The 57,252-nt window shown below is 59.4% G+C and carries 50 protein-coding genes and 2 riboswitches (1 of these 52 only partly in view); of the genes, 37 read left to right on the top strand and 13 right to left on the bottom strand.

Features of this window, described 5'->3' with window-relative positions; genetic code table 11:
- Positions 1-421, bottom strand: the 5' end (the start) of a protein-coding gene (locus Q0721_RS11385) for a hypothetical protein (protein ID WP_299029976.1). Its footprint begins 1,823 nt before the window's first position; the window shows 421 of its 2,244 coding nt (coding positions 1-421); the start codon lies at positions 419-421; its stop codon lies beyond the left edge, outside the window.
- Positions 422-862: 441 nt separating this feature from the next.
- On the opposite strand from Q0721_RS11385, the gene Q0721_RS11380 reads away from it, so the two are divergent.
- From Q0721_RS11380 to Q0721_RS11365, 4 genes are all read left to right on the top strand, one after another.
- Positions 863-1,702, top strand: coding sequence for a hypothetical protein (locus Q0721_RS11380; RefSeq protein WP_299029973.1), 840 nt, complete (start codon positions 863-865; stop codon positions 1,700-1,702).
- A 230-nt stretch (positions 1,703-1,932) separates the two neighbouring features.
- Positions 1,933-2,868 carry a hypothetical protein gene (locus Q0721_RS11375; protein WP_299029970.1) on the top strand — a complete coding sequence of 312 codons (936 nt, stop codon included), beginning with the start codon at positions 1,933-1,935 and terminating at the stop codon, positions 2,866-2,868.
- A 114-nt stretch (positions 2,869-2,982) separates the two neighbouring features.
- Positions 2,983-3,261, top strand: a complete 279-nt coding sequence (locus Q0721_RS11370; RefSeq protein WP_299029967.1) for a hypothetical protein — start codon at positions 2,983-2,985, stop codon at positions 3,259-3,261.
- Between the two features lie 389 nt (positions 3,262-3,650).
- Positions 3,651-5,168 (top strand): PxKF domain-containing protein, encoded by a 1,518-nt coding sequence (locus Q0721_RS11365; protein WP_299029964.1) that lies wholly within the window; start codon positions 3,651-3,653, stop codon positions 5,166-5,168.
- A 74-nt stretch (positions 5,169-5,242) separates the two neighbouring features.
- On the opposite strand, the gene Q0721_RS11360 is transcribed toward Q0721_RS11365, so the two are convergent.
- On the bottom strand, positions 5,243-6,115 hold the full coding sequence (locus Q0721_RS11360; protein WP_299029961.1) for a hypothetical protein: 873 nt from the start codon (positions 6,113-6,115) through the stop codon (positions 5,243-5,245).
- Between the two features lie 128 nt (positions 6,116-6,243).
- A riboswitch (cyclic di-GMP riboswitch) is annotated at positions 6,244-6,325 on the top strand.
- A 50-nt stretch (positions 6,326-6,375) separates the two neighbouring features.
- Between Q0721_RS11360 and Q0721_RS11355 the strand changes: the two genes are divergently transcribed.
- Entirely contained in the window at positions 6,376-7,764 is a 1,389-nt protein-coding gene (locus Q0721_RS11355) for a S8 family serine peptidase (protein WP_299029958.1), read from the top strand.
- Between the two features lie 176 nt (positions 7,765-7,940).
- The gene (dnaK, locus tag Q0721_RS11350; RefSeq protein ID WP_299029955.1) at positions 7,941-9,818 is read left to right on the top strand and encodes a molecular chaperone DnaK; all 1,878 of its coding nucleotides are present in this window, start codon (positions 7,941-7,943) and stop codon (positions 9,816-9,818) included.
- A 148-nt stretch (positions 9,819-9,966) separates the two neighbouring features.
- Here dnaK and pyrH read toward each other — a convergent pair whose 3' ends face one another.
- From pyrH to Q0721_RS11330, 4 genes are all read right to left on the bottom strand, one after another.
- On the bottom strand, positions 9,967-10,686 hold the full coding sequence (gene pyrH / locus Q0721_RS11345) for a UMP kinase (RefSeq protein WP_054521430.1): 720 nt from the start codon (positions 10,684-10,686) through the stop codon (positions 9,967-9,969).
- A gap of 69 nt (positions 10,687-10,755) precedes the next feature.
- Complete coding sequence (gene tsf / locus Q0721_RS11340; RefSeq protein ID WP_299029945.1) at positions 10,756-11,367, bottom strand: translation elongation factor Ts; 612 nt, start codon at positions 11,365-11,367, stop codon at positions 10,756-10,758.
- A gap of 51 nt (positions 11,368-11,418) precedes the next feature.
- Entirely contained in the window at positions 11,419-12,324 is a 906-nt protein-coding gene (gene rpsB, locus Q0721_RS11335; RefSeq protein WP_299029943.1) for a 30S ribosomal protein S2, read from the bottom strand.
- A gap of 366 nt (positions 12,325-12,690) precedes the next feature.
- Positions 12,691-13,497, bottom strand: a complete 807-nt coding sequence (locus Q0721_RS11330; protein WP_299029942.1) for a CPBP family intramembrane glutamic endopeptidase — start codon at positions 13,495-13,497, stop codon at positions 12,691-12,693.
- A 243-nt stretch (positions 13,498-13,740) separates the two neighbouring features.
- Here Q0721_RS11330 and Q0721_RS11325 point away from each other — a divergent pair, with 243 nt between their 5' ends.
- The 15 genes from Q0721_RS11325 to Q0721_RS11255 all read left to right on the top strand — a co-directional run bounded on the left by Q0721_RS11325 (position 13,741) and on the right by Q0721_RS11255 (position 29,433).
- The gene (locus tag Q0721_RS11325; RefSeq protein ID WP_299029940.1) at positions 13,741-14,742 is read left to right on the top strand and encodes a LacI family DNA-binding transcriptional regulator; all 1,002 of its coding nucleotides are present in this window, start codon (positions 13,741-13,743) and stop codon (positions 14,740-14,742) included.
- On the top strand, positions 14,739-15,656 hold the full coding sequence (gene rbsK / locus Q0721_RS11320; protein WP_299029938.1) for a ribokinase: 918 nt from the start codon (positions 14,739-14,741) through the stop codon (positions 15,654-15,656). The genes Q0721_RS11325 and rbsK overlap by 4 nt, the downstream gene beginning before the upstream one ends.
- Positions 15,653-16,048 carry a D-ribose pyranase gene (gene rbsD, locus Q0721_RS11315; protein ID WP_299029936.1) on the top strand — a complete coding sequence of 132 codons (396 nt, stop codon included), beginning with the start codon at positions 15,653-15,655 and terminating at the stop codon, positions 16,046-16,048. Before rbsK ends, rbsD begins: the two co-directional genes overlap by 4 nt.
- Positions 16,049-16,068: 20 nt before the next feature.
- Entirely contained in the window at positions 16,069-17,034 is a 966-nt protein-coding gene (gene rbsC, locus Q0721_RS11310) for a ribose ABC transporter permease (protein WP_299029934.1), read from the top strand.
- A 118-nt stretch (positions 17,035-17,152) separates the two neighbouring features.
- Positions 17,153-18,091 (top strand): ribose ABC transporter substrate-binding protein RbsB, encoded by a 939-nt coding sequence (rbsB, locus tag Q0721_RS11305; protein WP_299029931.1) that lies wholly within the window; start codon positions 17,153-17,155, stop codon positions 18,089-18,091.
- 66 nt (positions 18,092-18,157) lie between these two features.
- A complete protein-coding gene (locus Q0721_RS11300) occupies positions 18,158-19,672 on the top strand; it encodes a sugar ABC transporter ATP-binding protein (protein ID WP_299029930.1) in 1,515 nt (504 codons plus the stop codon).
- Complete coding sequence (locus Q0721_RS11295) at positions 19,669-20,661, top strand: ABC transporter permease (RefSeq protein ID WP_299029927.1); 993 nt, start codon at positions 19,669-19,671, stop codon at positions 20,659-20,661. Before Q0721_RS11300 ends, Q0721_RS11295 begins: the two co-directional genes overlap by 4 nt.
- A gap of 187 nt (positions 20,662-20,848) precedes the next feature.
- Complete coding sequence (gene ssb / locus Q0721_RS11290; protein WP_299029925.1) at positions 20,849-21,271, top strand: single-stranded DNA-binding protein; 423 nt, start codon at positions 20,849-20,851, stop codon at positions 21,269-21,271.
- A 12-nt stretch (positions 21,272-21,283) separates the two neighbouring features.
- Positions 21,284-21,955 (top strand): haloacid dehalogenase, encoded by a 672-nt coding sequence (locus Q0721_RS11285; RefSeq protein ID WP_299029924.1) that lies wholly within the window; start codon positions 21,284-21,286, stop codon positions 21,953-21,955.
- Positions 21,927-22,172, top strand: a complete 246-nt coding sequence (locus tag Q0721_RS11280; RefSeq protein WP_299029921.1) for a hypothetical protein — start codon at positions 21,927-21,929, stop codon at positions 22,170-22,172. The genes Q0721_RS11285 and Q0721_RS11280 overlap by 29 nt, the downstream gene beginning before the upstream one ends.
- Positions 22,169-22,687, top strand: a complete 519-nt coding sequence (locus Q0721_RS11275; RefSeq protein WP_299029918.1) for a Dna2/Cas4 domain-containing protein — start codon at positions 22,169-22,171, stop codon at positions 22,685-22,687. Before Q0721_RS11280 ends, Q0721_RS11275 begins: the two co-directional genes overlap by 4 nt.
- A gap of 41 nt (positions 22,688-22,728) precedes the next feature.
- Positions 22,729-23,601 carry an NAD(+)/NADH kinase gene (locus Q0721_RS11270; RefSeq protein WP_299029915.1) on the top strand — a complete coding sequence of 291 codons (873 nt, stop codon included), beginning with the start codon at positions 22,729-22,731 and terminating at the stop codon, positions 23,599-23,601.
- The gene (locus Q0721_RS11265) at positions 23,598-24,119 is read left to right on the top strand and encodes a B-box zinc finger protein (protein ID WP_299029912.1); all 522 of its coding nucleotides are present in this window, start codon (positions 23,598-23,600) and stop codon (positions 24,117-24,119) included. The genes Q0721_RS11270 and Q0721_RS11265 overlap by 4 nt, the downstream gene beginning before the upstream one ends.
- Before the next feature lie 13 nt (positions 24,120-24,132).
- Positions 24,133-25,905, top strand: a complete 1,773-nt coding sequence (gene recN, locus Q0721_RS11260; protein ID WP_299029909.1) for a DNA repair protein RecN — start codon at positions 24,133-24,135, stop codon at positions 25,903-25,905.
- Positions 25,906-25,920: 15 nt separating this feature from the next.
- Positions 25,921-29,433 (top strand): AAA family ATPase, encoded by a 3,513-nt coding sequence (locus Q0721_RS11255; RefSeq protein ID WP_299029906.1) that lies wholly within the window; start codon positions 25,921-25,923, stop codon positions 29,431-29,433.
- A gap of 150 nt (positions 29,434-29,583) precedes the next feature.
- On the opposite strand, the gene Q0721_RS11250 is transcribed toward Q0721_RS11255, so the two are convergent.
- Positions 29,584-31,998: an endonuclease MutS2 gene (locus Q0721_RS11250; protein WP_299029903.1), complete on the bottom strand. Its 2,415-nt coding sequence runs from the start codon at positions 31,996-31,998 to the stop codon at positions 29,584-29,586.
- 142 nt (positions 31,999-32,140) lie between these two features.
- Here Q0721_RS11250 and Q0721_RS11245 point away from each other — a divergent pair, with 142 nt between their 5' ends.
- The 11 genes from Q0721_RS11245 to csx15 all read left to right on the top strand — a co-directional run bounded on the left by Q0721_RS11245 (position 32,141) and on the right by csx15 (position 44,591).
- Positions 32,141-32,617, top strand: coding sequence for a hypothetical protein (locus Q0721_RS11245; protein ID WP_299029900.1), 477 nt, complete (start codon positions 32,141-32,143; stop codon positions 32,615-32,617).
- 81 nt (positions 32,618-32,698) lie between these two features.
- Positions 32,699-33,580, top strand: coding sequence for a CRISPR-associated ring nuclease (locus tag Q0721_RS11240; protein WP_299029898.1), 882 nt, complete (start codon positions 32,699-32,701; stop codon positions 33,578-33,580).
- 126 nt (positions 33,581-33,706) lie between these two features.
- A complete protein-coding gene (cas10, locus tag Q0721_RS11235; protein ID WP_299029895.1) occupies positions 33,707-36,316 on the top strand; it encodes a type III-A CRISPR-associated protein Cas10/Csm1 in 2,610 nt (869 codons plus the stop codon).
- 37 nt (positions 36,317-36,353) lie between these two features.
- Positions 36,354-38,423, top strand: a complete 2,070-nt coding sequence (locus tag Q0721_RS11230; RefSeq protein WP_299029892.1) for an NACHT domain-containing protein — start codon at positions 36,354-36,356, stop codon at positions 38,421-38,423.
- A 16-nt stretch (positions 38,424-38,439) separates the two neighbouring features.
- Positions 38,440-38,850, top strand: coding sequence for a type III-A CRISPR-associated protein Csm2 (gene csm2, locus Q0721_RS11225; protein WP_299029889.1), 411 nt, complete (start codon positions 38,440-38,442; stop codon positions 38,848-38,850).
- Between the two features lie 18 nt (positions 38,851-38,868).
- Positions 38,869-39,675 (top strand): type III-A CRISPR-associated RAMP protein Csm3, encoded by an 807-nt coding sequence (gene csm3, locus Q0721_RS11220; RefSeq protein WP_299029887.1) that lies wholly within the window; start codon positions 38,869-38,871, stop codon positions 39,673-39,675.
- A gap of 16 nt (positions 39,676-39,691) precedes the next feature.
- The gene (gene csm4, locus Q0721_RS11215) at positions 39,692-40,843 is read left to right on the top strand and encodes a type III-A CRISPR-associated RAMP protein Csm4 (RefSeq protein ID WP_299029884.1); all 1,152 of its coding nucleotides are present in this window, start codon (positions 39,692-39,694) and stop codon (positions 40,841-40,843) included.
- Between the two features lie 9 nt (positions 40,844-40,852).
- Positions 40,853-41,974, top strand: coding sequence for a type III-A CRISPR-associated RAMP protein Csm5 (csm5, locus tag Q0721_RS11210; RefSeq protein WP_299029883.1), 1,122 nt, complete (start codon positions 40,853-40,855; stop codon positions 41,972-41,974).
- 15 nt (positions 41,975-41,989) lie between these two features.
- A complete protein-coding gene (gene csx2, locus Q0721_RS11205) occupies positions 41,990-43,240 on the top strand; it encodes a TIGR02221 family CRISPR-associated protein (RefSeq protein WP_299029881.1) in 1,251 nt (416 codons plus the stop codon).
- A 32-nt stretch (positions 43,241-43,272) separates the two neighbouring features.
- Complete coding sequence (locus Q0721_RS11200) at positions 43,273-44,208, top strand: DUF1887 family CARF protein (protein ID WP_299029879.1); 936 nt, start codon at positions 43,273-43,275, stop codon at positions 44,206-44,208.
- Positions 44,205-44,591, top strand: coding sequence for a CRISPR-associated protein Csx15 (gene csx15 / locus Q0721_RS11195; protein WP_299029877.1), 387 nt, complete (start codon positions 44,205-44,207; stop codon positions 44,589-44,591). Before Q0721_RS11200 ends, csx15 begins: the two co-directional genes overlap by 4 nt.
- Before the next feature lie 8 nt (positions 44,592-44,599).
- Here csx15 and Q0721_RS11190 read toward each other — a convergent pair whose 3' ends face one another.
- Positions 44,600-46,621 (bottom strand): UvrD-helicase domain-containing protein, encoded by a 2,022-nt coding sequence (locus tag Q0721_RS11190; protein WP_299029873.1) that lies wholly within the window; start codon positions 46,619-46,621, stop codon positions 44,600-44,602.
- 122 nt (positions 46,622-46,743) lie between these two features.
- Positions 46,744-46,812, top strand: a riboswitch (Fluoride riboswitch).
- A 37-nt stretch (positions 46,813-46,849) separates the two neighbouring features.
- On the opposite strand from Q0721_RS11190, the gene Q0721_RS11185 reads away from it, so the two are divergent.
- From Q0721_RS11185 to Q0721_RS11175, 3 genes are read left to right on the top strand one after another with little or no spacing between them, the layout of a single operon-like run.
- Entirely contained in the window at positions 46,850-47,344 is a 495-nt protein-coding gene (locus Q0721_RS11185) for a hypothetical protein (RefSeq protein ID WP_299029870.1), read from the top strand.
- Positions 47,337-47,786 (top strand): hypothetical protein, encoded by a 450-nt coding sequence (locus Q0721_RS11180; RefSeq protein ID WP_299029867.1) that lies wholly within the window; start codon positions 47,337-47,339, stop codon positions 47,784-47,786. The genes Q0721_RS11185 and Q0721_RS11180 overlap by 8 nt, the downstream gene beginning before the upstream one ends.
- A gap of 7 nt (positions 47,787-47,793) precedes the next feature.
- A complete protein-coding gene (locus Q0721_RS11175) occupies positions 47,794-48,540 on the top strand; it encodes a DUF6062 family protein (protein WP_299029864.1) in 747 nt (248 codons plus the stop codon).
- On the opposite strand, the gene Q0721_RS11170 is transcribed toward Q0721_RS11175, so the two are convergent.
- Genes Q0721_RS11170 through Q0721_RS11160 form a run of 3 tightly spaced genes read right to left on the bottom strand, consistent with a single transcriptional unit; the run spans position 48,472 to position 51,859 of the window.
- Positions 48,472-48,930, bottom strand: a complete 459-nt coding sequence (locus Q0721_RS11170) for a HEAT repeat domain-containing protein (RefSeq protein WP_299029861.1) — start codon at positions 48,928-48,930, stop codon at positions 48,472-48,474. The genes Q0721_RS11175 and Q0721_RS11170 overlap by 69 nt on opposite strands.
- 6 nt (positions 48,931-48,936) lie before the next feature.
- The gene (locus Q0721_RS11165; protein WP_299029858.1) at positions 48,937-49,632 is read right to left on the bottom strand and encodes a response regulator transcription factor; all 696 of its coding nucleotides are present in this window, start codon (positions 49,630-49,632) and stop codon (positions 48,937-48,939) included.
- A complete protein-coding gene (locus Q0721_RS11160) occupies positions 49,622-51,859 on the bottom strand; it encodes an ATP-binding protein (protein ID WP_299029855.1) in 2,238 nt (745 codons plus the stop codon). The genes Q0721_RS11165 and Q0721_RS11160 overlap by 11 nt, the downstream gene beginning before the upstream one ends.
- Before the next feature lie 145 nt (positions 51,860-52,004).
- On the opposite strand from Q0721_RS11160, the gene Q0721_RS11155 reads away from it, so the two are divergent.
- The gene (locus Q0721_RS11155) at positions 52,005-53,312 is read left to right on the top strand and encodes a hypothetical protein (protein WP_299029852.1); all 1,308 of its coding nucleotides are present in this window, start codon (positions 52,005-52,007) and stop codon (positions 53,310-53,312) included.
- Between the two features lie 14 nt (positions 53,313-53,326).
- On the opposite strand, the gene Q0721_RS11150 is transcribed toward Q0721_RS11155, so the two are convergent.
- The gene (locus tag Q0721_RS11150; protein ID WP_299029849.1) at positions 53,327-54,997 is read right to left on the bottom strand and encodes a CapA family protein; all 1,671 of its coding nucleotides are present in this window, start codon (positions 54,995-54,997) and stop codon (positions 53,327-53,329) included.
- Between the two features lie 138 nt (positions 54,998-55,135).
- On the opposite strand from Q0721_RS11150, the gene Q0721_RS11145 reads away from it, so the two are divergent.
- Entirely contained in the window at positions 55,136-55,726 is a 591-nt protein-coding gene (locus Q0721_RS11145) for a class I SAM-dependent methyltransferase (RefSeq protein ID WP_299029846.1), read from the top strand.
- 178 nt (positions 55,727-55,904) lie between these two features.
- On the opposite strand, the gene Q0721_RS11140 is transcribed toward Q0721_RS11145, so the two are convergent.
- Positions 55,905-57,252: hypothetical protein (locus Q0721_RS11140; protein ID WP_299029843.1), on the bottom strand; the 1,348-nt coding region annotated here is incomplete at its 5' end.

The raw sequence follows: 57,252 nt of genomic DNA, 5'->3' as shown, positions 1-57,252 counted from the left end.
CATCGGCTAGCGCGGCGGCCACCTGCTCGCCTGCCGGGGAGATGGCCAGCGCGAGCAGGGGCGCGGGTAGGGCGTGGTAAAAGCGCTCACGCAGTTCCAGCCCCCGATCGGTGGGGTGGATCTCCAGCCACGTCAGGCCGTGCGCCCAGCCCAGGATGAGGCCGCGTCCCGCGGGGAGGAAAGCGGCGGCCAGCAGCCCACCCCGCCCCACGTAGGAAGGTTGGCCCACGCTGAACGCTGGCGCCACGGGCAGGGCTGGCGGCGCGGCAACGGTGGGCGTAGGAGCGAAGGAGGGAGTGGGGGTGACAGGCGGGAGCGAAGGGGTAGGAGGCGGGGGTGAGGGCCCTGCACAGGCCGCGAGTAACACTATTAACACTCCCCCTAGACCAAACCACACGGAGTGGACAGGTTGCTTTCGCATGGCCGGCTCAACTAGGAAGCCCGAAAACCCAAACGCGTCGGGCGTTTCGTGACGCCAATGGTTGGCAAGTGGTTGCGCTTGTATAATTATAACATGGTTTCCTTAATCACGCCAGTTTTGTTTGTGAATTGGATGGCTGCCCGCAAGGCGGTTGCCCTTAGGGCGATAGTTGCGGCGATGGCCTGCTGGGCTGTCACCAAAGGGCCACCCTAACTGCCCCGCCGTGATCTTCGGGTAGTGGGGCCGGAGATACAAGGGGGCGCGGAATATCGAACCAGGGCGCAGAAGCCTCGCGTTCTCCGGGCTCTTCCATAATACAATTACCCGGAAAACTACGCCGCCGCTCGTTTGATCACGGGGAACATTTGAAGGGGCGACAAGAGGATATCTTTACATGCGCACAATATCAAAGAGGCTTAATCTCTAATAGTGGGCTTCAAAATGAAGGCTCCAAGGACTTGCAAGAAGGTGGTTTTATGGGGGGTATCCCTGGCAGGGATTATTGCGTTTTCTTGGGGGGTGAGCAATTACATTCCGCGAGGAGAAGATTGGTACACCGTTTTTCGCCCGGCCACCTTGGCGTTGCTGGCGGGGAAATCACCCTACACCATTCCGGGCTTTTTCAATCCGCCCTGGGCACTCCTGCCTTTGATTCCATTTGCCTTACTTCCGGAAAATGTGGGGCGGACGCTACTCCTCATAGTGGGTCTAACGGCGTTTGCTTACATTGGCCATCGGCTGGGGGGTAGCAAATGGGCTGTTATCGCGGTGTTGTTGTCGCCTCCTTTGCTCCAGGGCATGCTCAACAGCAATATTGATTGGTTGGCGCTGCTGGGAGTGGTTTTGCCACCGCCAATTGGCTTGTTTTTTGCCACGATAAAACCCCAAGTTGGCCTGGGGATTGTAGTTTTCTGGCTTGTCGAAGCATGGCGTAGCGGCGGGTGGAAGGAAACTCTCCGTCTGTTTGGGCCTGTCACCCTTGCTGGCGTGCTCTCCTTGGTTGTTTATGGATGGTGGCCCTTCCGTGCGACTGAAATCACTGGGGCGTGGTGGAATGCCTCGCTATGGCCGATGTCCTTGCCCATTGGACTAGCGCTGTTAGTTGCTGCGCTTCGGAAGCGGCATTTGGGCTATGCCTTAAGTGCTTCACCTTGTTTTGCGCCCTATCTGGCGTTCCACACATGGGTGGTGGCAATCTTTGGCCTCATTCGCTCCACGCCTGCAACCATTGCTGTTGTGGTAGGGCTGTGGTTGCTGGTTGTCATAGGGGCGTTGGTATAGCAGAAGGCAAGCGGTGGTTTGAAAGGCGAGATTCGTGCGCACCGCGGTGGGTCGCTGATGGGCGTACTGCAAGCACTTGTGTTGGGGAAAGGGTGTATCTAACGGAGAAGGGGGCCAAAATCATGCCCGCATGGGCTGGCTGAGTGCAACGCTACTCCCCATAAAGGGGTTTTAATCCATTGGATGTCTGCGGAGCATTTGGGTCCTGATACTTTAGGTGGAGGTGAGCCATGCGTACTCTTCCGCGCGCCGTCGGTCTGGGTTTGATGGTGTGGGCCTTGCTCAGCCTGGCGTGTGGCCTGCTGCCGCGCCTGGGGCTTGAGGCACCCCCTACCCTTCCCCCTACCCCCTCCGCTGACCTGCACAGCACGCTGAGCGTCCTCCAAACCCAAATCACTCAGTTGCAAGCGACCTCTCGACCCGAGATGGCGACCTTACCCCCCTCATCCCGTGCGGTGGAAACCTCGTTGCCACCCGTGACTGGGCAAGCGGTGGCGCTGGGGCCACTGCGCCTGGACGTGCCGGCCGAACTGGCACTGCAGGTGGATGTGGAAACTGTGCCTGCTGTCAGCGCGGCAGAGGCTTTTGACCCCTGGGAAGTGGCACCGGCGCACTGGCGAGCGCGTTTGTGGGGTTACCCGATCATTGAGCATTTTTATGAACCCTGGATTTGGGTCTATCCGGCGCACGATTATATGCAAATGAATGCCGAAGCCGAGCGCACGATCCAAACCCTGGAGGTGTTCCTAAACCAACCTCTGCAGCTCAACTCGCCTGAGGACCTGCCGCACCCCGTGTTTGCAAGTATGGCGGCACGGGTGTTTGCTGCCCATGTGCAGCGCCTCGATTTCAGCGTCGGGAGCGGTATCCGGGTGATCACTTATTATGCTGAGGACATTACCCCCATTGAAAATAGCGCGCTGCTCTACGAATTCCAAGGGCTCAGTGCGGATGGCGCCTGGTATATCGTGGCTACCCTGCCCCTGAACCACCCTGGCCTGCCTGCCGCGGACGTGGGTGTGCCGGATCTCAACGACCCCAATGCCGATTGGAGCAGATACTACGCGGCGGTGACGGCTTTCCTGGAGCGCCAACCCGCGATCTCGTTCACCCCGCCTTTAGCCTCCCTGGATGCGACGTTCCGCACGCTGCGGGTCATGCGCTAGGCCGCTTGGCCGGCCTTCGCCGAGATGGCCGGGTGCGCCGCTCTGGGCCACCGCCGAATCCGCTCCATCGGCCACTCTGCAGTGGGAAGGAAAGGTGGCCCCCTGGAGGCAGCAGTGGTTAACTATGATAAGATCCGCTGGCTGACCAATCAGCCCGACGGGGACCCAACCCCGCCCTGTGTGCCCCGCTTGACCCCCCCAGTGGCGTGGGATCTTCTCCCTCCTGAATTGACCATGTGGCGCCTGACTCTGGCATGGACCGAGGTACAGCGTCGCTCCCTGGACATCTCCACGGCACAATGTGCATCCACTTGCCCCGCCGTTCAAGGCCGGGGAAGTGTGGGCAGGAAAGAGCCTCCCTCCGAACGCTTGGAGCGGTCGGTGCAGGGTTAGAACAGTCTAATTGGTTCAACCTTAAAAAATTCTCGCAGCGACTTGGCAGGGCCTCTTTTTTCAGTGTGCTATAAATTACTTAGGGGGGCGACATATCTTAAAGTGACCGCGTTTATAGGGCAGCGATGACCCGTGCAGGTGTATATGGCCGCTTGGCCAGGGGGAAGGGCGCTGGCGCAACCTGTGCGGCGAGCGAGTAGCGAAACCGGCCTTAAGGAGGGCCGGTTTATTGTTTTTTCGACAGGGCGTAATGTTGTGGAAGCGGCCCTTTTCGAGCAGGGAGGCCAAAAGGAGGAGATTATCGAACGGATAGGAACGGTGGGCGAGTGTGCAAACGTATTCACCATTCTCACTTGAGGCTAAGTTCATAGGGAAGGAGGAAAAAATTCATGAATCTAAAACGAATTCTCCATTTGGCAGTAACCCTGGCAGTGTTCACTGCATTGGCGCTGAGTAGCGTGGTCTGGGCAGATAATGTTGTGAATACATTAGACAATACCATAGACAACCCAAAAGAAGAGATTGAGGTGAGGGCAGGTGGGCCCGTTGAGGTGGGGTTTAGGATCATTGCGACAAAAGACCAGGGTGAATCTTCGGCGATTTGCAATGTGGATGATGGTCACCCTGCGACGCTGTCATTTGTGGGTTTACCTTCTGGCATAACCGCAGGCATGACCACGTTTACTGCGTGTGGGGTCGAAAAGAAAATTACGTTCACGATTCCATCCAGTGTAGCGCAGGGTACCTATAATGTGAATACCTCCAACTTCAACATGAGCGGTGGAAAATCTGGCGCATCATGGGACTTTGGATACGCCCAATTCCAGATTAAGGTCCTACCGCCTAGCGACACTACCCCGCCGGTGATCACCCCTATCATTAGCGGAACCTTGGGTAACAACGGCTGGTACATTAGCGATGTGACAGTCTCGTGGACGGTGACCGACAGCGAATCTGCCATTACCAGTAAGTCAGGGTGCGATGAAACTACGATTAACGATGATACAGCAGGCGTCACCCTCACCTGCACAGCGACCAGCGCGGGGGGAGCTGCTCAGGCTTCTGTCATTATTAAGCGCGACGCCACCCCGCCGAGCATCACCGCCGCATTGGATAAATCCGCTGCCAGCACGGGGTGGTACAACAGCGATACCGGGGCGCCAACAGTTTCCTTCACCTGCTCGGATGCTATGTCGGGGCTGGTTGGGGATTGTCCTGGTTCCTACACCTTTGGTGAAGGGGCAAATCAATCCTACTCCCAGACCATTTATGACAACGCTGGCAATTCGGCCACAGCGGAGGTGAGCGGTATCAATGTAGATCTCACCCCGCCGAGCATCACGTGGAACGGCGGCCCCGCGGATGGGGAATCTTACTACTTTGGCTTTGTACCCCCTGCGTCCACCTGTACCGCCGAAGATGGTCTCTCCGGGCTGACCGAGGCGGGTTGCACCCTATCCGGCTACAGCACGGCTGTGGGCACCCACACCCTCACCGCCACCGCGACCGACAAGGCTGGCAACACCACGGAGAAAACCCGTACCTATACTGTGCTGGCATGGACGCTCAAAGGCTTCTACCAGCCGGTGGATATGAACGGGGTGTATAACGTGGCGAAAGGTGGCTCAACCGTCCCGCTCAAGTTCGAGATCTTCGCGGGGCCAACCGAATTGACCGACACCGCGTTTGTCAGATCCTTGACCTATGCTCAAACGGCCTGCGCCGCAGATGCGCTTACCGATGAGATCGAAACCGTGGCAACCGGTGGTACCAGCCTGCGCTACGACTGGATGACGGGTCAGTTTATCTTCAACTGGAAGACGCCCACCACCCCCGGCAAGTGTTACCGCGTCACGATGACCACGATGGACGGCTCGTTCCTACAGGCTTTCTTTAAGATTAAGTAACCCAGTCACGGGTTCCCCTGAAGCGGCCTGCACTGCCCCGCGCAGTGCAGGCTGTTTGATTCGCTGGGCGCAGCTCATTCCCCCAGGTCGAAGGTTGCCTCCAATACCTCTAGGGTAGCCAGGGAGGCGCTCGGGCGGGTAAAAAGCAAGTGCACCGTCACCGCCTGTCCTACGGGTAGGTCGGCTGGCAAAGCGGGGTGACTGCTTTGCAAGGCCAGCACCTGTCCGTTGGCATCGCGCAGGGTGATTGCGGGGGGGGCAAGTCTGGCGGTGGTGGGCCCGTAATTGAGAATCTCCACGGTAATTTCCAGACCCGCTGCGGAAGGGGTCACTTCCAGTAGGGAGATCTCAGCCTGAAAGGCGGGGGGCGCGGTTTCGGTGGAGATGACCACCAGCGTTTCCTCTGGCCCCAGCGTTGGCAAGGAGGTGGGAAGGGTCGGGGGAGTCGTTGGAGCATGGATTGGGGGAAGGAACGCCGCGCGCACCAGCCAGCCGCCCTCTCCGGCATAGCTTTCGCCCACCCACAGCGTCAGACCGTGCGACGTGGCTAACTCCGCCCCCGGCGTAGCGCCGGTGGGCTGGCTGGTCTCAATCCAGTAGGTCACCAGGGTGCAGTCGGCGCGTACTAAGCTCAGCCCCTGTCCCGGGGTGGTTGCCGCCAGGACGACACGGTTCTCCGTCCGCGGTGGTAGTACAATGACCCCGCCTCCCTCGCCGTCCGGTGGGGCCAGCACATAAGCCACTGCGGCAAGATCGGGCAAGGTGGTCACCCCAGCACTCTGCGCCGGCCAGGGGCGCAACGCAAAAGTCTGGGTCCCGAGCACGAGGCGGTCTTCGCCACAGGGTAGGGGGGACGGGCTGGGTGACGCGCGGGCACAGCCGCTGACCACCAGTGTCAGCCATCCCAGCAGCGCCAGATGCCTAAGAAAAATGCGTCGCGCCTTCATAGCGGATCACCTCCCTGCATCACACTTCAAGTTATTTTCAGTATAGCATAGTAAGTACTCTGGCAAAATCTCCCGTGCTTGGGCTTGCCAGGTCACTAAAGCAGATTAAAATGAATTATTAGAAGGCTTTCCCGAAACGGCAAACCCATCGCGAGGTGGGGGCGCAAAGTCATGGACCTGCGCGCACGCGCAGGCCGCCAGACTGCCGAAGGCATCCCTCGGCAGTCGTGTTTTTTCATTCCCCAAAAGGAGGTTTGGTGATGAGACACACATTGCTTTATTTCGTTCTGATCCTGGCGCTAGCGCTGAGCAGTCTGGCTACCCTGGGTGCTGCACCCCCCGCGCCTAAAAACGACCCGATGATCGGGATCAACGTCCTGCTCAACACGGAGGTCACCCCGGCGGTACTGGCCGACCTAGGGCAGTACGGCAAGGTGCGCGATGTGATCACCGAGATCAAGGCGGTGACGCTGCAGACCCGTGCCAGCCGATTGGAGACCCTCCGTAGCCTGCCCTATGTCGCCGCGGCCAACCCGGATGCCGAGCGGCAGGGCGCCCCGGTGGATACGGTGCTGGTTGAGGACTTCGCCAACGGCTTGAGCACTTGGGACCTGGATGCCATCAATGTGACCGATTTTGGCTTCAATAATCGCCAGGTGGGCTATGACGGCGATGGCGTGTACGTGGCCGTGCTGGATACCGGGCTGCTGGATTCGTGGCGGCAGTACTTCCCCCAGGAGCGCATTGCCACCGAGTACGCCATTTCCTTCGGCGGGGGCGGGGGCGAGATGGGGTTCGTGTCCACCCAGCCCAACAAGTGGGAACACGACCAGAATTCACATGGCACCCACGTGACCTCGACCATCATTGGTTACAGCCTGCGTGGTGTGTCGGTCAACGGTGTGGCCCCCAAGGCCAAGATCATCCCGGTCAAGGTGCTTAACCAGAACGGCTCCGGCTGGTCCTCGGTGGTGGCGCGCGGTATCGTCTATGTGGCCGATCTCAAGGCCGGCCCACTCAAGAATCACCCGGTGGTGATCAACATGTCGCTGGGCGGCCCGGTGCTGGATGCGGTGGAAAAGGCCGCAATTGACTATGCTGTTGCGCAGGGCGTGATCCTGGTCGCCTCGGCGGGCAATAGCGGCGCCGCCGGCATGGGCTATCCCGGCGCTTATGCACCGGTGATCTCGGTGGCGGCTTCCGGCTGGGTGGGCGAATGGTACCCCGTGGGCAACCGCGCCTGGTGGTATAACCGCGATGTCCCCGACCCAACCGATGCACAGGACTACTACATCACCGATTTCTCCAGCCGTGCCCTGCCCGGGCAGGACCTGGATGTGGCCGCCCCTGGCTCGTGGGTGGTGGGGCCGTATCAACTCCAGAGTGGCAAGACCTCCTACTACTTCCTCGGCGGCACCAGCATGGCCAGCCCGCACGTGGCCGGCATTGTGGCGCTGATGGCGCAAAAATATCCCAGTCTTACCCCGGCGCAGGCCGAGAGCATCCTAGAGCGTTCAGCGACCTATCTCGCCCCCGGCTGCCGCACCATCTACACCCCTTATGGGTATAGCGAGCAGGTTTGCTGGGGCAGTGACGCCACCGGCGCCGGCCTGGCCACCGCGGACGCGGCCCTGAGCACTACGCCGTAAGTCCCCATTACCCGATGCTGGCACCACTGACCCGCCGAGGATCAGCCCGGCGGGTCAGTGCAGTTAACTTACAAAACGCCAATGCTTTGTTAATAAAATTCTTGCAATCTTGGGGTATGGTATAGGACGAAGCACTTATGCCTAAAATCATCTTGGAACGAAAGGAGAGATAACCGATGGGAAAGGTTATAGGTATTGATTTAGGGACCACCAACAGTGTGGTCGCTGTGATGGAGGGAGGCGAGCCGGTGGTCATCACCACGGCAGAAGGATCGCGCTTGTGCCCTTCGGTGGTAGCGTTCACCAAGACGGGCGAGCGCCTAGTCGGCATTCCGGCCAAGCGCCAGGCCATCATTAACCCTGAAAACACCGTCTATTCCATCAAACGCTTCATGGGCCGCCGCTTTGAAGAGGTGGAGCAGGAGCGCAAGATGGTGCCCTATCAGGTCGTGCGTGGCCCGGCCGGCGACGCGCGGGTGCGCATCCCGGTGACCGGACGCGAATATACGCCGCAGGAGATCTCGGCGATGATCCTGGCCAAACTCAAGGCCGATGCCGAAGCCTACCTAGGTGAGTCGGTGACCCAGGCGGTCATCACTGTGCCGGCTTACTTCAACGATAGCCAGCGCCAGGCGACTAAAGATGCCGGTAAGATCGCCGGCCTGGAAGTCCTGCGCATCATTAACGAGCCCACCGCTGCCGCGCTGGCCTATGGCTTGGACAAAAAGAAGAATGAGAAAATCCTGGTCTGGGACCTGGGAGGTGGGACGTTCGACGTCTCGATCCTGGAGGTTGGTGAGGGCGTGTTTGAGGTCAAATCCACCAGCGGCGATACGCACCTGGGCGGCGATGACTGGGACCAGCGCATCGTTAACTGGGCCGTCGAGGAGTTCATGAAGGAGCACGGGATTGACCTGCGCCAGGATCGCCAGGCGTTGCAACGCCTGCGCGAGGCGGCGGAGAAGGCCAAGATCGAACTCTCCAGCATGATGGAGACAGAGATCAACCTGCCCTTCATCACCGCAGATGCCAGCGGGCCCAAGCACCTGCAACTGCGCCTGACGCGCGCCCGCTTCGAGCAGATGACCAAAGACCTGCTCGAACGCTGCATCCCGCCGTTTGAGAACGCACTGCGCGATGCCAACCTGCGCCCGGACCAGTTGGATGAGGTCATCCTGGTGGGTGGCGCTACCCGCATGCCGATGGTGCAGGACCTGGTGCGCCGCCTGACCGGCAAGGAACCCAATAAGAGCGTCAACCCGGACGAGGTGGTGGCAATCGGCGCCGCCATTCAGGCTGGCGTGCTCTCCGGTCAGGTCAAGGACATCCTGCTGCTGGACGTGACGCCGCTTTCGTTAGGTGTGGAAACGTTGGGTGGCGTGATGACGGTGATCATCGAGCGCAATACCACCATCCCGGTACGCCGCTCGCAGATCTTCTCCACGGCGGAGGATAACCAGACCGCAGTGGACATCCACGTCCTGCAGGGTGAGCGTCCAATGGCGGCGGATAACATCAGCCTGGGCCGCTTCCGCCTGGATGGCATCCCGCCTGCGCCGCGTGGCGTGCCGCAGATTGAGGTGACCTTCGACATTGACGCTAACGGCATCCTTAACGTCTCGGCCCGCGATAAAGCCACCGGGCGTGAGCAGAAGGTGACCATCACGGCTACCACTAACCTCTCCAAAGAAGAAATCAACCGTCTGATTGAAGAGGCGCGCAAGCACGAGGCCGAAGACCGCCGCCGCCGTGAGCTGGCCGAGGCGCGCAATATTGCCGATAACGCCATCTATCAGGTTGAGAAGACCTTGCGCGAGCGTGGTGAGAGCCTGCCCGCCGATCTGCGCCGCGAGGCCGAGGAGCGCGTCAATGAACTGCGCCAGGCGATGAACGGTGACGATATCCAGCGCATCCGTAACTTGACCGAGCAGGTCAATGCGGTTTACGGGCGGCTGCTACAGGTAGCGCCGCAAGCGGCGAGCAGTGGCGATGGTCAGGCGCGGCAGACCTCCCCAGAAGGGGATGTGGTTGAAGGCGAATTCCGCGAGGCCTAAGCCTCCATTTCTCCCCCACAGCGACCCCCACCGCCCTTTCCGCGAGGGCGGTGGGCTGCTTTAAGGGGCGAGCGTGCGCGGCATGGGGGGAGAGCCTTAGGTCAAGAGCAGCATGGGAAGCAGGCCACGGGCACATGGGCCGGGCTTATTACCCGGCGTGCACCAGGGTACCGCGAATTTCACCCAATAGCGAGAGGCGCAGGGCCTCCGGGTCCCACAGGTTGAGCACTAGGATGGGCAGTTTGTTCTCCATGCACAGGCTGATGGCGGTGCTGTCCATCACTTCTAGGCGGCGGTTGAGCGTTTCGATGTAGGTGAGGCGGTCGAACTTGACCGCGTTGGGGTTGCGTTTGGGGTCGCTATCGTAAACTCCATCCACTTTGGTGGCTTTGATCAGCACATCGGCGTTGATTTCCATGGCGCGCAGGGCAGCAGCGGTATCAGTGGAGAAATAGGGGTTGCCGGTGCCCCCGCCGAAGATGACCACGCGCCCCTTTTCCAGGTGGCGGATGGCGCGGCGGCGGATGTACGGCTCGGCCACGGCATGCATCTCGATGGCCGATTGCACGCGCACGACCACCCCCAGGCGCTCGAGGGCATCCATCAGGGCCAGCGCGTTCATCACCGTGGCCAGCATGCCCATGTAGTCAGCGGTAGCGCGGTCCATGCCGGCTTCCAGGCCAACGCGCCCCCGCCACAGGTTGCCCGCGCCGATGACAATGGCTACGTCCACGCCCATTTCGCGCACCTCGCGGATGCGTTGGGCAATATCATCGGCGGCTTTGGGGTCAATGCCATATTCCTGCGGTCCAGCCAGGGCCTCGCCGCTTAGTTTAAGGAGAATACGGCGGTACTTGAGTTCACTCATCCTTCAGACACCTCCACAGGTTAGAGAAAGAGGCCAACCCTTACCGGTTGGCCTCTTTCGCATGGCGGGTTACGCCGTTTCGGTCGTTTCTCCCAGCGCCCAACGGACAAAGCGCCGGATGACAATGTTTTCGCCCAAGGCTACGCGTACATCATTGAGCAAGTCCTGAATGGTCAGGCTCTCATCGCGGATGTAGCGCTGGCGCAGCAGCACAGTCTCGTCCTTGAACTTGGTCAGCGCGCCTTCGACAATACGGGGGATGATGTGCTCGGGTTTGCCTTCTTCGCGCGCCTTGGCGGCGGCAATCTGGGCCTCGTGATCGAGCACTTCCTGGGGGATATCTTCCTCACGGATATAGAGTGGGGCGCTGGCGGCAATTTGGAGTGCCAGTTCGTGGGCAAAATGGCGGAATTTCTCGCTCTTGCCAACGAAGTCGGTCTCGCAATTAACTTCTACCATTACGCCCACGCGCCCGTTGCCGTGGGAGTATAGTTCGATCACGCCCTCCGAGGCTTTGCGGTCGGCGCGCTTGGCGGCAGAAGCCAGCCCCTTCTCGCGCAGGATGTCCACCGCTTTCTTGAAGTCACCCTCGGCCTGCTCCAAAGCCTTGCGGCAATCCAGGATACCGGCGTTGGTCGCCTCGCGGAGTTGCTTAATCATGTCGGTGGTAATGGTTGCCATACGTTGTTGTCCTCTCAGCCAAAAATTTACGCTTAATGACCGGGTTTCGAATCAGGCCTCTTCTTCGTCCTCAATCTCTTCAATCTCTTCGAGTTCTTCTTCAAGTTCCTCATCCTCGACGAGTTTGCGGGCGGGTCGGCTCAGTTTGGCCAGGGTTGCGTCGCCCAGCAATTCTTCATCGGCAATCTCTTCCTCCTCCAGCACCGAGTAGCGTGCGGCAGGAGTGGGCAGGACTTCAAATGGCGTTTCTTCCTCGATGATTTCTTCCTTGCGCAGGGCTTTGCCCTCGAGCACAGCATCGGCGATCTTGCCCACCAGCAGTTTGATGGCGCGGATGGCATCGTCGTTGGAGGGGATGACGTAGTCCACGCCGCGCGGATCGCAGTTGGTATCCACCAGTGCGATCACCGGGATGTTCTTAAGATTGGCCTCATGCACGGCGGTGGCTTCACGGCAGACATCCACTACAAAGAGCAGGTCGGGCAGGCGCTTCATCGTACGCAGACCGCTGAGGCGCTTTTCCAAGCGGGCGATTTCGCGCTCGATGAGCAGACGTTCCTTTTTGGTGCGAGCCTGCAACTCGCCGCTATCACGCATCTTCTCCAGGCGATCCAGTTCAAGGATGCGCTGATAGATGGTGATCCAGTTGGTCAGCGTGCCGCCCAGCCAGCGCTCAGTGACATAGGGCATCCCGCAGCGCTGTGCCTCTTCGCGGATGGTGTCCTGGGCTTGGCGCTTGGTACCGACGAAGAGGACGATGCCGCCCCTCGCCACGGTATCCACGACGACCTTGTAGGCCTCGTTGAGCGCCTTGACCGTTTGTTGCAGGTCAATGATGTGGATGCCGTTGCGCTCGGTGAAGATGTACGGGCGCATTGCCGGGTGCCACTTGTTGGTGCGGTGGCCAAAGTGCACACCGCTTTCGAGGAGGGCTTTCATGGAAATGACGTTAGCCATTACAAAAACTCCTTTCGTTTGGCGTTATACCTCCGCGGCTTCTTCCCGCCCCTCCACCCCAGTGGGGCACGCCAAGGACGGTCTGACCGCGTGAGAGATGGTGGCTATCCTGGACGGATAGCCGTCCAAGTATAACATAAATTTTTGTGAATCGTCCAGTTTCGGAAACGGGGTGTCCTTGAGATCTGCCCCTGACTGCCGGTGGGCGCAGGATGCTCCGGCCTAAGCGGTCGAGCACTTGGCGATAACGATAGTCATTCAGCAACATACCCGATCGGACGCCCCCACATCGAGGACGGGTGGGCGCATTCTTGCACAATCCTCCGGGAGGCGGCGCTTTCCCGGAGGCGCGACCCGCGAAAATCGTTACCCCGGTTGCAGACCGCAACGAACCACCCACCCTACCGCGAGGGCGAGCAGGACAATGGTCAGGGCGAGGATGGGGAGCGTCATCGTCATTGAGGGCCGGAACATCCAGATTGAGCCGTTCATGACCGTGTGGAAAAGCATGGTTGCCAGGACGCTGCCGTGGGTCTGCAGGTATACCCAGGTCATCAGAATCGAGGTCAGGACGATTTCGATCCCCACGAGCAGGAAGAGCAGCGGATCCTGGGTCATGAACTTGCCTGGGATGAACACCAAGGGCAAGTGCCATAGCCACCACCAGATACCCAGGATCACGCTGGCCCGCACAGCGGAGTGTCTCTCCAGAAGCCGCGGTAAGGCGAACCCGCGCCAGCCCGGTTCTTCTTGCAACGGGCCGGCCGTAAAGAAAATGACCAGAAAGCCGATCAGCGCATAGGGGGGATTCGAGAGGACGGAAGATTCTAGCGGGGTAATCCCCAGAAGGACAGTGCCCAAAACTCCCCCGCCAAAAATTAACATGGGCAACAGGAGCACAACCAGCCACCCTCTGGCCCTAAAGCGCAAGTGCAGGCTTTGCCGCAACCACGCTCCGAGCCCTCTCCAACCTGTAGCGGCCAGGGTGAGTGCAAGGGCAGCAATGAGCGGGCCGAAGGCGGCCGGGTTGAACGGGTTGGTCAGAAATTGCCCCAGCCAGGCCGGGAGGAGCATTCCTCGTGCTGCTAATGCCTCCGGCCACCAAAAGGCCCGTGAGATAGCATAGGTTAGAAAGAAAAAGGACACCAGTGCTTTAGTACGAGATATGATCATTCTCACCCCACAAGGGAATCGATTCACCAGGGAAGCGGGGATGAGCAGGCGAGGAAAAATCCAAACAACCCGGCGATTAGCCATTCTTTCACCAGTTAGGTTTATTTTAGCCCCAACGGTCTGAACTTCCTTTTGAGGCAAGGGGTGAAAATTGCCTCTTGACTTTGCTTTTTAAATCCGCTATAGTATTTGGTGCAAACGTTTGCGCAATCCTTTGCGCAATCCTTTGCGGAGCCCTGTGCTATGCCCACCATTCGCGAAGTAGCCGCGCGTGCCGGCGTCTCCCCGACCACTGTTTCCCACGTCATCAACAACACCCGCTTCGTCTCGCCCGAAGCGCGTGAGCGCGTGTTGCAGGCCATGGAGGAACTGGGTTACCGTCCCAACATCCTGGCGCGCTCGCTGCGCCGGGGCGAAACGCGCACCCTGGGCCTGATCCTGCCCGACAGTGCCAACCCCTTCTTTGCCGAGATCGCCCGTGCCATCGAGGATGCGGCGTTCCGCGAGGGTTACAATGTCATCCTCGGCAACAGCGAAAACGAATTGGAAAAAGAACGCCTGTACGTGGATGTGCTGGTCACCAAGCAGGTGGATGGGCTGATTTTTGTGGCCGCGGGTGACCGTAGCCAATCCCTGGAGGACCTGGTGCGCCGCGAGGTGCCGGTGGTGGTCGTGGACCGGCAACTGATCTCGCCGGAGGTGGATACGGTGCTGGCCGATAACCTGCAAGGCGGTCTGCTGGCCACCCGCCACCTAATCCGCCTGGGGCACCGGCGCTTGGGGTGCATCACCGGACCCTCTCACCTCACCCCCAGCGCGCAGCGCGTGATTGGCTATCGGCAGGCGCTGGCCGAAGCCGGCCTACCGTTGGATGAGAACCTGATCGTGCGGGGCGATTTCTCCCCCCGTTCCGGTTACCTGGCGACGCGGCGGCTCTTCACCCTTGCCGACCCCCCAACAGCGATTTTTGCCTGTAATGACATGATGGCCATCGGCGCCTTGCGCGCCCTGGCCGAACTGGGGCGACGTGTTCCAGAGGAGGTGGCGGTGGTCGGGTTCGACGATATTGAATTGGCCTCCTACACCACTCCGCCCCTGACCACGGTGCGCCAAGATAAGGTGGCGCTGGGACGGGCGGCGGTGCAGTTGCTGCTCGAACGCATTGCCGACCGTCGCTTACCGGCGCGTCGGCAGGTCATTCCAACTACCCTGATCGAACGGGAGACGACGCGGAGGAGCGCATGAGTGGAACGGTTGTGATTGTGGGCAGTTTGAACATGGACCTGGTGGTGCGGGCACCGCGTCACCCCCAACCCGGCGAAACCATCATTGGCAGTGGCTTTCAGACCTTCCCGGGGGGCAAGGGGGCCAACCAGGCCGTGGCTGTGGCGCGCCTCGGGGGCAAGGTGCGCATGATCGGTCGAGTAGGCCAGGATGCGTTTGGTGAGGCCCTCCTGGCTACGGTGGCGCGGGATGGGGTAGATACCACTTTCATCCGCCGTGATCCTGAAGCCCCAACCGGCGTGGCGCTCATCACCCTGGATGCGGCGGGGCAGAACACCATTGTGGTGGCCTCAGGGGCCAATTGGCGCGTCTCGGCGCAGGACGTACGCGACGCTGAGGCTGCCTTTGCGGGGGCGGATGTCCTGCTAATGCAACTGGAATGCCCGCTGGACGCGGTGGAGGCGGCAACCGACCTGGCGCACCGCTATGGCCTGCGTGTGGTGCTCAATCCGGCCCCGGCGCGGGCGCTACCAGCAGACCTACTGGCGCGCGTGGACTACTTGCTGCCCAATCAACCCGAACTGATGCTGTTGGCCGGCGGAGAGAGCGACCGCGAGGCCGCCATCCGCGCGGTGCAGGCGCTGGGCGCGCGCAACCTGGTGGTCACGCTCGGTGAAGAGGGGGCGCTACTGGCGCTGAATGATCAGCGCGAGCACTTGCCCGCTTACAAGGTGACTGTAGTAGATACCGTGGCCGCCGGCGATGCGTTTGCGGGCGCGTTTGCTCTGGCCCTTGCTGAGGGAAAATCGGTGCGCGAAGCCGCTATCTGGGGCAACGCCGCGGGTGCAATTGCCGTCACCCGTCCGGGGGCGCAACCCTCCATGCCCCGGCGAGACGAACTCTTGCAATTCCTTGCCGAAAGGGGGCAGGTATGAAGAAAACACCTTTGCTGAATGTGGCGCTATCCGAGTTGATCGCTAGCCTAGGCCACGGCGATATGCTGGTCATTGGGGATGCCGGGCTGCCCATTCCGGCGGAAACCTACCGCATTGATCTGGCGCTGACGCGCGGTGTGCCGGGTTTTCTTGAAACCGTGCGCACGGTCCTCAGCGAGATGCAGGTGGAACGTGTCATTGTGGCCGAGGAAACGGCCCGCGTCAGCCCGCAGGTGCTGCAGGAATTGCAGGCCCTGCTACCCGGCGTGCCTTTTGAGCAGGTTAGTCATGAGCAATTGAAAGATTTGTGCACCCGGGCGCGGGCGGTCGTGCGGACGGGGGAATTTACCCCCTACGCTAATGTCATCCTGGTCGCAGGCGTGGTGTTCTGAACCGAGGCGCGGAGCGAGGTATGACGTCATCTCAGCCGGTTGCCCTTCCGATGGATCGCCGTGCGTTTGTGCAGCGCTTTGGCCTGGCCTTCTCGTTCCTGCTCTTGATGCTGGCGCTGACGCTGCTCTCGGACCGCTTTCTCACCGCTGCCAACCTCATTAACATCCTGCGTCAGGCCACCATCAACGGCATTGTCAGCGTGGGGATGACCATGGTCATCCTGACGGGTGGAATTGACCTCTCGGTGGGCTCGGTGCTAGCGCTGGCGGTCACGGTGGGGGCCTCGCTGATGAAACAGGGGCAACCCGTGGGACTGGCGGTCGTAGCCGCGCTGGGCTTGGGGGCGCTTCTGGGGATGATCAACGGGCTGATGATCACGAAAGCGCGCATCCCGCCCTTCATCGCTACGCTGGGCATGCTGACGGTAGCGCGTGGGTTGACCTTGATGTACACTCAGGGGCAACCGATCACCGGTCTGCCGGCCTCTTTCCGCTGGATCGGCACCGGAGTCGTTGGGGGGATTCCGGTACCTATCCTGCTGACCGCGCTGGTTTTCCTGGCAGGGTGGGTCTTCCTCAGCCGCACGCGTTACGGCGCTTACATTTACCTGTTGGGCGATAACCCCACCGCGGCACGGCTAGCAGGGGTGCCTACGGAACGCATCACTGTGCTGGTCTATGCCATTTCGGGGTTTTGCGCAGCGCTGGCTGGTCTGATTCTGGTGGCGCGCCTGGATTCGGCCCAGCCCATCATCGGCCAGGGTTACGAGTTCAACGCCATTGCAGCGGTCGTGGTCGGTGGGACGAGTTTTGCCGGCGGTGAGGGGGGCCTGGGCGGGACCCTGCTGGGGGCGTTGTTGATTGAAACCCTCAACAACGGCCTCAACCTGCTCAACGTTTCGCCCCTGTGGGAGCAGGTGGTCAAGGGGGTGGTAATTGCTCTGGCGCTTTTGCTCTATAAGGCTTTTAGCCCGCCCTCACGATGAGGGGGGCCTGGAAAGGAGGTTGGTGAAGCGAGAAGCAGATGTGTCCTATACGTATGGATAACAAGATGTCGCTAGTTCGGTGGTTTATCCTAAATCCTGAAACTTAAGGAGGAGAACGATGAAACGACTAACCTGGTTGCTCAATCTGTTGGTTCTGGCAGCGCTGGTGCTAGCTGCCTGCGCGCCGGCTACCCCGGCGGCAACCCCCACGGCGGCGCCGAGCGGTGAGATCACGTTGGGGTTGGTACTCTCGACGCTGAACAACCCGTTCTTTGTGACGCTACGAGATGGGGCGCAGAAGGCCGCGGATGCTGCGGGGGTGAAGTTGATCGTGGTGGATGCGCAGGACGACTCGGCGAAGATGACGGCGGGGATTGAGGATCTGATCAACAAGAAGGTCTCCGCGTTGCTGATCAACCCGACCGACTCGGATGCGGTGGTGCCGGCGATCCAGAAGGCGAATGCGGCGGGGATTCCGGTGTTCACGGTTGACCGTGGGGCGAATGGTGGTGAGGTCGTGAGCCACATTGCCTCGGACAACGTAGCTGGTGGACGGATGGCGGCGGAATTCCTGTGCAAGGCGATTGGTGGCAAAGGCAACGTTGTGGAGTTGCAAGGGATTGCCGGGACATCGGCGGCGCGCGATCGTGGGCAGGGGTTCAATGAATACATGAGCCAGAACTGCAAGGAAGCGAAGATTGTAGCGCAGCAGACGGCGGACTTCAACCGTGACAAAGGGCTGAAGGTATTTGAGAACATCCTGCAGGCGCAGCCGGAGATAGCGGGGGTATTTGCCCACAACGATGAGATGGTGTTAGGCGCCATCCAGGCGGCCGAGGCAGCGGGGCGCACGGGGATCGTCTTTGTGGGCTTCGATGCGATAGACGATGCCGTGCAGGCGGTGAAGGAAGGCAAGTTGGCGGCGACGGTGGCGCAACAGCCTGCGCTGATGGGGCAACTGGCGGTTGAAACGGCCGTCAAGTACCTCAAGGGCCAGAAGGTTGAGGCCTACATCCCCGTCCCGCTCTCGCTGGTGACCAAGGAGACTGTGAAATAACTACCGTTTCGGAGGGTTTGGGGGTGGGACTTCCCACTTCCCAGACCCTCCTTCTAATGAGGGCATATGACCGAGACCATCCCGCGTTTGCGCTTAGAGCATGTGTCCAAAGCCTTTCCCGGTGTCCAGGCGGTCAATGACGTCAGTTTGGAGGTGTACGGCGGCGAGATTCTAGCCCTGGTGGGCGAGAACGGGGCGGGCAAATCCACCCTGATGAACCTCATCAACGGGGTGGTGCCGTTGGACTCCGGCAAAATTTACCTGGATGGGCAGCCCGTGACGATAGATTCGCCGCGGCGCGCACTGGAACTGGGGATCACCATGATCCACCAGGAACTGGCGCTCATTCCTCAATTGACCGTTGGTCAGAACATCTTCCTGGGGCGGGAGCCGCGGCGGTGGCGCTTCTGGATTGATTGGAAGCGGCTGTATGCTCAGGCACAAGCCGAATTGGATCGGCTGGGGATCGAGGTGCCGGTGCAAGCGCGGGTGGCGGATTTGAGCATTGCGCAGCGTCAGTTGGTGGAGATTGCCAAGGCGCTTTCGTACCATGCGCGCCTGATCGCGCTGGATGAACCGACCAGCGCGCTGACCGAACGTGAGACGGAGACCCTTTTCCGGCTGGTGCGGGCGTTGCGCGATCAGGGGGTGGCGCTGATTTACATTTCGCACCGCTTAGAGGAGGTGTTTGAACTGGCCGACCGCATCGCGGTGATGCGGGATGGGCAGTTGGTGGCGGTAGGGCCAGTGCAGGCCTTCACGCCGGCCGAGGTAGTGCGCCTGATGGTTGGGCGCGAGCTCACCGAGTTCTTTCCTAAGGTGCCTACCCAGCGCGGGGAGCCGGTCTTGCGCGCGGTGAACCTGCGCGCCGGCCGGGAGGTGCAGGGGGTCAGCCTGGAGTTATACCGCGGGGAGATTGTGGGCTTGGCCGGCCTGGTCGGGGCCGGGCGTACCAATCTGGCCCGCCTGCTTTTCGGAGCCGATCGGCCCGAAGCGGGCGAGATTTGGATGGATGGGCAACGGGTGGAAATCCGTTCGCCACGGGATGCCATTCGTCTGGGCATTGGGCTGGTGCCCGAGGATCGCAAGTCGCAAGGGCTTTTCCTGGGGCAGAGCGTGCGCTTCAATGCGGGTGCGGGGCTGCTGGAACGCCTCTCGCGGTTGGGTTTCATTGATTTTCGGCGCATCAACCAGGTGGTTAAGACCATTATTGAGCGTTTGCGGGTGCGCACGCCCAGCCTGAACCAGCGCGTGCGCAATCTCTCGGGGGGCAATCAGCAGAAGGTGGTCATCTCGCGCTGGTTGACTCTCAACCCCAAGGTGCTGATCTTGGACGAACCTACGCGGGGGGTCGATGTGGGGGCTAAGGCCGAGATTCACGCGCTGATGAGCGAACTAGCGGCCCAGGGCATGGCTATCTTGATGATTTCCTCGGAATTGCCGGAAATTCTAGGGGTTAGTGACCGCATCCTGGTGATGCGTGAAGGGCGCCTTGTGGCCGAGTTCAGTCGCGAAGAAGCCACTCAAGACCTGATTATGCAGGCGGCAACGGGCCAACTAGAGCGGAGGGTAGCCGCATGAACCGATCATCCAACCACGCGCCTCAATGGGGTGAGTTCCTGCGCCGCAACAGCACTTACGTGATTCTACTGGCCATTGTTCTGGGTTTTGCCGTGCTTGCACCGGAATTTCTGACGGTGAACAATTTGCTCACCGTGGCGTTGCAGTCCACCCTGGTGGCGCTGGCCGCCATCGGGATGACGCTGGCTATCATCACCGGTGGGATTGATCTCTCGGTGGGCTCGGTGGCGGCGCTGAGCGGCGCATTGGCCGCGGGGTTGGCCACACGGGGTGGTCTGGGCACCTACCCGGGTTTGTTGATCGGCCTGATGGCCGGGGCCGGCATCGGGCTACTCAACGCAGCGATGATCGTCTGGGGACGTATCCCGCCTTTCGTGGCCACTTTGGCAAGTATGGCTATTGCGCGTGGTTTGACCCTAGTCTATACCCAAGGGCGCCCGATTGCGGGGCTGGACCGTGCGTTCACCTTTTGGGGCAGTGAGAGCCTATTGGGGGTGCCAATGCCGGTGTGGGTGTTGCTGGTGGTGGCGGTTTTGGTGCACTTGCTGCTTTCGCAAACGGCGCTGGGCTTGCACATCTACGCCATTGGCGGGGGGGAGGAGACCACCCGCTTGGCAGGGGTGAACGTGGGCGTGGTCAAGTTTTGCGTGTACGTCATCAGCGGCGCCACGGCGGCTTTGAGCGGGCTAATTCTGACGGCGCGGCTGTGGTCGGCGCAGCCCAATATCGGCGTGGGGCTGGAATTGGATGCTATTGCGGCGGCGGTGCTAGGTGGCAGCAGCCTAGCGGGCGGTGTGGGAGGTATCCCGGGCACATTGGCCGGCGCTTTTATCATCGGCGTCCTCTCCAACGGCCTCAACTTGCTGGAAGTCCCGTCTTATAATCAGCAGGTCATCAAGGGGTTAGTGTTCATCCTGGCTGTCATGTTAGATTATTTCATCAAGCAACGACGGGCGGTCAGGAGCGGGCGGGTGCCATCGACGGGCTAGCCCGATGACCGGTCGCTTCCTCTTTGTTAGGGGGCAAACGGGGATTGGATGAATTTCTCGCGTTGAGCGGGCGTGGAGTATAATAATAAACACATATCACCTGCCTTGGCGCATGTGCCAGGAGTGGGGTTAAGGGTGTGCCGTGGCGACATCTGGGCAGGATGGAAAGGCTTGAGAGGAGGCCGGTATGTATCACAAAATCATTATTGTAGGCAATCTGGGGCGCGACCCTGAGATGCGTTACGCTCCCAACGGACAACCCGTGACCAGTTTTTCGGTGGCGACCAGCCGCCGCTATACCGCCGGGGATGGACAGGCGGTGGATGAGACGATTTGGTTCCGGATCAGCGTGTGGGGAAAACAAGCCGAGTTGTGCAATCAGTATCTGAGCAAGGGACGGCGTGTCCTGGTAGAAGGGACGCTGATCCCAGATGCGTCTACCGGCAGCCCGCGTATCTTCCAGCGCCGCGATGGGACAGCGGGCGCTGCGTTTGAGGTGCGTGCGACCACGGTGCGTTTCCTGGATCGTAAGGGAGAGACAGCCGAAGGCGTGATCCCCGACATTGAAACGGTTGAGGGGCTGAGCGACGAGGAGAGCATTCCCTTCTAAATGGCGGCGGTCATGAATTTAGAGGATTTCAGCGCGTTTGCGCGCCAGGTGCATGCTGCCCTGGATGCGCTGAACCAGGCCCGTGAAGGCGCCCTGACCCAGGCGCGCCAGTTGACCCGCGCCTCGGCCTACGCCATCCGCGCCATTCACCGTGGGGAGGCCGCGCAAGCGGATGCCTTCCTGGCGCAGGCGCGCGATCTGGCGGAGCAGTTGCAGGGCCTGGCCCAGACCTACCCTCAAATCTTCTACGCTGGTTACACCCAGGATGCGCTAAAGGAATATGCCGAGGCCACGCTCACCGTGGCCATTATCCAAAATCGCCCGTTGCCCACGCCGGAGGCGATGCACCTGGACTACGCCGTCTATCTCAATGGGTTGGCCGAGGTCGTGGGCGAACTGCGGCGGCGCTGTCTGGATATCCTGCGCCAGGGCTACTCGGCAGAGGCCGAGCGTCTGCTAGGCTGGATGGATGAGATCTACAACCTACTGGTTACCCTGGATTACCCAGACGCCTTGACCAACAACCTGCGCCGTCAGACCGACTTGGTGCGGGGCATCGTGGAACGCACCCGCGGCGATCTGACCCTGAGCCTGCGCGAGGAGCGCTTACAGCAGGCTCTTAACCGCCTGGCCCAGCAACTGCCAGAAACCAGCGATGAGCCCGCGCCCGATTCGCGCCTCTGACCTAGTCACATATGTTTATTGCCGCCGGGCCTGGTGGTATCGCTTGCAGGGGTATGCATCCTCGAACACCAGCCACATGCAGGCAGGTGAGGTCTTTCATGCAGCGCATGGGTGGCGGGTCTTTCGGGCGCGCTTGCTCCAAATGCTGGGCTGGGGGGTGCTCTTGGTGGCGTTGCTTGCCTTGGTCGCGTTGGCGGTTTTTTACTGGCTTGGATGAGCGTGTTGTTGGGGCTAGTGCTCCTTTTGTTTGTGGTGGGTTTAGTGTTGCTCTGGCAGGGGCAACGCGAACAACGCCGTGCTGGCCTGCCGTTGGGGCGCCTGCTCTACACCGACCTGCATCCGCTACAACCCACTGAACGGGCCTTCTTCGACGTGCACACCGGGCTGACCGGCAAGCCGGATTACGTGGTACAGCAGGGTGAGGTACTCATCCCAGTCGAGGTGAAAGCCCGCGAAGCCCCACTCCAACCCTACCTGGGGCACGTCTATCAAGTGCTGGCGTATTGCCTCTTGATCGAGAGTCAGACCGGCCGCCGCCCGCCTTATGGCATTTTGCGTTACCGCAACCGCACGTTTGCCATTGATTACACGCCACAGGCCGAGCAAACTTTGCGCGCACTGCTTGCCGAGATGCAGGCGATTGCGCCAGGACGGGCGCCTGCGCGTTCGCATGAGGAAGCGGCGCGTTGTGCGCGGTGCGGGTACCGCGCTCATTGCGATCAGCGCCTTTGAGCGAGAGAGGGTAAAGGGCGGGCTGGTATAATATAAAACAGATGTCCACCTCACGTCCTCTTCCACAGCGTTTTGCGATTGGTTATCACCCAACTATGGCCGTAGCCCCACCAGTGGCCGAGGCCATCCGCCAGTTCCTGGAGCGCCAGGGTTATTCAGAGGTGCTCAGCGCTCCCTTGCCCAATCTGCGCCACCAGCTTCAGCCCGGACAGGTGGACGTGTTGATTGCCCTGGGTGGGGATGGGACGATGTTGCGGGCAGGCCACCTGTGCGCCCCCCTGCACATCCCGGTGTTGGGCATTAACCTGGGACGTTTCGGCTTTCTGATGGAGGTGCGTCAGGAGGAGTGGCCGCGCCGTCTGCCGTTGTTGCTGAGTGGCCAGTATTGGTTGGAGGAGCGCATGATGCTGTGGGCTACCCACCTACGCGGGGAGCACAAACTGGGCGAATGGAGTGTGCTCAATGAGGTGGTGGTGTGCCGTGGGCAGATTGTGCGACCGGTGCGCCTAAAAGCGGCGGTGGATGGCTACCCTTTGAGCACCTATATCGCCGATGGGCTGATTGTGGCGACCCCGACCGGCTCCACGGCCTACGCTCTGGCGGTGGGGGGGCCGATCATGCCGCCGGAGTTGCGCAGTATCCTCATCGTAGCCGTAGCACCGCACCTGTCCATGGATCGGGCGGTCATCCTCCCGGAGGAAGCCGTGGTCACCGTGACTGTGCAATCCAGCCACCAAGCGGTGATGAGCGTGGATGGCCAGGCACCAGTGGCGCTGGAGAACGACGATGTGGTGCGGGTGGAAGCCAACCACAACACGGTTAAGTTTGTACGCTTCCAGGATCGCGGTTATTTCTACCGCAATCTAAACGCTTATATGGAACTCAACCCCGCTGCGATGGATAACGAGTCATGAGCCAGACCTCCCCCGATGTCCTTTACTGCGTCAATCATCCTGACCGCGAGACGTTATTGCGCTGCAATCGCTGCGAGCGGCCGATCTGTCCCGAATGTGCCGTACTCACCCCGACCGGCTACCGCTGCAAGGACTGCGTGCGCAATCAGCAGAAAGTCTTTGATACTGCCCAGTGGTTCGACTATCCCTTGGCGATTGTCATCGCGGGCGTACTGAGTTTCCTGGGTAGCCTGATCACCAGCCTGCTGGGTTTTTTCACCCTCTTTGTGGCGCCGATAGCGGGGGCGGTCATCGCTGAGGCGGTGCGCTGGGCCACCCGGCGGCGCCGTTCGCGCTGGCTTTATCGCGCGGCGACGCTGGCGGCGGTGATCGGCGGGGTGGTGCTGATTCTAGCCCAGGTGGCGGGCTTCCTTTTTGGCCTGAATGGCCTCTCGATCTGGCCACTGGTGTGGCAAGGCGCTTATGTGGCCCTGGTCGGTAGCACAGTTTTCTACCGTTTGACCGGGATTAAGATTTAGCCAACAGGTTGGGATGCTTCGCGAATTGCGCATTGAGAATTTTGCCATTATCGAGCACCTGGAACTCACCCTGGAGCCGGGCTTGACTGTGTTTACCGGCGAGACCGGCGCGGGAAAATCCATTCTGCTGGATGCGCTGGCGACCGTGCTGGGCGGCCCTGCGGACGTGACCCTGATTCGTAGCGGCGCCGAGCGTGCGCTGATTGAAGCCACCTTCGAGGTGGTGGATTCGGTGCGCGAGCCATTGATGGCCCTGCTGGAGGCCGAAGATCTGCTGGATGAGGATCGTGAGCGGGTGGTGCTGGCGCGAGAATTGCGCCAGGGCGGGCGCAGCGTGGCGCGTGTCAATGGGCGTAGCGTCAGCCTCGGCCTGCTGCGGGAAATTGGGCGCTTACTGGTGGATATTCATGGTCAATCGGAGCATCTTTCGTTGCTGGATGTGCGCCAGCACCTGGCGTTGCTGGATCGCTACGCCGGGAATGGTCCCTGGGTGGAGGCTTACCGTCAGGCCTATCGCGAATGGCGTCACCTGGAACGCGAATTGCAGCGCCTGCACGAGGCTGAGCGCGATGCCGCTCAGCGCGTGGATTTGCTCACCTTCCAGATTCGCGAGATTGAGGCGGCGGCGCTCCAGCCCGGCGAGGAGGAGGATCTGCGTCAGGAACGCAATCGCCTGGCCAACGCCGAGAACCTGGCCAGCCAAGTGCAGCAGGCCCTGGCGTTGCTGGACGAGGGGGCTGGCGAGACGCCCGCGCTGACCGACTTGCTGGGCCAGGTGGCGCAGGCGCTGCATGTGATTGCGCGGCTGGATCCAAGTCAGCAGGGGCTGAGCGAGCAGGCCGAAAGCGTGCTGGCGAGCGTGGAAGAGATGGCGCGTGATTTGCGCCGTTATCAAGAGCAAATCGAATACAACCCGCGCCGCCTGGAGAAGGTGGAAGAGCGCCTGGATCTCATCCAGCGCCTCAAACGCAAGTACGGCGGAAGTATTGAGGCGATCCTGGCCTATGCTGAGAAGGCGCGCCAGGAACTGGATACCATTACCCACGCCACCGAGCGCATCGCCGAACTGGAAGCTCAGCGCGAGGCGCTCCAGCACCAGTTGCGCGAGCGCGGACTGGCACTTTCGGTGCGGCGTCAGCAGGCGGCGGCAGGCCTGAGTCGAGCGGTGGAAGCCGAACTGACCGATTTGAGCATGCAGGGCGCGCGTTTTGAAGTGGCGATCACACAGGTGGAAGATCCGCAGGGATTGCCGCTAGAGGACGGGCGTGCTGTGCGCTTTGATGAGCGTGGTTTGGATCAGGTAGAGTTTCTCATCGCCCCCAATCCAGGTGAGGGGCTCAAGCCCCTGGTCAAGATCGCCTCAGGTGGGGAGACTTCGCGTCTGATGCTGGCGCTGAAGCGCGTTTTGACTCAGGCAGATGTCATCCCGACCCTAATCTTCGACGAGATTGATCAGGGCATTGGCGGCCGGGTGGGCAGTGTGGTGGGTGAGAAGTTGTGGTTGTTGGCGCGCCAGCATCAGGTCTTATGCGTGACGCATCTGCCACAATTGGCGGCTTACGGTGACTATCACTACGGGGTGCGCAAGCAAGTGCAAGGCGGGCGCACCACGACGCGCGTGCAGGCGTTGGAAGGCGAACCGCGCATTCTGGAACTGGCGCAGATGCTGGGCGGACAGAGCACCGCCCATTTGAATGCGGCCCGTGAGACACTAGAACGCGCCCAACAGCGGGCGCGGGCTTTGGCGGTTTCACCAGCCGGGGGCGGTGTGGGCGGGGAAGGATAAAAGTTGGGGTTTCAGATGGCACATGAGATCCTCCCGCCTTTACGCATTCTGCTCTTAGGCCCACCTCAAATCGAGTATGGGGGGCACCCGTTGAGGATTCAGCGCCGTTTGCTGCGCACCCTGCTCTTTTATCTGGCGACGCAGACCGAGCCGGTAGGGCGGCAAACCCTGCTGGATCTCTTCTGGCCGGATGAGGGTGAGGAAGATGGCCGTCGTCACTTACGTGAGACGCTGAGCAAACTGCGCACGGCCCTGCCCCTGCCGACCCTGCTGCATACCACGCAGGACTTAGTATGGCTTGACCGCGTTCAGGTGTATGTGGACGTGCGTGAGTTCCAGATGCTGATGCATCAAGCGCGCATTTATCTCAAATTACCTCTAAAGGCCCCATTGCCTGAGGCGGTGTACCAGCGTCTGTGCAAGGGAGTCAATCTTTGGCGTGGGCATCGTTTTCTCGCGGGCGCAGATTTACCTTCCACTGAGGCGTTCGATACATGGCTGTCCTTGACCTCGGCCACCCTAGAAAATGCCCTGATGACAGCATTGGAGGTGTTGGCCGAGCACGCCGCGCTCAGTGGCGATCTGGATGAAGCCATTCAGTGGGCGCGGCGGGTGTTGCAAATAGATGAATCGTACTGGCGCCTGCGGGCGCGCATGATCGGTTGGTTGTGCGATTTGGGGCAATATGCCGCAGCCCAAGAAGAGTGTGAGCGGGTACAACGTGACCTGGCTGCCGAGGGGATCAACGAGGTGCCGGGGGAGTTTCAATCCCTGTGTCAACGGTTGCATCAGGCGCTCCAGCAGCCTCGCCCACCCGAGCCTGCGCCTTGGTTCAGCCTGCGCACCCTGCATGTGCCTTTTGTGGGGCGAGATGAGGTGATGGACACGCTGCGTACGCTGGCGCTCCAGGGCGGCGTGGCGGTGCTGTGGGGCGAAGCGGGCAGTGGTAAAAGCCGCCTGATGTTTGAACTCTACCAGTCCTTGCAGCCTGCACCGCGCCTGGTGTTAGCCAGTGCATCGGCGCATGAGAAAGATATCCCTTATCACCCTCTAGGGTCAGCCTTGCAAGAAGCGGTTCTGACCGAGGAATGGCAGAGTCTGCCGCCGCATTGGCTGCAAATTCTGTTCCCGCTTCTGCCTGAATTGGCTGTTTATATTCCCCCCGGCGCGCCATCACTGCCAGAGACCCGCGAGGTGCACCTCGCGGCGGCGGTGGAGCAGGTTATGCGCCACCTGAGCCAGCGGGGGCATGTGCTTGTCTTCCTGGACGATGCGCAGTGGTGCGACGCGGCGACCCTGAACGTGCTAGCCCATCTGATCAATCAGCGCTTTTTTACCCGCGGTAATTTGCTGGTCATTGCCGCTCGTCCTGAAGAGCCCAACGCAGCGCTACAGACCTTCCTGACCACTTCACCGATCTCCTGGCTGGTGAAGCCGATCACGTTAGGGCCGCTTTCTACCGAGGCAGTGGCCCAAATGACTCGTTATGCGCTGGGACAGCCTGCGCCTGCGGCGTGGGTGACCGCCCTGGAACGGGCAACTGGCGGCAACCCCCTCTTTATTCTGGAGACCTTGCGTGCTTTGTTGGAAGCCCACCCGGATCTCGATCCGGAAAACCTGCCGCGCACGTTTCCGGTGGCCCAAAGTGTCCGCGCCCTGGCCAACGAACGCCTGCACTTGCTACGGCCTCAAACGCGCCAGATCCTGCTGGCAGCAGCCGTTCTAGGCGAGACCTTTCGTTTAGATGTTCTCCAGGCTATGCTGCAAGAACCAACCGAGGTCATCGTTGACGCGCTGGAAGAGATGGAGCGCGCTTTTCTGGTGCGTCCGAGTGAGCACATTCGTGGCGCGTATTTTTTCCAGCATCCGCTGATCCGCGAGGTGTTGCTGTTGGAGTCGAGTGAGGCGCGCTTGCAGTTCTTGCATCTGCGGGCAGCGCGGGCGCTGGAGCAATGCGGGTATGGGGCCGCGGAGGCGGCGGCTATTGCCAGCCATTTTGAAGCTGGAGGGGAAGAAGCCCAGGCGATCCATTACTGGGTTGAGGCAGCCTACCAGGCGGCGTTGAGAGGGCACGGCGACGAAGCCGGGGAGGCCTTTACGCGGGCCGAGACGTTACTCCTGCACCTGGAGCGCCCCCTACCCCCTGAGTTGCTTCACCGCCTGTATAGCGGGTGGGCGGAGGTAGCGTTCAATCGCTATGACCTGGAGACCTGTCAACGTTGTTATGCGGCTCTGTTGAGCCACGGGGAGCAACGCTATGAGGCCTGGCTGATCGGGAGCGGGTTGAGTGGCCTGGGGCGGGTGGCCACGGTGCGAATGCAGGCGCGCCAGGCGATGAATTACCTGGAACAGGCGCTGCCTTACTTGGAAAAGAGCGGCCATCTGGAAGAGCAGATGGAAGCGCTCAACCGCAAGGCAGCGGCCCTGCTTTTACTTAATCGCTTTTATGATGCCGTGCTGATCTACCAACGTGTGCTGGAAATGGGACAGGCGGTGGAGACGCTGAGCGGTCAGCGGGCGCTGGGAAACGCACGGTATCAACTGGCCAAGGCGTATTACATTCTGGGCTGGCCAGAACGGGCTGGTGTCTTTGCCGAGCAAGCCCTCTCGCAGAGCCGTGCGCTGGACGCGCTGGGCTTCCGCGGACGAGCAATGCTGGCGCTGGCGCTATCTCGTCTGGAGATGGGTGAGTTTGCGGCGGCGTTGGAGGCCTGCCAGCAAGGTTTGCAAGAGGCGGAGCGCTGGGGCAATGCAGCCCTGGCCACCCGTTTGTGGCTGTGCCGCGCTCAGGTCGGTTTGAGGGTGGGGCTCATTCAATCCGCATGGGAAGCCTTAGAACGTGCCCGTGCTCAGGTTACCACGCTGAGCAAGCGCAATCCGGTACTCTCCGAGGTTCATACCACCCAGGGTGATCTGTGGCTGGCGCTGGGGGATTACGCCGCGGCCTTGACCGAATATCGCGCCGGCCTAGAAGTCGCTCAGGACTTGCATTCCTCAACCGAGGCCCTTTATCGTCTGGGATGGGCGCTGGTGCTCAGTGGGCAATCTCAGGGTGGCTTGAATTTCCTCCGTCGTGCTATCGAACTAAGCCGCACTACCGAGATGACCCATGTGGCCCTAGCGGCGGAGATGGCCTTGGCGGAAGCCCACTACGTTTTGAGCAACCTGGAAGAGGCCCAGCACGTCGCCCACCGGGCCGCGGATGAAGCCGCCCAGCGCAAAATGCAGCCCTTGCTGTTGCGCTATCATGCCTTACAAGCCTACATTGCTCAACGCCAGCAAGTGCGAGATCTGGTGCTCCGTCATGCCCGTTTGCTCATTGAGCACGCCCGATCTCTCCAGTCCTTTCTTTTTGAAGCCATCGGGATCGGCCTGGCGTTGCAAGCGGTTGACGGCGCCGAGACAGATGAAGTTTTCCACCAACGCCTGGAAGCCCTGCGCCAACAACTGCTCCATGACATCACGGCCGACCACCTGCGCGTGCGCTTTGAACAGCGCCTTCACCAGTGGCTGAATCACGCCGCATAGGGCTATTTTGTCCACGTTTTGGCAACGTCAATCTTGTAAACTTATTTTAAACAAGGACGTTGCCAAGCGGGCAGAGGCACGAGGGACCCTCTGCAAGAAGGGCTGAAAGTGAAAACAAGCGGAGCACTTTCAGCCCTTTAACCTTTAAAGTTAAGCCGCGTCGCTACGCAGGCGGGCGAGAGTTACGCCGTCGCCGCCCTCACCCTCCAAACCGCGTTCCCAGGCGGCCACATAGGGGTTCTGCCCCAGCGCCTGGCGGATCGCTTGGCGCAGGCGGCCAGTGCCCTTGCCGTGAATGATGCGCACAAGCGGTAGACCGGCCAGATAAGCGGCTTCCAGGTGACGCTCCAGGGCAATCAGCGCGTCTTCGGCGCGCTGCCCGCGCAGATCAAGTTCCAGGCCTGGCGAGGGGGCAATTAGGCTTGGGCTGGGAGTGGTGGGGGCGGGGGCGAGTTTGCGACGACGCGGGGTAGGGGCGGCCGCCGCAAGGGGGGGTGGCTGCCCCTGGCCAGCGCGTTGGATATCGTGTTGGGCAACGCGCAGGCGCAGATTGCCTAGTTGCACTTCTACTTCCTCTTCGTCTTGGGCCACTACGGTGCCTTCCAGCCCCAGCGAGCGGATGCGCACCCGCTCGCCGATGGCCGGGCGCTCAGGCGGGGTGACCGGGGCGATGGCGGGGCTAAGGGCCTTTTCAACGCGTTCCTGCAGGGTGCCGGTGGCCTCGGCAGCGCGTTTGATCTCTTCGAGGGGCAGGCGGGCGCGGGCCAATTCCCGACGTAAGCGCTCAATCTCATCGCGCAGGGCAGCCAGTTCGGCCTCGGCCTGTTCGGTGGCCTGGCGCAGAATGGCCTGACGCTCCTCCTCAATTTGCTCCAGGCGGCGCGCCAGTTCCTGGCGCAGGGCCTCGGCTTCGGCGCGGGCCTGCTCGGCCTCGGCGCGGGCCTGGCGGGCCAGATCGCGCTGCCGGTGGATCTCTTCCAGCAGGTCTTCGGCGCGCAGGTCAGAGGGGCTGAGCATCGCGCGGGCGGCGGCTATGATCTCAGGCGGTAGCCCCAGGCGCTCGGCGATGGCCAGCGCGTTGCTGCGCCCAGGTAACCCCAGGGTGAGGTGGTATGTGGGTTGCAGGGTTTCCACGTCGAATTCCACACTGGCATTGACCACCCCAGGGGTGGTGTGGGCAAAGGCCTTCAGTTCGGGGTAATGGGTTGCGACCAGGCAGGTGACCGGCAGGGCTACCAAATGCGCCAAGATCGCCCGCGCTAGTGCCGAACCTTCCTGAGGATCGGTGCCGGCGCCCAGTTCATCCAGCAGCACGAGGGCCCGCGGCGTGGCGTGCTTGAGGATGCGCACGATGTTGGTCACATGCCCGGAGAAGGTGGAGAGGGATTGTTCAATGGACTGCTCATCGCCAATATCGGCGAAGACATCGTCAAAGAGGCTTAGGGTTGAGCCGGATTGGGCCGGGATGTGCAGCCCGGCCTGGGCCATCAGCGCCAGCAGGCCCACTGTTTTGAGTGAGACGGTCTTGCCGCCTGTGTTGGGGCCCGTAATGACCACGGCAAAGGTTTTTTCGTCCAACGCCACGTCAATCGGCACCACGCGGGCAGGATCGAGCAGGGGATGGCGGGCGCGGTAGAGACGCAAGGTGCTGCCGGGGTGGGTGGGCCGGGTGGGGTTGAAGGACACCAGCACCGGCTCTGCGGCGCGCAGGTCTTCGGCGTACTTGGCGGCCATCAGCGCCAGATCGAATTCGGCCAGGGCTACCACCAAGGTGGTGATGACCGCGGCGTGCTCGCCCACCTGGGCCGAGAGAGCGGCCAGGATGCGGCGCTCTTCGTCGCGCGCAGCCAGTTGCAACTCGTGCCAGGCGTTGTTCAAATCCACCACGGCGAGGGGCTCAACGAAGAGGGTCGCGCCAGAGGCTGACTGGTCGTGGATGATGCCGCGCAAGTGCCCTTTGGCCTCGGCCTTGAGCGGGAGGACATAGCGGTCGTTGCGCAGGGTAATCAGGCTCTCTTGTAGCCAAGGGGCTACTTTGGGGTCGTTCATAATGGTATTGAGGCGCGCCAGTAAGCGCTCGTGGGCCACCTTGATCTCGGCGCGCAGGGCCGCCAGGCGCGGAGAGGCGCTATCCAGCACCTCGCCACGCTCAGAGATGGCGCGGGAGATGGCTTCAATCAGGCCAGGGGGCGGGGGCAGGCGAGCGGCTAGGTCTGCCAGGTGGGGAAATTCTGCAGTGTGGCGTTCGAAGAAACGCGCCAGGTCACGTGCGGCTTCCAGCGTGGTCTTGATTTCCAGCAATTCGCTGCCCAGCAGCACCCCAGCGCGAGCGGCACGCTCCACCGGGGGACGCACGTCTCGGGCGCCGCCTACGCCGATCTCAGCGTAGCGGTTGAGCAGGTGGCGGGCTTCGGTGGTACGGGCCTGGCGCCGCATGACCTCGTCAAAATCGGTGCTAGGACGCAGGGCGCGTGCCAGTTCGGCTGAGGCGCTGAAGGCCGCGTAGCCTGCTAGGCGTTCCAGGATTTTGGGGAATTCCAATGTGTGGAGCGACTTCTCATCCATAGCAGGATGATTTTACCCCTTTTTATGTTGCCTAGTCGATGATAAGGTGCACAGTGCCGTTTCGAATTAAAATTTTGCCATGGCTGGGTGGAATCGGCCGTTAGCCCACTCTACACCACGTTGTAGGGAGTGACGCACTGCTATGGATAATGCTGAGATCGCGCCGTTCATCGGCCCGAACGGGCTCAAATACCTCAATGTCACCGCTCATCCGTTGAATCTCTTTGACCTGGATCATGGGGAGTTTGTGGTACCGCCCAGCGGGTGGGTGGTCAACGTGGAGATCGAGGTACTGGCCAGCCGCCGCGTAGGCGACATTCAGGTGGATTACACCCGCCCGCGTAAAGATACCGCAACCGAAGGCCTTTTGCGGCAGTGGAAGGCCCGGGATGTGATCATCATCGGTAGTTCGACCGCGGCCGTGGCCTACCCGGATCTGGTCTATGCGCCGGTGATGGTGATGAAAAACCAGCGTCTGACCAAAGTTGCCCATGCGCGGCGCTTTTCGGTGCCGGTGCCGGATGATGAGGTGGCAACGGCCACTCGGAGGGTGGGGGTGGGTGCCCAGGGTCTCCAACCGTCTGTCGTACAAGTAGAAAGTGGTTTGAAAGGGGACTGATAGGTCATTCCCATCCTAAATTTGCTATAATAATTATACGTTTGTCACGCTCACAGCTACCGTTTTCGATAGGGGGCGCCGTTGACCTTAAAGTGCACTCTCATTGCTACTCTGGGAACAGAGCCGCAGGTTATCACGGCGGGGTTGGATTTGCTGTTAGCGCGTCACGAGCCGATTCGCCGGGTGGAGGTGATCCACACTGGTGGAAATGCTGCTATTGAGCAAGCGGTGCAAACCCTGCACGCAGCCTTTGCGCAGCCGCCCTACCGTGACCGGATTGCCCTGCACCTGACCCCCATCCAAGATGAGCGTGGGGGCAGCGTGAGTGACGTTGAAACCCCCAATGCCATCCAATGGGCCTTTCGGACACTTTACCGCAGTGTGTGGCAGGCCAAACAAAATGGGGAGCGTTTGCACTTATTGCTGGCCGGAGGGCGCAAGACGCTGAGCGTATTCGCACTGGTGACAGCGCAGATGTTGTTTGATGAGGGGGATCATTTGTGGCACCTTTATTCGGCGGGGGAGTTTCTCGCCAGCCGCCGCTTGCATCCGCAGCCCGGCGATGAGGTGCACCTGGTTCCTGTGCCGGTGTTGCTGCGCGAAGCCCTTTCGCCAGCGCTAACCCACCTGCGCGCGGTCAGCGATCCCTACGAGGCGCTGGAACGTCTGCGTCGGCTGGACCTGGAAAAGCGGGTGTGCGAGGCACAAGTCTTTGTGGAGACGGTGCTCACTGAAGGTGAGCGGCGGGTGGTAGAGCCACTAGTACGCGAGGGACTGAGCGACCATGAATTGGCGCAGCGCCTGTACCTCTCCAAACGCACGGTAGAGCGACACCTGCGTTCGGCCTACAGCAAAGCCGCGGTGCATTGGGGGCTGGAGGACATCAACCGCGCGCAGTTGGTGGCGCTGTTGGGATTGTATTATCAGTACCGTCATGACGAAAATGCGGGAAAATCCGCATGACAAGAGGAATCGCGTGTGCTACATTAAGGATGCCCGTACGGGAGTCGCTGCGAGGGGGCGAGCGACACGGGGTGCAGGACTTACCGGCGGGCCTTTCGGTATTTTGGGACGAGGAAAGGAGGTTGCATGAGTGACGAACGCCGTGAACGCGCCCTGAAACTAGCCCTGGCCGGCCTGCTGCACGATGTGGGGAAAATTAAACTGCGCGCTGGAGAATCCAGCGCTTCTCGTATTTGGGACGATGAGGCCAAGCGAGATTATGGTCGCTTGCACGCCCTCTTGACCTATGACGTAGCGGGTGAATGGTTGCCGCCTTTCCCAGGTAGTGAGGCGGTTAAGAATTGGGCTGCTCAGCACCACCGTCCTTTCGCACGCGAACACGATCTAGTGCGCCTGGCAGACCGACTCTCTTCGGGTGAGCGCTCTGAGATGGAAAAAGAAGATGCGGTTCACACCCAACCCAAGCAGTTGCTCTCCATCTTCTGCGTGGTGCGCGCCGATAACCAGAATAACCCCTCTAGGTTCTATTGGCCGCTGCGTCCGCTTGACCTAGACGAAAACACCACTGCCGAGAATTGGTTCCCGGCTCTCGAGCTGGACGAAGACGAAGTTAAGGAGAACTACAAGAGACTATGGTCGGGTCTTAATGAGGAAGCCCAAAACCTCCAATGCGCCCACGCCAAGGAGGGCGACCTGGAAACCTATCTGGAAAACCTGCTTCACCTTATGCAGCGTTACACCTGGAGTGTACCCTCGGCCTATTACCACAGCCTGCCCGATATCAGTCTCTATGACCACAGCCGCATGACCGCTGCATTGGCTGCGGTGCTGGCCGACATTGCGCTCGCCGATGAGGACTTGCGCGCCTTGGCTCAAACCCCCCAGGAGAGCGGTACCCAAGTGGCATTGCTGGTTGGCGGTGACCTCTCGGGTGTGCAAGACTTTATTTATACCATCACTGATCGTGGTGCTACCAGTTCGTTGCGCGGGCGTTCGTTTTACCTGCAACTGCTCACCGAGGTGGCTGCACGTTATATCCTGCGTTGCCTGGATCTACCCATTACCAATCTGATTTATGTTGGCGGAGGCAACTTCTACCTGTTAGCCCGCGCCACCGACACCGAGGACTTGAACCGCATCCGTCAAGACCTCAGTCGCATCTTGTATCGCCATCACCAGGGGGATTTATATCTGGCCGTAGCCGGCCTGCCGCTGGCTGCGCGCGACTTCTTCGAGGGGCGCATCAGTCAAAAATGGCAGGAACTCGGTGAATTGCTCCAGGCGGTCAAGAAGCAGCGCTTTGTGGAGTTGCCGGCGCCGGAACTGGCGGATTTGTTCAAACCTCAGGGGCATGGGGGTAATGAGCAAGTGCAGTGCAGCGTATGTGGGCGTGAATATGAAGATGTGCATCCGGATAAAGATAATCCTGATGTGCGCAAGTGTGACGCCTGTGAATCTTTCGAAGAAGAGATCGGTGACCCGTTGCGTAAGGCGCACTACTTGATCTGGGACTTCGAACCTCAACTCCCGGCTCCACCGGCTCAGTTCGCACCTTCAAACCGATCCACTTCCTGGAAAGCAGTGCTCAAAGATCTGGGACTACATGTGCACATTGAGGAAACGCTCAACGGGCTGCATGCGCCGAAAGGGCGACGGCTGATCTTGGCATTGGATGAATCAAGTTGGAAGAATCTTAGGCCTTCTGCACAGGTAGCGGTGGGGCGGCGCTTTCTGGTCAATGTGACGCCCTTGGTTTCAGGGCAAGACATTTCAGAGTATGGTGAGAAGTACCGCCAGAGGGTTGAACAATCCCTGAGAGAGGGTGCTGTCAAACCGTTTGAACTGCTAGCCATGCAGGCTGAAGGAATAAAGCGCCTGGGGGTATTGCGCATGGATGTGGACAATCTCGGGCAACTCTTTGCCCAGGGGTTAGGAGAAAAGGCTACTCTCTCCCGCGTCGCTGCGCTGAGTTTCGCCATCAGCCTGTATTTTGAGGGGTGGGTGGGTGTGCTGGCGCAAAGGCGCAATCGCCAAAATGGCGATCGCTTGTACGCCATCTATTCAGGTGGCGATGATCTCTTCTTCGTCGGCGCATGGGACGAGGTAGTGGAACTGGCGCGTGAAATCCGGCGCGATTTAACTCCTTATGCGGCTAACCACCCTGGCATCCACACCAGTGCTGGCATGGTGCTCATCGGTGGCAAATACCCCCTGGCACAGGCTGCACAGGATGCTGGGCGCGCCGAGGAGATGGCCAAACGGCATAAATGGTGGGACGAAGCCGGCAATGCTCACAAAAAGGATGCCATTTGTTTCCTGGGGCGGGTGCTGCCCTGGCAGCGCTTTGGGTTGACAAAGAGCCCTTCGGTCGCGTTTGATACGGCCTACGATACGTTGATTTTCTTGGAAAATCTCGTGCAAAGTCACGATGCCAGCCGTTCGTTGCTTCGCACTTTACTGCGTCTGGACGAACGTTATCAAGAGGTGAAGGAAGCCCGTCGACGTGCGGGGCGCGATTTAGGTGTCAACCATCGTCCGCAGCCTATTTGGGGCCCGTGGAACTGGCTTTTTGAATACCAACTGGCGCGGTTGCAAAAGATGTACGAAAAACAACCCGCCACCGGGCAAAACCTGAAGACCTTGCGCCAGGAGATGAAGGCGGCGTTTCACCAGCGTATTGAGTGGGTGGGCCTGGCGGCGCGCTGGGCAGAGCTAAAGACGAGAAAGGGTGATTGAGTGATTTAAGGAGAGTTCATGGAGTGGGCAGATACTCATGAGTGGCGAGGATTTTTGCTTAGAATTGTTCACTCGGCCTGAACATTATGAAGAGACCCCCTTAAGAGATCGCAAGTCATGGATCAATCTTGGGGATCGCGAGGGACAAGCGGAATTCCTACGCGACTTCATTGCGCTGGCTAATACTGCACGACTTTTCGGAAAACCTGCTTATCTTCTGTTAGGCATCAATGACAAGGGAGAAATTGTTGGGATTGATGAAATGATTAAGCTCCTTGGGTTGCAAGGCTTGGAGGATTACCACATCGCAGAAAAAATACGCAACAGGGTTAGCAATTTGATAAGAAAGTATATTACTCCATTGCATCCCCGTTGGGAGTTTAAATTTTGCAGAACGGAAGAGAAGAAAGCGCTAGGTTACTTTCAAATTGCGCCTATTCCAAGCGAGCCTTTCAGAGTGAAACAGAATTTTGGCTATCCTGGGGGCTCACTTCAACCTGAACAGTGCTGGATTCGGATGGGAGAAAGCAAGCAAGAAGTGACATTACGAGAAATTTCTCCCGAACAGGCCCCGTACTGCTATTCATACGCGCAAGTACCATATTTGCTACCCCGCTGTTGGCGCGATTACATGAATGGGTGTATTGATGAATTAAACCTCAACTCCTATATTGAGAGTCGGTATATCGAGGTATGGACAGAGTCTGGATCCCTCCTTGAAGAGGAAGTTAAAAAATTTCTCAATGACTCAAACACGCGATGGCTAATTATAGAAGGCGTGGCGGGCAGTGGTAAAACGTTGTTTCTTAAGCGCTGGATAAGACAACAAGCTGAAAACAATCTAGCGGCGATAGATGAAATTATTCGTCGCGAAGAATATTCACCCCCAGTTAATTGGATCCCTGTCTATTTCAGGCTTGGTCAACGTGATCATATTGGAAATCAAAACGATCTTGCTACGCAACTATTAGACAATATAAATTCGAAAGGAAATTTCTGGGAAAAACGTCCATCAAATCCAGAACACTTGTTTGAATATAATGACTTAAAATGGCTTTTCTGCCTAGATGGTTTAGATGAGATTTACGAAGTCAGGAAAATTGAACAGTTTATTAGAGGCTTGCGAGGATTCTTAGAACGATTTCCCAGGGTAAAAGTAGTCCTCACTACACGACCGGGTTTTGCAGGTTTGCTAGGCGAATCGGACCCCGGTAAGATTATCCGAATTAAGGGATTCAACCCGAAGCAAGTCGAAAGTTATATTGCCAAGTGCTTAGCTGCAAGTTCAATTGATCTTAAGCCAGAGAATGTTGAAGACATTATCCGCTATTTACGTTCCGATCCGGATTTAGAGGGATTGTGCACCTTACCAGTATATCTAGAGGCCGCCATTGAAGAAATATTGGGTGTCCCTGTGCCTCCTCTTGAGTTTAACGGACCTATCACAGCAGAGGCCTCAGAACCGATTAGGGCAGAATCGGACGAAAATTTATCCAGCAGGATGGGGCACAAAGAACGAATCAGCTCGCTGTCTTCTATTCGGCCTGACCTAAAAGTAAAGCTTGAAGACATGATCCTGGAAAGTGAAGATCAAGTCCCAATAAGCGAAGAGCCTTCTTCCATAGGGTCTAAAGACGATGATATGGAAAGAGAGTATCTTGCATACTCTTTGCCACGAAGAGCGGTCCTGATAGATAGGATTTATCAAAGGTTGTGGAACCGAGAAATAAATCGTCGGGTAGGAAAAGAGCGTGACCTTAGAAAGCACTTTACAAATGTGGGCGAATTAGCCCTAAGCCTTGATGGACACTCTGAGGCTTGCCCCTGGCAAGATGCGCAGAAGTTCTGTACACAAAAAGGGCTGGAGTGGATCCTAAACATGGGTGGGGTGCTTGTTGAAAATGAGTCCGGTTGGGTTAGGTTTTACAACGAGTTAACAAAGACCTATTTTGCGGCAAGTTTTGTCAAACCTTATGTCATAGAAAACAATGTTGATCAAAAAGTTCGACGTCAGATTTGTAAATGTAGCCCAGAGTTTAGAGAAAGAGTTCGCGAACTCCTTGCTGAATTGGTTGTTAAAGATCCCGATCCAACTTTTAGCTGCTAAGAAAAGGAGGTTACCCATGCCTGTCGAATCGAATGATCTCAAAACCATCATTGTTGACCCCGAAGGGGCCGAGACCCTGGTTAGGGTTGCGGACCAGTTAGGGAGGCAACTGAAAGAAAATGGCTTGACCACCAGCCAGATCCGTGCGCTCTTCGGCGAAGTGCGCCAGATCCAAGCCCAGTGGAGCCTAGGGGGTGACCAGGGCAAAAATGCGCGCCGTCGGCTGGTCTTGCTCAAGCCCAAAATGGCTTATCGCGCGCGCAAAGAACGTGGTAAAGCCGTGGAGGAGTTGGTGAATGTCCTTCAACCAGCGCTGGATCTGGTCATCGAAGTCAAGGATGATAAAGAACAAGAAAAACGTTTCAATCATTTCGTACAGTTCTTCGAGGCCATCCTGGCCTACCACAAAGCTTACGGCGGTAACTAATTCTGTAAGGAGGGTGTCATGGCCAATAATCAGCGAATCCAACTCAAAGGGCGTGTGTTTATCACCTTCAACATCAAGGCCGTTACCGGCCTACACATTGGCGGAACCGAAAGCGGGATTGAGATCGGAGGCGTGGATAAGACCGTCATTCGCGATCCGCTGACCAACCGCCCCTATATCCCCGGCTCTTCGCTCAAGGGCAAGGTGCGTAGTTTATTGGAGAAATACAAGGGGCTACGCCAGAACCAGCGCATTGGGCAAGGCTACATTCACTCCTGCGACGACGAGAAGGAGTATCCCCAATGCGATGTGTGTCAGGTGTTCGGGGTGCCTGGTGAACGCGGCTTTGCCACCCCTACTCGCTTGGTGGTGCGGGATGTGATGATGACCGATGACAGCGCCCAAGCCTTAGAAGTCAGTGGGCGTACTGACTTACCCTACACCGAAGTCAAGACCGAGGTCTCGATTGACCGCGTTACCTCCGCCGCCAACCCGCGCCAGATGGAACGCGTCCCAGCGGGTACTGTCTTCGGACCCGCAGAACTGGTCTATAGCCTCTATGATGGCGATGGCTGCAATGTGGGAAATGATATCGAGCGCCTGCGCACCTTGGTGGAAGGCTTGCAGTTGCTTGAGGACGACTACTTGGGCGGGCTGGGCTCGCGCGGCTCAGGCAAGGTCAAATTGCAAGACATTACCGTGACCCTGCGCGTCGGCGAAAAGTACGCCGAAGAAAAGCAAACTCTGGGGAGTTATGATCATCTTGAGGCCTTGGTCAAGGGCTTAGAGACGTTACAAAACCAGATTCGCCGGTATGTGGGCTAACACCCCGGGGGAGGGCATGATGCCGCGCCTGACGGCTTACCATCTATCCTTCAAAAGCGGGCTACACATTGGCCAGGGTGCCGAAAGCCTAGGAGAGACCCTGAGCCATCTGCCTGCCGATACCCTCTTTGCCGCTCTGGTACACACCTGGCGTCATCTGGGTGAAAATATAGAGGTTTGGCTCAAGCCTTTCACTCAAGAGCCACCCAACCCACCGTTTCGGCTCACGTCGGGTTTCCCTTTTGTTGGAGGGGTGCGTTTTTACCCCATGCCGGTGGATTTAAGTAGCCTGTTCTTGCCTCAAACGCTGCGAGACGCCCGTTACGGCAAAAATCTCAAGCGCATTCGTTACCTTTCTGAGGGTCTGGTGCACAAAGCCCAAGCCGGTGAAAACCTGGATACCTATCTTTTCCCTCCCGATGAGAATGAAGAACCCGATCGAGGGGTGGCCTTGCAAGGGGGAACCCTATGGCTCCTGAAGGACGAGGTGGAGCAACTGCCCGGGAGCCTGCGCAACCTGAAGAATGGGGTCAAGCGGTCACTGCGCGCCTTGCGTTTCATGTCTATTTGGCAGGAGCAGGAGGTTCCGCGCGTGACGGTAAACCGCATCCACCAGGGTTCGACCATTTATCATTCTGCGCGGATCGTCTTTGCTCCCGGGGCTGGGCTATGGTTCGGGGTGGAATGGCTGCGGCCGGAGGAGGAAATTCGCCCTAACCTTAGTTTCAAAGCAGGCTTTGAACACGGGCTTAAAACCCTGGAACAGCAGGGTTTGGGGGGCGAACGCACCAGCGGTTACGGCGCATTTGAGGTAACCCGAACGGAAGAGATCACTTTAGCCTATCCTCAAGCCGGGCAACGTGGGTTACTGCTCAGCCGCTATCACCCCCGTGGGCCAGAAGAGGTCGCCGCCAGTTTACAACCTGCTGATTCGGCGTATGCCTTGGTGGCGGTGAGCGGTTGGTTGCATAGCGTGGGGCAAGCGGCGCAGCGGCGCAAGCGGATCTGGCTAATTGGTGAAGGTAGCCTGATCCTGTGGACAGACCGGCCAGTGCTAGGGGATCTGCCCGACGTGCGTCCAGAGTACAACAGCCAGACCTTCCCCCACCCGGTCTATCGTTATGGCCTTGCTCTGGCTATCGGCTGGCCAGGGACGAAGCAGGCTTAGGAGGTGCGCATGGCCGATTATGCACTTTATCGTCTTAAAATTTCCTTGCTCACTCCATTGCACATTGGCAATGGGCGGGAACTTATGCATGAGTATGATTACGCCCTCCATAAAAACGCCACTTGGCGGCTCAACGAGGCGGCTGTGCTGGAGGCGCAAAATGTTGAAGACCCCCAAATAGCATCAAAATTGGCTCAAACCCCACCGGCACACCTGCTTGAGGAAACTGACTTCGTTCCCCAGAGCCCTTACTTCCGCTACGTGATTCGTGGGTTGCCAAGGTCGCGGGCTGAGGGTGCAGTCGTGCGCGAGCACCTCAAAGACGCCTTTGACCGTCTCTACCTGCCTGGCACTTCGCTTAAGGGCGCTCTGCGCACGGCCCTGGCCTGGTATGCGTGGGGAGAACGTCAACTGCGCCCGGATATAGGGCGGTTAGGGCGGGATCGTCGCTTTGCCGCGCAGAACTATGAGCGTGATCTCTTTGGTCCTGACCCAAATCATGATCTACTGCGTGCTTTGATCATTTCCGACTCCCAGCCCCTGCCAGTGAATGATCGCCTCATCTTGGCCAACGTGCGCGTCCTCAACCGCGGGGGTAGCCTAGGGTCCCCGATTGAAGTCGAGGCCGTTCGTGCTGATACTACTTTTGAAGCCACGCTCAAATTGGATCTGGTGCTGTTCTCGGATTGGGCACGCCGCCACAAGCTTACCCTCAATGGCGAGCAGTGGTTACGCAACTTGGCACAGGTGGTGCAAGCGCATAGCCTGGAGCGCATACGACGTGAAAAAGCCTGGTTTGCCAAGATTCCCAATGGCACACGTTTGCACCAGTTCTACGCACAACTGGAGAAGAGCCAGGTACCTGCAGACGCTTTCCTGCTTCAACTCGGCTGGGGCACCGGCTGGGAGGATAAGACCTTTGGCACGCGCTTGAGCCACGATGGACAGTTTATGGAACGGTTGATCCGGCAATATAGCCTGGCCCGTGGGAAACGCCAACCAGGCGATCCCTTTCCTAAAAGCCGCCGTGTAATCATAACCTACCAACGCAATCCTTCGGGGCAGGTGGTGGGCGAGCAACCCGCCCTTCCCCTGGGCTGGCTGCTGGTTGAAATGGAGAAAGTGAAGTGACTTAGGGAGGCGCATATGGCACATACGGTGATCACGTTTCTGGGTGTGAAACCAAGAGAAACACAATATGAGTATCAAGGGAAATACTACCCAGGGCAGGTATTCGCCGAGGCGATGCTCAAGTTCTGGGATTTCAACCGTATGTTGGTTTTTACCACCGAGGAGGCGAAGAAGACATCCTGGCCTATTCTTCAAGCATACAATGACCCCAGGATCCAAGAAGTGCCCATCCCTACTGGCAAGGATGAGTCAGAAATTTGGCAAATCTTTGATGCGGTTATCCAAAACGTAGAGGAGGGCGAGGAAGTCACCTTTGATATTACGCACGGATTGCGTTCCATCCCCTTCCTGGTCTTCTTATTTGCGGCCTATCTCCGATCTGCCAAACGGGTCAAGATCCGCGCAATTCTCTATGGCGCGTTCGAGTTGGGCAAAAGCGATGAAAGAGGTCAAATCGTAGGAGCACCGGTGATTGACCTTTCCAAATTCGCCTCAATGTTGGAATGGATCAACGCCACCGATCAGTTTATCCAAACCGGCAGTGCCTACCGCTTGGCCGCTCTGCTTGAAGAGGTCAAACAACAAAAGGAGGCCGCCAAAGCCCTGAAGATTGTTTCGCAGGCCGCGCTGTTGTGCCAGCCACTGACCCTGATGGAAAAAGCCACTGAATTGGGCCCAGCCCTGCAGCAAGCTGCCGGCTCCTTCTCCACCACGTCACGTCCTTTCACCGTGCTGAGCAACCTCGTATTAAAGACGTTTAACCAGTTTGGGTTAAAGAACCCAACCGCTAATCCGCCAAATTTTCTGCGACGCGAGTGGGCGTTGATTGAATGGTATCGTGAACATGGACAATTGATTCAAGCGCTTACCTTGGCGCGTGAATTCCTTATAGACTTTGTCAACTACAAACTGAAAAATGAGGTTAATTTGACACTAAGAGAGCGCAGAACGATGGAGCGAGCAGTGTCCGGTTTGGCTCAATTATGGGTCAATCAGAAGAGACAAAATAATGCCAATGATCGGGACCTTGACGAGTCATCCGATGCCCAAATCCTTGCCCCGGATGATCTGAACTTTTATGGCCGCCAAATCTATGACCAGTGGGCCAATTGGGAGAGCATTGCTGAATTGTACTCTGAACTCAGTCAGGTGCGCAATCAGTTAAATCACGCCGAACATCAAGCGGGGGCTATGAAACTGCGCAAGATCGAGCAGAAGGCGCGTGATGTTCTTGAGCAACTCAGTCATCTGTTGGCACAAATATAATTCTAACGCCTAAGTCCTCCTGAGGCTTAACCATGCACCTCTTCACCCTCCTCGGCGAGCAGCCCATCCCCAACCTGATCCCATTGTGGCAGGCGCCGCAGATCTACCGCCAGGTCACGTTTGTGGTCACGCCACGCACCCGGCCGTTGGTGGAGGTGCTCAAATCCACCATCACCCATGACCCCGCGTTGCGCCACCTGCAGGTGTTGCCCCCACTGGTGGTTGAGCCCTACGACCTGGCTCAGACGCGCGCGGCGCTCATCCAGGCGCTCGAGCAGGCAGGTCCCCCACTGTACCTCAACCCCACCGGCGGCACCAAGATCATGAGCCTGGCTGCCCAGCAAGCGGCGCAGGCCCTCGGCGTGCCCTGGCTCTACGTCAGCACCGAGATCGGCCAGATCATCCACTACACGCCCCCAGGCAATGAGGTGAAACGTGAGAAAATCCGCGTGCGGGTAGGGGGTGAAATTTACCTGCGCGCACATGGGTTGGAGGTGAGCCTGGGCAAACCCATCGGCGCCTGGCACAACATCAAAACACCACCCCCCACCCCCGGCCACGCGCTGGAAGAGGATGTCTACCAGGCCTTAGTGGAGAGCCAGCGCTTCGACGATGTGCAACGCAACGTTTATATCCGTAAGCGCGGGAGCAATGGGCACTATATTGACAACGAACTGGATATTGTGGTCACCTACAACGGCCTGCTGGCGGTGGGTTCGTGCAAAACCGGTAAAATCCTTTCTGCCCACCTCTACGAACTCAGTGCGCTCTCACGCCGTGAGGTGGCCGGAATCTACGCCCGCAAAGCGCTTATCTACCGCGATACCGAACCACGCCCGGGCATCCTCCGCCGCGCCCGCCTGGATGACATCGCCCTCGTGCCCGCCGCCGACCTGAACCAAGTGGTAAACGAATTTTCCCGTTTGCTGGGTCTATCTCAACGACATGGAGGTATCATTGATGTATGATCATCCTTAATTTCGCCCATCCCCTCACCGCCGAGCAGCGCAGCCAGATTGAAACCCTGACTGGCGAAACCATTGATCAGGTCATCAACCTGGCCGTGCACTTTGACAACGCCGCGCCGTTCTTGCCGCAACTGGAAGCCCTGATGGCGCAGATCCCGCTGGATGCAGAAACCTGGCAGACCGCCTCCATTCTGGTCAATCCGCCTTCCCTCAATTTCATCACTGCGCTGCTGCTGGCCGAACTGCACGGACGGATGGGGTACTTTCCTCCTATCATCCGCCTGCGCCCGCTCAATACCGTCCCCCCACGCTACGAGGTGGCCGAGATCCTCAACCTCAATGCCGTGCGCGAGGCCGCGCGCGCCCGGCGTTATTCCACCTAGACGTTGGGTCAGAAGGCCTCCAACCAGCCGGTCCGAATCAACTGCTCGTAAATTCGAGGTAAGCGCCCGCTGCAACTCAAAAATAATTTCGAGCGCGCCCGCGTCATACCCATGTAGATCAAGCGGCGCTCGTCAGGGTCATCCTCCCCTTTAGCAAAGGTCTTTTGGACGCTGGGGATGAAAACAGCCTCCATCTCCAGCCCTTTAAGGCGGTGCAGGGTATCCACCAGGCCACCAAAGCCGCGCAGGGCCTCGCTGAACGTTTGGACGTCACTGCGATTACGCACCAACACTGCAATTTGCTCATCGCGCAAGCCCTCACGGCGCAATACCTCAATTTGCTCACGTAGGAAATCTACCTCTGCGGCCAGAGTGGCAAACCGGCGCAACAGTGGGCGCGGCCCGTGGCGCATCTGGGATTTGGAGATCTCGGGCAGCACTGGTTCGCCTTGCTCCAGCAATTGCTGTTGAATCTCCGGCGCATCGGCGATGATCTGATACGCTGCCTGATAAATCTCCCACGTATTGCGATAGGGAACACGCAGCCAGCGCGTGCGACCTACCACGTGAATTCCTTTCTCCTTCCAGGAGAAATAGCGGTAGATACTTTGCGAGGGGTCATCGGTGAGGAAGAGCATCCCCTCCGGCTTGAGCAAATGGGTGATCACCCGAATCCACACCGGTGCCCAATCCTGGGCTTCATCCACCAGAATGGCATCAAAGCGCGGCGCATCGGGCAGTTGCCCATGTTCCAACTGTTCCAGCACCTGGAGCGCCAATTCTTCATAATCCAGCCACCCTTTCTCACGTAAAAAGCGGCGGTAATCCTCATAGAGGGCAAACAGGCGGCGGCGCTGGTCTTGGTTCAAGCGCTGAGCGGTGCCTATGCCGTGCCGTTCAATCTTCAAGTAATCCTCCAGCTGCGTGATTCCCATATCGCGCAGCCAGTTGATCTCATTCTTGACCAACGCCGATGTCAGACCTGTGACCACTCCTCCCTCCGCCGACTGGGCTTTGAGCCAGTCATCCAGAAAATAACTCTGCAGGGTGTCTTCAGCGGGGTAGCCGCAGAGGCGAAAACACAGACTGTGAAAAGTGTGGACGTCAATGTTAAGTCCGCGCAGTTCGGCCTGCAGTCGCTCTTGCAGGGGCTTATTGTAAGTCAGCACCGCCATCGTCCATTCCGGATGGGCAGCGCGCAGGTAACGCGCCCGTTGAATCAGCACCAGCGTCTTGCCGCTACCCGAGAAGCCACGCACCAGGCGAATGGCAAAACTCTGGCTGAGGCGGTGACCTTCGGGCGGGAGATCTTCTGCCGCAACTGCCGACGCAAACAGCGCGGCTTGCACCGCTGTCTCGACCGGCGTGGGCGGGGCTTCAGGTTCGCGCGGCGGCTCGGTGACAAGGCGCTCTTGCTCGTGATCCAGGAGCACAATTCCATGATCGGGGGTCTCAAATTCCACCACCGGATTGATCGCCCGCCGTACACGATCGATCTCTGCGCGGGTCAGCGGGCGCAGGCGCTCGGCAGGGAACAGGTTCTTCAGGCGATTGAGCAGAACGTCGGCGTTTTTCAGATCGTCTCGCCCTAAGACAAAGTCATTTCCCCAGGTGCGGCGCAAGCGTGAGATGACAGAAGCGGGCTGGTTGATCAAGACAACGGCGTAGGAATACGGGATATTTGGCAATCCCTCCTCACGCAGCCCTTCGCAGATCAACTGATGCAGGGCCAACGCGTACTCGCGCGTTAGCGTTACCGGGTTGGGCTCGCTACGTTCCTGGCCGTTACGGGTGCGAATGACGGCTTCATGCGGCGTGGCGCGCACAATGCTCACCCAATCCTTGACTTCCAACACCACATACCCATAATTGGTCAGGATGACGAAATCGGGATAGCGGATCTCACGCTTTTTGCGGATGGGCGGTTCGATATAGATGGTATATTCTTTGGGCAGGCTGCGCAGCCACTTGAGCGTTTCCTTTTCGCCGTGAGTGGCGTCTTCGCGCAAATAGCCAATCACCTCTGCCATGCTACCCCCCTCCGTGAGGGTAAAGAAGGTAGATTAAATTATAGCCTAACTCACAGGACGTCATTAAACGGGTATAATTCAAACGCAGGGAAGGCCTTGACCCGCCCAATGGATGGTTTGGCTTCCCTTACGGTGATGAGGCTCACCAGTTATTCAAACCGCCCGTTAGGGCTGATAGCCTCTGTCGGTTATCTAGACAGAGGCTTTTGTGTTATAAGAGGTACAACCATGAATGGGAATTGGATCAACACGGCTCAACGCAATTTTATCCACGCCAGCCTGCAATCCTTTGAAGAGACCCTTGCCCTGGCCGAAGGCTGGCTAGAAAAACGCGTAGAAATGGGGACGCTCTACCGCTACCAATTGCACCTGACGCCCGAACGCGAGGCCGAGGTACGCTGTTTGATCCAGGCAGCCCGCGAGGAACTCGCTACCATGAGCGTAGCGCTGGGGCTACGCCCGCGCGGGGAAAGCGTCAACCGCTTGCTAAGCGGGCACTTCAGCCAGTGCTGGGCTGAGCTGGTGGATACCCACCCACAACGCCTAAGGGGCTATGGTGCGGTTGATCCCCACCTGCCGGAAACCTTTGGTAGCGCCTTTGAACACCTGGCAGATCTGGCACTGCGCCTGAGTCGTCTGTTCGGAGAAGAAAGCCCAGCGCCAGTACCTTCCCGCGACCCTGGACGTTCGGCGACCGGCATGGAGGGAGACAACCATGCTTGAGGGAATGACGCTAACCGAAGACGGCAAGGTGCGGCTAACTATCGAGGTGGATAGTGAGACCGCGGCTGAGATCGTAGCCGTCCTCCAAGCCGAAGGTTGGCAGCCCGCTGAAGGGTATCGTCTGCTACTCGGCGCTGGCCTGGGTTACGCCCAAGGTCAGGCGGTACTGCGCCAGATTGCGAGCGGCCAACTGAGCGAAGCAGAAGCAATGCGCCAACTTTTAGAACGCTTGACCTTGGTGGAGGGCAAGCTGGCCAACACCCGTTTTCGCTTGTTCGAAGTGGAGACCGAAAACAAACATTGGCATCTCACCAGTGGGGCCATTCGTACCCAAAATGTTATCCTGAATGAGTACGCGGAGAAACTGAAGGCCGAGAATGAGGCTCTGCGCCGTGAAATCGCAGCGTTGCGAGCACGAGTAGAAAACGACAAGGGAAAGTGAGGATGCCATGCCGTTTGCCCTGACTCTGGTTCACCTGGAAGAAGCGCTCCAAAAACCCGGTTGTCCTATCTGCCGGTTGGGCGACGAAGCGGCGCGACGTAGTGTGGATGGTTTCTTATGGGAAAACGTCAACGACCCCGAATCGCGCCGCCCCCTGCAAGAAGCCTATGGCTTCTGCCCCGAGCATACGCGCCTGCTGGTGACCACAGAGATGGAGAGCAGCGGGGTACTGCTAGGCGTGAACCTGATTTACGAATCTTTAGCCCGCCAGGCCATGCGCGATTTGCAAAAAGGGGGTAGCCTGCAATCTGCCCCCCGCGGCGTGTGGGGCTGGCTGGAGCGCTTCCGGCGGCGTCCTACCACGCCTCCAGACGCACCGACCTGCCCCTTATGTCGGGTGGTGGAAGAGGTGCAGGCCAACGCTCTCATTACACTGCTGGAAGACCTGACCTTGCACGCCGAGCATGCGCGGCCTCTCTACCTCCGAGCCGATGGGGTGTGTCTGCCGCACTTGCGTCAGGCGTTGCACCTGCACACCCAGCGCTTCCCTGAGGCAACGCGCTTCCTGCGCGAGGAGACAGCCCGCCGCCTAGAAACCCTTGCCGCCCACATGCGTGAATACATTCGTAAGCAAAACTGGGCTTATCGCGACGAGGCCATGAGCGAAGAAGAACGCGTGGCCTGGCTACGCGTTTTGGTCTTCTTTACCGGCTACTCCGCCGAGCGGCTGGTGCGGCGCATCGAGCCCTTCTGAGGCCTCTACCTGGGCCAGCAAATCCCGCGCCAAACGGGCGATCAAATCGGCCGGGTGATAGGTGGCACGGCGGAGCAGGATCACCCGCCGCGGATCGGGGATGCGGGCGATGGCTTCCAACACGGCGCGCAGTAGGTAGTAATCGTAGGCTTCGCCCCGCAACTCATCCAGCAGTGCCTCAAAGGCGGGCAGGGCTTCGCGTGCGCCCAGTTCCCCCAAGATCTGGGCAGCGATGACCCGCCGCTCAGGGATGGGGTGATGGAGCGCGTGAATCAGTTTCTGAGAATAGGGCAGGCGCTCAAATTCTGTCAGGTCGTAGCCGCACGCCGGGCAAACTGTGACCCCCGCATCGAGCGTGTGCCAGCAATGGGGGCAGTAGTAGGTAAGCATAGGGGTTTAGGCGGTTTCTCCCTCTTCCAGGCGATAGCCGTAGCCGCGCACAGTAAGGATGTAACGCGGCGTATCTGGCTTGGGTTCAATCTTCTTGCGTAGCAACCAGATGTAACGCCGAATCAGCGCTGTATCCTCGGTGCGGTGGGTGCCCCAGACCTCGCGCAAGAGTTCCTCTTCGGCAACCGCGCGTCCCTGCGCTCGCACCAGAACCTCCAACAGGCGGAACTCCGTGGGGGTGAGGGGGATGATTTGCTGCTGGCGCCGTACTTCGCGCCGGTCAAAATCGATTTCGAGTTCACCGAGGCGCAGACGTGGGGTTTCAGTGGCCGGGGAGCGCCGAGCACGGTTGAGTACCGCCTGGATGCGCGCTTTGAGTTCGGCAAAACTGAATGGCTTGGTGATGTAATCATCCACGCCAAGGCGGAAACCGCGTAGTTTATCAGCCTCAGTATTCTTGGCGGTCAGCAGGATGATCGGCACGTCCGAGAGTTCGCGCAGGCGGGCGGTGACCTGCCAGCCATCCATGCCGGGCATCATTACATCCAGGAGTACCAGGTGCGGGTGTTCGCGATAGGCCACGCGCAGCGCCTCGGCGCCGCCGGTGGCAGTGAGGACGGTGTACCCTTCGTCCTGAAGATAATCGCGCAGAAAACGCAACAATGTCGGATCGTCGTCCACCACCAGGAGTTTAGGCTTCATCTTTGGCGTCCTCCAATGGGAGGGGTTCGATCTCGGCGAGCGGTAAGGTGCACCGGAAACAAGCGCCTCCTTGGGGGCGGTTGCTGGCCTGCACCTGCCCTCCCATGGCCTCGACCAGACGGCGCACGATGTACAGCCCCAGACCGTGCCCATAGGTTTCCTGCGCATCGCTGGCGGCAGCGCGGTAGAAGGGTTGAAAGAGCAGTGAGAGGGTATCTTCTGCGAGGCCGGGGCCTTCATCCAGCACCTGCAGGCACATTTGACCGCTCTGCGCTTGGGCCTCGACCCGTACCTCCCCTTGTGGGGCGTATTTGAGGGCATTGTCAATCAGGTGAAAGAGAATGCTGCCAAGCGCTTGTTCGTCGGCCAGCACGGGGGGCAGATTGAGGGGAATCTGCCAGACCAAACGCTGCACTTGCGGGTGATGTGCCAGTTGACGTTGCAAGCGCTGCACCACGCCTTGCAGGTCGAGGGGAGCTGGGTAAAGCGGGAGTCGCCCAGCTTCGAGCGCCGAGAGGTCCAGAATGGTCTCCACAAAGCGACTTAAGCGCTCGATCTCGCCTTGTACCAGCAGGAGATGCTCGCGGGTAGTAACCGGCAGGCGGGCGGGCTTGCTCAGTACCAGTTCCAGCCCGCCCTTGATGTTGGTCAGAGGAGCGCGCAATTCGTGAGAGACCAGGGAAACAAATTCGGATTTGAGGCGATCGAGTTCCCGGAGGGCCCGGTTTTGCGCCTCCAAACGGGCATAGGCGGCGCTGAGATCAGCGGTTTTCTCAGCCACTCGGCGCTCCAGGTCGGCGTTGAGACGTTCCAACTGGGCGCGGTCGGCCTCGATTTGCTCCAAAGCCGCCTGCAGGGCTGCCTGCTGAGCCTTTTGCAGGCTGAGGTCGTGGGCGGTGCCGGCCAGCGCCAGCCGTTCGCGTTCGGTGGGGAGCAGGCGCCGCAGGGAGAGGAAAACCGGGATCTGGCGTCCATCCCGGGCCAATAGCTGGGTTTCCCCTGCCCAGGTCATTTCATCATCGTTATCTTCATTCAGGGTGGTGTGCACCCAGGCGGTCAGGGGTGTGGTAGGGGTAAACCACTCGAGGAGTGGCGTGCCCAGCAGGTCCTGTTCGTGCTCTACCCCAACGGCTTGGCAGAAAGCGGGGTTAACCAGGCGGAGCATCCCGCGACGGTCGCAAATAAAGGCCGGCTCGGCAATGCTGTAAACCAGACCCGCATACTGGCGGAACTCAGTCTCCCCGATGAGCAGACCCTGGCGGGCAATCAGCCCCAGGGTGAGCCAGAGGGTTACCCACAGACCAAGTCGGTCCACGTGCCCCTGAATTTGATACCCGATCAGCACTGTCCAACCAAGGAGCAGGGTGAGAAGCAGGGGCAACAGGTTTTGCAGGCGGCTGCTAGCGTAGCGCCAGCCGCGTTGCCAGCGTGAAAGAAGGCGCCGGGAAGTAAGGGGTTGCCCAGCCACCAACGCCGCTACTCCCAGGGTGATTATCCCGAGGTTCCAGACGACATCAAGAGGGTTGCCTAGGAGATAAGCCTGCTGGCTCCACAGGCCGAAGTACGCCTGATCGCTCAGCGTCAGGATTAACCAACCCGCTCCCCATCCCCCCAGCACCGGTGGAAAGCGGCTCACCTCAGCCAGCAGGAAGCGGTTAAGCACAACCAGCACCGGCAGCCAGCCCATTTGCAAACCCAGCCACATGGAGAAAGTTGCTTCGCCAATGGAAGAATTCAAGCCGGGGCGCAAGATCAGCAGCCAAAGCAGAGTCAGCGCGGCGGTAGAGGTGAGAATGACATCTACACCCAGACGCATGCGTGAGGTGTCCGTGCGGAGGGGGTGAGTATATTGCCACAATCCCCACGCCGTGAGGAGGGCCGCAAGCCCGTAGCAGATCCCTACGCCCGGGATGAGGAGGGTAGGCGCAGGGTGCAAAATGGCCATGACCCAACGCCCCCCATCCCCCATCAGGCGCACTGTTAGCCCCAGTGCCAGCCAGCGCCAGGCCGTCGTTCTGTTTGAGGCACCCTGCCAGACCAGCCAGAGCACCAGCAGGGCCGGAATAAGGGTGACTAGACTGCTCAGCCAAAGGCGCTCCCAGACGTCTTCGCGCCCCCAGATCAACCAGGCCAGGTGGAGGGATAGCAACAATACTCCACCCCCCGCCCATTCACGAGGCCTCAGCCAGGCCGAAGGAGAGGTTAGTGTGGGTTGCTTTACTGCCATGGATTGCATTTGTCCTAATTGTAGAACAAGGGCTGCCAGGATGCAAATGCCTGCCTGAAAAGCACGGGATTCTGTGACGGTCGGCGATTGCCATCCGGCCCCCTTTGGATTAGAGTTAAGGCAATCCTTGCGCGTGAGGTCTGGAATGCAATCTGTTTTGTTCGCGTGTGGCACTGAATATCACCTGCTGATGGCGTCTATCTTGGCCACAACGACCTATGCCAAAAGTCCTAAGATCCTTCTGCTTTATGCCACGAATCGCACTCGTCCCTATCTAGAGCGTGCGCGTGCCAGCGGCATTTGGGATGAGGTCATCCTGATCGAGCCCGAGGCACCCGCGGCGACTTATGAACCTTTATGGTCTGACCTGCTGATACGGGCCTCGGCATTGCATACCTTCACCTGGGGATTTCCGCATTTTAACACCCTGATGGCACGGAGTCATGCGGCGGGGGTGCCGGTCATCCTGACCGATGAAGGGCTGCTCACCTACAGCCCGCGGCGCCGGTTTTCCGACTGGTTGGCGCACAAACACGATGGTGCTTTCCTGGCGCAAGATTTCTCCTTCGAGGCGATCAGCGAAATCTGGTTGCTGGAACCCGCGCTGTTGCTCGAGCCCCCTGATTGCCCGGTGCGCCAGATTGACCTGCCGGCCTTTGTGGCAGCCTGCCGGGCGGAGGCTGAATGGGGGGCGCGTTTTCGACGCCTTTTTGATCTCTCGCCAACGATGGTGCTCAAGGCCGAGGCTGTGCTCTTCCGCCAGTATTTTCCCCTGCTGGAAGTGCTCCCGCCGGAGATAGATGCCTGGTTGGATAGCGCCATCTGCGCGGTTTTCCAACCGGTGGGCCTGGCGATCAAGAATCATCCGGCTTGGGTCAATCCGTTACTCAGAGATGCGGGTAATAATTTTCCGGGGGCCGATCGCCCCTGGGAGGCACTGGTACTCTTGGGGCAAATGGGACCTGAAGTGGAGACACCCCTGCCGCGGGCTTATGTGGGCCTGACCTCTTCGGCGATGGTGAAAACCGCCCTGCTGGGCGTGGAGGGCACTTACCTTTTCCTGCACCGCTTAATGGCGCGTTACACAGGCTGGCAGGATACCACGGTGGACGAGGTAATGGAGCGCTTGAGTCAGATCGTCCCGCGTGCCCGCTTCTTCGCCCCGGCGGACTGGGGAGAACTGCGCACGGTTCTGGCCGATTTGGGCCGACGGGAGAACTGGGCGCTGAATCTGGAGGCCCTGCCCACCCCGGCTGATGAATCGGCACTGTGGCGTGAGGTGAGCCTTACCTACTGGCGGCAGAGCCGTGAGCAGGCGCGGCGTTGGCAAGCCCTCGAGCGCGAAGCCCAGGATCTGCGCGCGCAGGTGGAGCAAAAGGAGGCCGTGCTGCGTGAGGTCATTCGCCTGATGCATCTGACGGCAGACATCCTGCGCAAGGAACTGGGTGAGTAAAAGCGGTGCCCTTGCTACCACCCACTGGCGCTGAACACCGTCTGGAGCAAGTCGTGGCGTTCCTCAGGAGTCATCGAGCGCGAGCGGGCGAAATCCACAAAGCGCAGGGTCAGCAATTCGGTACTCACGTAGCGCCCTGCGTAGAAGATGTGACGGTCAATGAAAGCCTGGTCGAAGGGCGCCCCTAGGCTCCACTGATCGAAAAGCAGGTTACCCAGGCCGTAATGCAGGAACGCCGTGCCGTAGAACTCCATGGCTTGGGGCAAATGCCCCTGACTGCCGGAGACGATCACGGCGCCGGCCTGGGCTACGCGCCGGAAATCCTGTACCGCCAGGGGATTGGCGGCGAAGGTTTCGTATTCGATGTGCGAGAACGTGACAATGGGCAGGTAGCCCTGCGCGCGCAAGGTCGCGATGTCGGCAGTCAGGCGGTCGAAGTCGCACAAGACGGCGCCGGGTCGGGTGGCCGAGGCCTGAGCATATCCAGGGCCTTTGGCGTTGCATCCAGTGAAGGCGATCCGGTTGCCGTTGTGCTCGAACCGGGCAGGCCGGTAGCCCTCTTCCAGCGTGGCACCGCCCCCGTAGGTCTGCCAGCCGCGTTGGTGGTACTGCTCCAGGGTATAGAGCACGTCCTCGGGGCGGGCGTCAATGAAATGATCACCGGTCATCTCGACCACGTCGGTGCCCAGGGCTTCCAGAACAGCCAGGTAGCGGCTATCACTGCAAGGGAAGACGATCACCCCTTGGGCGTTCAGGCCGTCGTTGGTGTGGGGGCAGTTTTCGCGGAAAGCCACTTCGTTGTTGATATGGGTAATGTCGGCTTCGCGCAACCAGGGGGCGATCTCCGCGATGGCGTAATCTATACCCCGCAGATCCAGCATCCAGGCGGTGGCGCGCACGATGGCGGTCACCCCGGTCACGGCGACCATGGTCAGGCGGTTGGGATCGCGGTTGCCCGTGAGGAGCGGGGCTCCCAGGCCAGCGCGCTGGGTCGCCTGCTGAAAGGCAGTTTGGGCCGCGGGGGTGCCCCGCAGGGCATAGGGCACCGCCAGGGGGTAACGGGCTGGATCAAACGCTTTATGCAGGGGGGACTGTCCCTCTACCATCAATACCTTGAGGCGTGGTTCCAAGCGCTCAAAAGGCACGATGCCCAGCGCCTCGGGGTTGGCCCATAGTGTTTCAGTGAGCTGTTCGGGGCTGACCACCTGCACCGCTCCGGGAGCGGGAGTGCCCCAAACGGCGCGCAGAGTATTCAGCGTATCTGCATCCATCCACAACCCTGCGCCCGTGCTGGCGTTACCTTGCCATAATTGGCGCAATTCGGCAGCGCTGAGCGCATCCCGCAGGGTGGGAAAGCGCCCAACCAGTGCATAGACCCAGTACCCCAGGGGGGTCTCGGCTCGTGCTAAGGTCAGGCGCAGGGTAGCCGATTCCAGGTGGGGAGTGAATTCCCACCCCGGCGGGAGGCTAACCTGGGCGCGCAAGGCGGTGGGAAGGGCCGGATCCACCCAGAGGGTGAGTGTGGAGCGCGCTGAGGGGCTGGGGCTAGGTGCAGCCGAGGGTAGAGGGAGGAAAGGGGTGAGGGTGGCAGTTGGCACTGCGGCAGGATTTGGCACACGAGGGATCTGACACGCCACCAGCCAGAGCAGACCGATTAGAAGCCAACCTTGACGAAGAATGCGCATTCCAAGCCTCGAAGTGAACGAGATGGGATGATCAGGGCGGCCATCGCCTCGATTATACCCCCGCCCTTGGGGGGCGAGTGAGGACTGCACGCCCTGGCGAGAGGGAGTAAAATGAAGCCTAAGCGGAGGTCAACAGACATGTTCCACACCATTGGACCGGAGATGCTGGCACGCATGCAGGAATTAGAGGCGCGCGATGCTTATGAACGCGAGGCCGGCTTGCCGGCAGCTCAACGCCTGCGTCAGATCGCCCCCGATACCGGGCGCTTTCTGGCGCTGATGGCGGCGGCAGCGCCGGCGGGCATTTACGTCGAAATCGGCACCAGTGGTGGCTACTCAACGCTGTGGATTACGCTGGGGGCACGTTCGCAACAGCGGAAGGTGCTCACGTTGGAGATTGATCCTCAAAAAGGGCGCCTGGCACGCGAAACCTTCCGGCGCGCTCACGTTGAGGAGGTGGTGACCCTTGTTGAAGGCGACGCGCTGGTGCACCTACCGAGGCTGGATAAAATTGCCTTTTGCTTTCTGGATGCGGAAAAAGAGCTTTACCCCGCCTGCTACGAAGCGGTGGTCCCGCGAATGGTGCGCGGGGGGTGGCTAATCGCCGATAACGTGATCAGCCACCGCGAGGTACTGCAACCGTTTGTGGATAACGCCTTGGCTGACCCGCGGGTGGATGCGCTGGTGCTACCGCTGGACCGCGGGTTATTGCTGTGCCGCCGCGTATAAAGTGGGGTCACGGCGCCGGATAGGGAGGTTCGGTGGTGGGTGGTGGCGTTGCGGGGGGTGGGCCATTTGGGGACAATGCGAATAGCGGGGCCTGGGCTTTTGCAAAGCATCCCGGCGGGGAAGAGGAGAACCCCGCCGGGATGGTCTTGATCAGGCTGGTTTTGTTTGGGGGCAGGGATTACTCCGAGCAGTGGCCGGGGCCAATGTAGCCCTCGTTGTACTTAGCCAGAATGCCTGCATAGTAAATCGCCTCAGCCCGCACGGTCTTACTCAGCTTATCAGCGGGTTTATAGGTGTTAAAGAAGCTTTCTGCCCATGCAATAGCGTCATTGACCGAGGAGGGTGCCCAGGCGCCGTTGTAGATATTTAGTCTGGCTGCAATGTACTGGTGTGCCAAGATGTAATAGGCATTACCGCCGATGGGGCTGGTCCACATGACTTGATAGTAGGTTTGGTTGATCAGGAAGAACTTGGTGTTCTCACCAATCATTGCCCAGGTGTCATCGTAAGGCGCCGGCCCGTAGGAAGAGTGAGTCTTCCAGTAACCCTGGGTCAGGGTACAGCCACCGCACGGCACCATCACGTAGATGGTCCAGGAATCCTGCCCGCTGATGCCCAGATCATTGGTCACAAAATAGGCAGTATTCAAGACCTGGTATTCGCCGCAGGTATTGTATGGCCCGATTGCGCGATCATATGTGAATGTATAAGAAGCAGTGTTGCACACCTGGCCCAGATAGGTTGCCCCATCATACACTTCGACGCAGGTGTCCTTTTCGGTCATGGTGGCTGAGGCGAAATTCACCTCTGCTGTTCCACTGAAAGCGGTTGTGCCGCCTTTTTCCGCTTTACCATCCTTGTCATAGGTATAGTTTTGCAGGAGGGCAGTGGCGGTGTTGGTGCGACCAGAATCATCCGGCAGGTTCGCGCTGTAGGTGCAAGTCAGCTTGCTGCCCGTATCCAAAGTATAAGGGAATGTCACTCCACAATCCACCGTGGCTGAAATATCCGGCGAGACCATATCGCTCACCTCGTTGATTTCTGCTGCCATCGGTGCGGGATTGTACACTGAGATCGTCCCGCTAACTGCCCAGGCACTATCGGTATAACCGGAGACCGCCACTTTAACCGAATAGTTGACGGGGCTATAGGTTTGCCCGGTAGAGAGGGTTAATTCTGAAACATCCGCCCACTTGTCAATCGTCCAGTTATAGGTGCGGGTGAAGGATGGGCTGGCGGTCTTGGTCACTTCGAGAGCGTAGCAATTGATCTGCACCTCGGCTGAGGCGGACTGCCCGGTCTCGCGGATAGTGGCAGTGTTCCCATACTTTCCCTTATCTGCGTCGCAGGTGAAGGTCTTGGTATAAGACGTCGAGCCCGAATCGTCAAACTGCCACGATCCGCCGTTGGTGTCATCCACGTGGATGGAGGCGTTAACAACGGTGGGGGAAGGAAGTTTGAAGCTGTCGCTATCCGGAGAAGGCCCAAAGGGTGTACCGATGTGACCGCTGTGATTGGTGATGGTC

This window comes from uncultured Thermanaerothrix sp., assembly GCF_938028735.1.
GTDB lineage: Bacteria > Chloroflexota > Anaerolineae > Anaerolineales > Anaerolineaceae > Thermanaerothrix.
Note: the sequence above shows the minus strand (reverse complement) of the source record. Positions and strands in the feature narration are given on the sequence as shown.

What these genes read in the sequence shown, in the direction of transcription:
- csm5 (WP_299029883.1), top strand. Translation starts at nt 40,853, where the DNA reads ATGGCCGATTATGCACTTTATCGTCTTAAAATTTCCTTGCTCACTCCA.
- csx2 (WP_299029881.1), top strand. Translation starts at nt 41,990, where the DNA reads ATGGCACATACGGTGATCACGTTTCTGGGTGTGAAACCAAGAGAAACA.
- Q0721_RS11200 (WP_299029879.1), top strand. Translation starts at nt 43,273, where the DNA reads ATGCACCTCTTCACCCTCCTCGGCGAGCAGCCCATCCCCAACCTGATC.
- Q0721_RS11155 (WP_299029852.1), top strand. Translation starts at nt 52,005, where the DNA reads ATGCAATCTGTTTTGTTCGCGTGTGGCACTGAATATCACCTGCTGATG.
- Q0721_RS11280 (WP_299029921.1), top strand. Translation starts at nt 21,927, where the DNA reads ATGAGCCCGCGCCCGATTCGCGCCTCTGACCTAGTCACATATGTTTAT.
- cas10 (WP_299029895.1), top strand. Translation starts at nt 33,707, where the DNA reads ATGAGTGACGAACGCCGTGAACGCGCCCTGAAACTAGCCCTGGCCGGC.
- Q0721_RS11325 (WP_299029940.1), top strand. Translation starts at nt 13,741, where the DNA reads ATGCCCACCATTCGCGAAGTAGCCGCGCGTGCCGGCGTCTCCCCGACC.
- Q0721_RS11145 (WP_299029846.1), top strand. Translation starts at nt 55,136, where the DNA reads ATGTTCCACACCATTGGACCGGAGATGCTGGCACGCATGCAGGAATTA.
- rpsB (WP_299029943.1), bottom strand. Translation starts at nt 12,324, where the DNA reads ATGGCTAACGTCATTTCCATGAAAGCCCTCCTCGAAAGCGGTGTGCAC.
- Q0721_RS11150 (WP_299029849.1), bottom strand. Translation starts at nt 54,997, where the DNA reads ATGCGCATTCTTCGTCAAGGTTGGCTTCTAATCGGTCTGCTCTGGCTG.
- Q0721_RS11295 (WP_299029927.1), top strand. Translation starts at nt 19,669, where the DNA reads ATGAACCGATCATCCAACCACGCGCCTCAATGGGGTGAGTTCCTGCGC.
- Q0721_RS11255 (WP_299029906.1), top strand. Translation starts at nt 25,921, where the DNA reads ATGGCACATGAGATCCTCCCGCCTTTACGCATTCTGCTCTTAGGCCCA.
- Q0721_RS11365 (WP_299029964.1), top strand. Translation starts at nt 3,651, where the DNA reads ATGAATCTAAAACGAATTCTCCATTTGGCAGTAACCCTGGCAGTGTTC.
- csm2 (WP_299029889.1), top strand. Translation starts at nt 38,440, where the DNA reads ATGCCTGTCGAATCGAATGATCTCAAAACCATCATTGTTGACCCCGAA.
- Q0721_RS11245 (WP_299029900.1), top strand. Translation starts at nt 32,141, where the DNA reads ATGGATAATGCTGAGATCGCGCCGTTCATCGGCCCGAACGGGCTCAAA.
- Q0721_RS11190 (WP_299029873.1), bottom strand. Translation starts at nt 46,621, where the DNA reads ATGGCAGAGGTGATTGGCTATTTGCGCGAAGACGCCACTCACGGCGAA.
- Q0721_RS11180 (WP_299029867.1), top strand. Translation starts at nt 47,337, where the DNA reads ATGCTTGAGGGAATGACGCTAACCGAAGACGGCAAGGTGCGGCTAACT.
- Q0721_RS11170 (WP_299029861.1), bottom strand. Translation starts at nt 48,930, where the DNA reads ATGCTTACCTACTACTGCCCCCATTGCTGGCACACGCTCGATGCGGGG.
- Q0721_RS11185 (WP_299029870.1), top strand. Translation starts at nt 46,850, where the DNA reads ATGAATGGGAATTGGATCAACACGGCTCAACGCAATTTTATCCACGCC.
- Q0721_RS11160 (WP_299029855.1), bottom strand. Translation starts at nt 51,859, where the DNA reads ATGGCAGTAAAGCAACCCACACTAACCTCTCCTTCGGCCTGGCTGAGG.
- rbsD (WP_299029936.1), top strand. Translation starts at nt 15,653, where the DNA reads ATGAAGAAAACACCTTTGCTGAATGTGGCGCTATCCGAGTTGATCGCT.
- rbsK (WP_299029938.1), top strand. Translation starts at nt 14,739, where the DNA reads ATGAGTGGAACGGTTGTGATTGTGGGCAGTTTGAACATGGACCTGGTG.
- Q0721_RS11175 (WP_299029864.1), top strand. Translation starts at nt 47,794, where the DNA reads ATGCCGTTTGCCCTGACTCTGGTTCACCTGGAAGAAGCGCTCCAAAAA.
- Q0721_RS11265 (WP_299029912.1), top strand. Translation starts at nt 23,598, where the DNA reads ATGAGCCAGACCTCCCCCGATGTCCTTTACTGCGTCAATCATCCTGAC.
- Q0721_RS11275 (WP_299029918.1), top strand. Translation starts at nt 22,169, where the DNA reads ATGAGCGTGTTGTTGGGGCTAGTGCTCCTTTTGTTTGTGGTGGGTTTA.
- csm4 (WP_299029884.1), top strand. Translation starts at nt 39,692, where the DNA reads ATGATGCCGCGCCTGACGGCTTACCATCTATCCTTCAAAAGCGGGCTA.
- Q0721_RS11330 (WP_299029942.1), bottom strand. Translation starts at nt 13,497, where the DNA reads ATGATCATATCTCGTACTAAAGCACTGGTGTCCTTTTTCTTTCTAACC.
- Q0721_RS11285 (WP_299029924.1), top strand. Translation starts at nt 21,284, where the DNA reads ATGAATTTAGAGGATTTCAGCGCGTTTGCGCGCCAGGTGCATGCTGCC.
- Q0721_RS11230 (WP_299029892.1), top strand. Translation starts at nt 36,354, where the DNA reads ATGAGTGGCGAGGATTTTTGCTTAGAATTGTTCACTCGGCCTGAACAT.
- dnaK (WP_299029955.1), top strand. Translation starts at nt 7,941, where the DNA reads ATGGGAAAGGTTATAGGTATTGATTTAGGGACCACCAACAGTGTGGTC.
- pyrH (WP_054521430.1), bottom strand. Translation starts at nt 10,686, where the DNA reads ATGAGTGAACTCAAGTACCGCCGTATTCTCCTTAAACTAAGCGGCGAG.
- Q0721_RS11360 (WP_299029961.1), bottom strand. Translation starts at nt 6,115, where the DNA reads ATGAAGGCGCGACGCATTTTTCTTAGGCATCTGGCGCTGCTGGGATGG.
- Q0721_RS11375 (WP_299029970.1), top strand. Translation starts at nt 1,933, where the DNA reads ATGCGTACTCTTCCGCGCGCCGTCGGTCTGGGTTTGATGGTGTGGGCC.
- rbsB (WP_299029931.1), top strand. Translation starts at nt 17,153, where the DNA reads ATGAAACGACTAACCTGGTTGCTCAATCTGTTGGTTCTGGCAGCGCTG.
- ssb (WP_299029925.1), top strand. Translation starts at nt 20,849, where the DNA reads ATGTATCACAAAATCATTATTGTAGGCAATCTGGGGCGCGACCCTGAG.
- Q0721_RS11165 (WP_299029858.1), bottom strand. Translation starts at nt 49,632, where the DNA reads ATGAAGCCTAAACTCCTGGTGGTGGACGACGATCCGACATTGTTGCGT.
- Q0721_RS11250 (WP_299029903.1), bottom strand. Translation starts at nt 31,998, where the DNA reads ATGGATGAGAAGTCGCTCCACACATTGGAATTCCCCAAAATCCTGGAA.
- recN (WP_299029909.1), top strand. Translation starts at nt 24,133, where the DNA reads ATGCTTCGCGAATTGCGCATTGAGAATTTTGCCATTATCGAGCACCTG.
- rbsC (WP_299029934.1), top strand. Translation starts at nt 16,069, where the DNA reads ATGACGTCATCTCAGCCGGTTGCCCTTCCGATGGATCGCCGTGCGTTT.
- Q0721_RS11270 (WP_299029915.1), top strand. Translation starts at nt 22,729, where the DNA reads ATGTCCACCTCACGTCCTCTTCCACAGCGTTTTGCGATTGGTTATCAC.
- Q0721_RS11380 (WP_299029973.1), top strand. Translation starts at nt 863, where the DNA reads ATGAAGGCTCCAAGGACTTGCAAGAAGGTGGTTTTATGGGGGGTATCC.
- tsf (WP_299029945.1), bottom strand. Translation starts at nt 11,367, where the DNA reads ATGGCAACCATTACCACCGACATGATTAAGCAACTCCGCGAGGCGACC.
- csm3 (WP_299029887.1), top strand. Translation starts at nt 38,869, where the DNA reads ATGGCCAATAATCAGCGAATCCAACTCAAAGGGCGTGTGTTTATCACC.
- Q0721_RS11355 (WP_299029958.1), top strand. Translation starts at nt 6,376, where the DNA reads ATGAGACACACATTGCTTTATTTCGTTCTGATCCTGGCGCTAGCGCTG.
- csx15 (WP_299029877.1), top strand. Translation starts at nt 44,205, where the DNA reads ATGATCATCCTTAATTTCGCCCATCCCCTCACCGCCGAGCAGCGCAGC.
- Q0721_RS11300 (WP_299029930.1), top strand. Translation starts at nt 18,158, where the DNA reads ATGACCGAGACCATCCCGCGTTTGCGCTTAGAGCATGTGTCCAAAGCC.